The organism is Acinetobacter sp. I-MWF (assembly GCF_025433935.1).
GTDB classification, from domain to species: Bacteria; Pseudomonadota; Gammaproteobacteria; order Pseudomonadales; family Moraxellaceae; genus Acinetobacter; species Acinetobacter guillouiae.
The window spans coordinates 1,180,968-1,238,638 of sequence record NZ_JAMBAR010000001.1; the positions used below are offsets into that span (position 1 = coordinate 1,180,968).

Annotated in this window: 52 protein-coding genes and 1 CRISPR repeat array (1 of these 53 only partly in view); of the genes, 41 read left to right on the plus strand and 11 right to left on the minus strand. The window is 39.1% G+C overall.

Going from position 1 to position 57,671, the window contains the following annotated elements:
• Positions 1-91: 91 nt before the first annotated feature.
• The 11 genes from M2R48_RS05650 to M2R48_RS05700 all read left to right on the plus strand — a co-directional run bounded on the left by M2R48_RS05650 (position 92) and on the right by M2R48_RS05700 (position 12,544).
• The gene (locus M2R48_RS05650) at positions 92-1,111 is read left to right on the plus strand and encodes a spore coat U domain-containing protein (RefSeq protein WP_262085360.1); all 1,020 of its coding nucleotides are present in this window, start codon (positions 92-94) and stop codon (positions 1,109-1,111) included.
• A 490-nt stretch (positions 1,112-1,601) separates the two neighbouring features.
• Entirely contained in the window at positions 1,602-2,186 is a 585-nt protein-coding gene (locus tag M2R48_RS05655; RefSeq protein WP_262085361.1) for a recombinase family protein, read from the plus strand.
• 1 nt (position 2,187) lies between these two features.
• Positions 2,188-2,448, plus strand: a complete 261-nt coding sequence (locus M2R48_RS05660; RefSeq protein WP_262085362.1) for a hypothetical protein — start codon at positions 2,188-2,190, stop codon at positions 2,446-2,448.
• A gap of 266 nt (positions 2,449-2,714) precedes the next feature.
• A CRISPR array of direct repeats spans positions 2,715-4,601; the repeat unit is 28 nt; unit sequence GTTCACTGCCACATAGGCAGCTTAGAAA.
• 189 nt (positions 4,602-4,790) lie between these two features.
• A complete protein-coding gene (locus M2R48_RS05665; RefSeq protein ID WP_262085364.1) occupies positions 4,791-5,018 on the plus strand; it encodes a DUF2188 domain-containing protein in 228 nt (75 codons plus the stop codon).
• Positions 5,019-5,257: 239 nt separating this feature from the next.
• Complete coding sequence (locus tag M2R48_RS05670) at positions 5,258-5,440, plus strand: type II toxin-antitoxin system HicA family toxin (RefSeq protein WP_262085365.1); 183 nt, start codon at positions 5,258-5,260, stop codon at positions 5,438-5,440.
• 41 nt (positions 5,441-5,481) lie between these two features.
• Positions 5,482-5,892: a type II toxin-antitoxin system HicB family antitoxin gene (locus M2R48_RS05675; protein WP_262085366.1), complete on the plus strand. Its 411-nt coding sequence runs from the start codon at positions 5,482-5,484 to the stop codon at positions 5,890-5,892.
• Between the two features lie 1,164 nt (positions 5,893-7,056).
• The gene (locus M2R48_RS05680; RefSeq protein WP_004819818.1) at positions 7,057-7,590 is read left to right on the plus strand and encodes a fimbrial protein; all 534 of its coding nucleotides are present in this window, start codon (positions 7,057-7,059) and stop codon (positions 7,588-7,590) included.
• Positions 7,591-7,669: 79 nt separating this feature from the next.
• Entirely contained in the window at positions 7,670-8,398 is a 729-nt protein-coding gene (locus tag M2R48_RS05685) for a molecular chaperone (protein WP_262085367.1), read from the plus strand.
• A 135-nt stretch (positions 8,399-8,533) separates the two neighbouring features.
• The gene (locus M2R48_RS05690; RefSeq protein ID WP_262085368.1) at positions 8,534-11,107 is read left to right on the plus strand and encodes a fimbria/pilus outer membrane usher protein; all 2,574 of its coding nucleotides are present in this window, start codon (positions 8,534-8,536) and stop codon (positions 11,105-11,107) included.
• Positions 11,104-12,120: a fimbrial protein gene (locus M2R48_RS05695; RefSeq protein ID WP_262085369.1), complete on the plus strand. Its 1,017-nt coding sequence runs from the start codon at positions 11,104-11,106 to the stop codon at positions 12,118-12,120. Before M2R48_RS05690 ends, M2R48_RS05695 begins: the two co-directional genes overlap by 4 nt.
• 115 nt (positions 12,121-12,235) lie before the next feature.
• Entirely contained in the window at positions 12,236-12,544 is a 309-nt protein-coding gene (locus tag M2R48_RS05700) for a hypothetical protein (RefSeq protein WP_262085370.1), read from the plus strand.
• A 144-nt stretch (positions 12,545-12,688) separates the two neighbouring features.
• On the opposite strand, the gene M2R48_RS05705 is transcribed toward M2R48_RS05700, so the two are convergent.
• Positions 12,689-13,609, minus strand: coding sequence for a LysR family transcriptional regulator (locus tag M2R48_RS05705; RefSeq protein WP_262085371.1), 921 nt, complete (start codon positions 13,607-13,609; stop codon positions 12,689-12,691).
• Positions 13,610-13,711: 102 nt separating this feature from the next.
• Between M2R48_RS05705 and M2R48_RS05710 the strand changes: the two genes are divergently transcribed.
• The 3 genes from M2R48_RS05710 (at position 13,712) to M2R48_RS05720 (ending at position 18,205) form a co-directional block, all read left to right on the plus strand.
• Complete coding sequence (locus M2R48_RS05710; protein ID WP_262085372.1) at positions 13,712-15,088, plus strand: aspartate aminotransferase family protein; 1,377 nt, start codon at positions 13,712-13,714, stop codon at positions 15,086-15,088.
• 60 nt (positions 15,089-15,148) lie between these two features.
• Positions 15,149-16,714: a CoA-acylating methylmalonate-semialdehyde dehydrogenase gene (locus M2R48_RS05715; protein ID WP_262085373.1), complete on the plus strand. Its 1,566-nt coding sequence runs from the start codon at positions 15,149-15,151 to the stop codon at positions 16,712-16,714.
• A 99-nt stretch (positions 16,715-16,813) separates the two neighbouring features.
• Positions 16,814-18,205 carry an amino acid permease gene (locus M2R48_RS05720; protein WP_004819829.1) on the plus strand — a complete coding sequence of 464 codons (1,392 nt, stop codon included), beginning with the start codon at positions 16,814-16,816 and terminating at the stop codon, positions 18,203-18,205.
• Positions 18,206-18,379: 174 nt separating this feature from the next.
• Here M2R48_RS05720 and M2R48_RS05725 read toward each other — a convergent pair whose 3' ends face one another.
• From M2R48_RS05725 to M2R48_RS05760, 8 genes are all read right to left on the minus strand, one after another.
• On the minus strand, positions 18,380-19,474 hold the full coding sequence (locus M2R48_RS05725; RefSeq protein WP_262085374.1) for an AraC family transcriptional regulator: 1,095 nt from the start codon (positions 19,472-19,474) through the stop codon (positions 18,380-18,382).
• 250 nt (positions 19,475-19,724) lie between these two features.
• A complete protein-coding gene (locus M2R48_RS05730; protein WP_239046181.1) occupies positions 19,725-20,273 on the minus strand; it encodes a fimbrial protein in 549 nt (182 codons plus the stop codon).
• 9 nt (positions 20,274-20,282) lie between these two features.
• Entirely contained in the window at positions 20,283-21,293 is a 1,011-nt protein-coding gene (locus M2R48_RS05735) for a fimbrial protein (protein ID WP_262085375.1), read from the minus strand.
• A gap of 11 nt (positions 21,294-21,304) precedes the next feature.
• Positions 21,305-23,923 (minus strand): outer membrane usher protein FimD, encoded by a 2,619-nt coding sequence (fimD, locus tag M2R48_RS05740; protein ID WP_244015385.1) that lies wholly within the window; start codon positions 23,921-23,923, stop codon positions 21,305-21,307.
• 5 nt (positions 23,924-23,928) lie between these two features.
• On the minus strand, positions 23,929-24,630 hold the full coding sequence (locus tag M2R48_RS05745; protein WP_004722216.1) for a fimbria/pilus periplasmic chaperone: 702 nt from the start codon (positions 24,628-24,630) through the stop codon (positions 23,929-23,931).
• Positions 24,631-24,649: 19 nt separating this feature from the next.
• Positions 24,650-25,135, minus strand: coding sequence for a hypothetical protein (locus M2R48_RS05750; RefSeq protein ID WP_262085376.1), 486 nt, complete (start codon positions 25,133-25,135; stop codon positions 24,650-24,652).
• Positions 25,136-25,187: 52 nt separating this feature from the next.
• Positions 25,188-25,739 carry a type 1 fimbrial major subunit FimA gene (gene fimA / locus M2R48_RS05755; protein ID WP_016539504.1) on the minus strand — a complete coding sequence of 184 codons (552 nt, stop codon included), beginning with the start codon at positions 25,737-25,739 and terminating at the stop codon, positions 25,188-25,190.
• Between the two features lie 827 nt (positions 25,740-26,566).
• The gene (locus M2R48_RS05760; RefSeq protein WP_262085377.1) at positions 26,567-27,028 is read right to left on the minus strand and encodes a hypothetical protein; all 462 of its coding nucleotides are present in this window, start codon (positions 27,026-27,028) and stop codon (positions 26,567-26,569) included.
• Positions 27,029-27,492: 464 nt separating this feature from the next.
• Here M2R48_RS05760 and M2R48_RS05765 point away from each other — a divergent pair, with 464 nt between their 5' ends.
• The 22 genes from M2R48_RS05765 to M2R48_RS05870 all read left to right on the plus strand — a co-directional run bounded on the left by M2R48_RS05765 (position 27,493) and on the right by M2R48_RS05870 (position 46,783).
• On the plus strand, positions 27,493-28,089 hold the full coding sequence (locus tag M2R48_RS05765) for a DUF4189 domain-containing protein (RefSeq protein ID WP_096733519.1): 597 nt from the start codon (positions 27,493-27,495) through the stop codon (positions 28,087-28,089).
• Positions 28,090-28,201: 112 nt separating this feature from the next.
• Positions 28,202-28,657, plus strand: coding sequence for a hypothetical protein (locus M2R48_RS05770; RefSeq protein ID WP_262085379.1), 456 nt, complete (start codon positions 28,202-28,204; stop codon positions 28,655-28,657).
• A 61-nt stretch (positions 28,658-28,718) separates the two neighbouring features.
• Positions 28,719-29,252, plus strand: coding sequence for a hypothetical protein (locus M2R48_RS05775; protein WP_262085380.1), 534 nt, complete (start codon positions 28,719-28,721; stop codon positions 29,250-29,252).
• 779 nt (positions 29,253-30,031) lie between these two features.
• Positions 30,032-30,655 carry a beta-ketoacyl synthase chain length factor gene (locus tag M2R48_RS05780; protein WP_262085381.1) on the plus strand — a complete coding sequence of 208 codons (624 nt, stop codon included), beginning with the start codon at positions 30,032-30,034 and terminating at the stop codon, positions 30,653-30,655.
• Entirely contained in the window at positions 30,649-31,476 is an 828-nt protein-coding gene (locus M2R48_RS05785) for a lysophospholipid acyltransferase family protein (protein WP_151956574.1), read from the plus strand. The genes M2R48_RS05780 and M2R48_RS05785 overlap by 7 nt, the downstream gene beginning before the upstream one ends.
• The gene (locus M2R48_RS05790) at positions 31,460-31,720 is read left to right on the plus strand and encodes a phosphopantetheine-binding protein (protein ID WP_262085382.1); all 261 of its coding nucleotides are present in this window, start codon (positions 31,460-31,462) and stop codon (positions 31,718-31,720) included. Before M2R48_RS05785 ends, M2R48_RS05790 begins: the two co-directional genes overlap by 17 nt.
• 9 nt (positions 31,721-31,729) lie before the next feature.
• Entirely contained in the window at positions 31,730-31,978 is a 249-nt protein-coding gene (locus tag M2R48_RS05795; RefSeq protein ID WP_004819854.1) for an acyl carrier protein, read from the plus strand.
• Entirely contained in the window at positions 31,975-32,526 is a 552-nt protein-coding gene (locus tag M2R48_RS05800; RefSeq protein ID WP_234622720.1) for a septation protein IspZ, read from the plus strand. Before M2R48_RS05795 ends, M2R48_RS05800 begins: the two co-directional genes overlap by 4 nt.
• Positions 32,527-32,537: 11 nt before the next feature.
• Positions 32,538-34,226, plus strand: a complete 1,689-nt coding sequence (locus M2R48_RS05805; RefSeq protein ID WP_262085383.1) for an AMP-binding protein — start codon at positions 32,538-32,540, stop codon at positions 34,224-34,226.
• Positions 34,227-34,236: 10 nt separating this feature from the next.
• A complete protein-coding gene (locus tag M2R48_RS05810) occupies positions 34,237-34,992 on the plus strand; it encodes a glycosyltransferase family 2 protein (protein WP_262087452.1) in 756 nt (251 codons plus the stop codon).
• Positions 34,985-35,911, plus strand: a complete 927-nt coding sequence (locus tag M2R48_RS05815; RefSeq protein ID WP_262085384.1) for an acyltransferase — start codon at positions 34,985-34,987, stop codon at positions 35,909-35,911. Before M2R48_RS05810 ends, M2R48_RS05815 begins: the two co-directional genes overlap by 8 nt.
• A gap of 2 nt (positions 35,912-35,913) precedes the next feature.
• Positions 35,914-37,473, plus strand: a complete 1,560-nt coding sequence (gene hutH / locus M2R48_RS05820; protein WP_262085386.1) for a histidine ammonia-lyase — start codon at positions 35,914-35,916, stop codon at positions 37,471-37,473.
• Positions 37,463-37,882: an acyl-CoA thioesterase gene (locus M2R48_RS05825; protein WP_239046170.1), complete on the plus strand. Its 420-nt coding sequence runs from the start codon at positions 37,463-37,465 to the stop codon at positions 37,880-37,882. Before hutH ends, M2R48_RS05825 begins: the two co-directional genes overlap by 11 nt.
• Before the next feature lie 57 nt (positions 37,883-37,939).
• Entirely contained in the window at positions 37,940-38,539 is a 600-nt protein-coding gene (locus tag M2R48_RS05830; protein ID WP_239046784.1) for a LolA family protein, read from the plus strand.
• Positions 38,514-40,844 (plus strand): MMPL family transporter, encoded by a 2,331-nt coding sequence (locus M2R48_RS05835; RefSeq protein ID WP_262085387.1) that lies wholly within the window; start codon positions 38,514-38,516, stop codon positions 40,842-40,844. Before M2R48_RS05830 ends, M2R48_RS05835 begins: the two co-directional genes overlap by 26 nt.
• A gap of 9 nt (positions 40,845-40,853) precedes the next feature.
• Complete coding sequence (locus M2R48_RS05840; protein WP_262085388.1) at positions 40,854-42,158, plus strand: NAD(P)/FAD-dependent oxidoreductase; 1,305 nt, start codon at positions 40,854-40,856, stop codon at positions 42,156-42,158.
• Positions 42,158-42,754 (plus strand): DUF3261 domain-containing protein, encoded by a 597-nt coding sequence (locus tag M2R48_RS05845; protein WP_262085389.1) that lies wholly within the window; start codon positions 42,158-42,160, stop codon positions 42,752-42,754. The genes M2R48_RS05840 and M2R48_RS05845 overlap by 1 nt, the downstream gene beginning before the upstream one ends.
• Positions 42,738-43,952: a beta-ketoacyl-[acyl-carrier-protein] synthase family protein gene (locus M2R48_RS05850; protein WP_262085390.1), complete on the plus strand. Its 1,215-nt coding sequence runs from the start codon at positions 42,738-42,740 to the stop codon at positions 43,950-43,952. The genes M2R48_RS05845 and M2R48_RS05850 overlap by 17 nt, the downstream gene beginning before the upstream one ends.
• Positions 43,949-44,374 carry a 3-hydroxylacyl-ACP dehydratase gene (locus M2R48_RS05855; protein ID WP_262085391.1) on the plus strand — a complete coding sequence of 142 codons (426 nt, stop codon included), beginning with the start codon at positions 43,949-43,951 and terminating at the stop codon, positions 44,372-44,374. The genes M2R48_RS05850 and M2R48_RS05855 overlap by 4 nt, the downstream gene beginning before the upstream one ends.
• A gap of 13 nt (positions 44,375-44,387) precedes the next feature.
• Entirely contained in the window at positions 44,388-45,113 is a 726-nt protein-coding gene (locus M2R48_RS05860) for a 3-ketoacyl-ACP reductase FabG2 (RefSeq protein WP_262085392.1), read from the plus strand.
• Complete coding sequence (locus tag M2R48_RS05865) at positions 45,113-46,333, plus strand: beta-ketoacyl-ACP synthase (protein WP_262085393.1); 1,221 nt, start codon at positions 45,113-45,115, stop codon at positions 46,331-46,333. The genes M2R48_RS05860 and M2R48_RS05865 overlap by 1 nt, the downstream gene beginning before the upstream one ends.
• Before the next feature lie 15 nt (positions 46,334-46,348).
• A complete protein-coding gene (locus M2R48_RS05870; protein ID WP_262085394.1) occupies positions 46,349-46,783 on the plus strand; it encodes an excinuclease in 435 nt (144 codons plus the stop codon).
• Between the two features lie 254 nt (positions 46,784-47,037).
• Here the strand turns inward: M2R48_RS05870 and M2R48_RS05875 are convergent, their stop codons facing one another.
• On the minus strand, positions 47,038-48,030 hold the full coding sequence (locus M2R48_RS05875) for an ABC transporter substrate-binding protein (RefSeq protein WP_262085395.1): 993 nt from the start codon (positions 48,028-48,030) through the stop codon (positions 47,038-47,040).
• A gap of 3 nt (positions 48,031-48,033) precedes the next feature.
• Positions 48,034-48,621, minus strand: coding sequence for an ANTAR domain-containing response regulator (locus tag M2R48_RS05880; RefSeq protein ID WP_004722169.1), 588 nt, complete (start codon positions 48,619-48,621; stop codon positions 48,034-48,036).
• Positions 48,622-49,051: 430 nt separating this feature from the next.
• Here M2R48_RS05880 and M2R48_RS05885 point away from each other — a divergent pair, with 430 nt between their 5' ends.
• The 5 genes from M2R48_RS05885 to M2R48_RS05905 form a co-directional block, all read left to right on the plus strand.
• Positions 49,052-50,428: an MFS transporter gene (locus tag M2R48_RS05885; protein WP_262085396.1), complete on the plus strand. Its 1,377-nt coding sequence runs from the start codon at positions 49,052-49,054 to the stop codon at positions 50,426-50,428.
• Between the two features lie 35 nt (positions 50,429-50,463).
• A complete protein-coding gene (nirB, locus tag M2R48_RS05890) occupies positions 50,464-53,010 on the plus strand; it encodes a nitrite reductase large subunit NirB (RefSeq protein WP_262085397.1) in 2,547 nt (848 codons plus the stop codon).
• 105 nt (positions 53,011-53,115) lie between these two features.
• Positions 53,116-54,741, plus strand: a complete 1,626-nt coding sequence (gene nirD, locus M2R48_RS05895; protein ID WP_262085398.1) for a nitrite reductase small subunit NirD — start codon at positions 53,116-53,118, stop codon at positions 54,739-54,741.
• A gap of 97 nt (positions 54,742-54,838) precedes the next feature.
• Entirely contained in the window at positions 54,839-57,634 is a 2,796-nt protein-coding gene (locus M2R48_RS05900; protein ID WP_262085399.1) for a nitrate reductase, read from the plus strand.
• Positions 57,631-57,671 carry the beginning of a molybdenum cofactor guanylyltransferase gene (locus M2R48_RS05905; RefSeq protein ID WP_262085400.1) on the plus strand. Its footprint extends 595 nt past the window's final position, so only the first 41 of its 636 coding nucleotides appear in the window; the start codon lies at positions 57,631-57,633; its stop codon lies off the right edge, out of view. The genes M2R48_RS05900 and M2R48_RS05905 overlap by 4 nt, the downstream gene beginning before the upstream one ends.

Sequence of the window (57,671 nt, forward strand, 5' to 3'; positions counted from 1 at the left end):
TATGTGAAGCAAACTTTTCGTTGGATTTAAAACAAGCGCAACAACAGATTGTAGTGATTAAATCGGTTGTTTGTCGTGAGGTGGCTCAACCATGATTACTTTAAAAAAAATAATACCCGCAGGTCTATTATTCTCTGGATTGATATTGATTACTGCTCAGAGTCAGGCTGATTGTTTTATTACCTCAAGTGGTAATGTTTCTATGGGTACGATTTCATCTATGACGCTGACGGAGCAAGGAACTAAATCCCATCAGTTTAGTGCAGGATTGAGGTGTGATGGGTTTAGTTTGGCTTTTGCGAATATGACTTATTTGAAATATCGTGTTAACCAAATACCAGACAATTATGTAAATAGCCTGACGGGTGAAACTTTGATTGTCAATTATTTGGATACTAATAATCAAGCAATTAGTCTGGGTAAAGAAATTGATATGAGTACGTTTACTCTCCTTAAAATCTTTTCTGGCGTAGATGGCTCTTTACCATTTTATGCTGAAATTAACCCAGGACAGACTGTATCACCTGGGAGATATACAGCGAACAAACCTTTTAAAGTCAAATGGTATTACTCTGTACCTTCCGTCGCAGCGCTCGGGATTGGAGTCTTTTTTGAAAGTCCAGCTTTTTGGCGTGGTGGTCTAATTACTGCTTTCAATTGGGGTACTGGCTATGATGCAACATTGAACTTATATATTGATGTTTTACCAGATTGCCGGATCACGACCAATGATGTGAACTTTGGAACGGCTCCATTTGCTGATGTCTTTACACCAGTGCAAACTTCTATAGGAGTCCGTTGTTCAGTATATACGCCTTATCATGTAGGTTTAAATAATGGTCTCTATCCACAAAGTGGTAATCAGCGTGCAATGAAGGCGAGCAATAGTAATAATTTTCTACACTATGAGATTTATAAAAATGCAAGCACTGAGCGTTGGGGGAGTATTGGCAATGAACGCTGGTCAAGTCTCGAGGCGACAACCAACCCAGGTCAGCATCATACCAACCAGCAGGGGTTTGCTTTCACCACAAAAATTCTGGATACAAATCCAGTCAATTTACCGGCTGGTAATTATTCAGATACCGTAACGGTAAATGTTGAGTTTTGATCAGTTAAAGCCATAGTAATAAATTTTATTATGGTTTTATTTAAAGAGTAAATTCATAGATTGTTTTTGCTCATACTTAACATAAAAAATCATTAAATATATTGTTTTTTATAAAAATATATAGCGATTTATTCTCTATTTAGAACATTTCTTAAAATTACACATCATAAATATGCAAGTGTATTTATTTTCTTTGATGTGTCTTTGTTATGTGAAATTTAAATAAATTAAGCATATTTTAAAAGAGTATAGGATTTTTTTAAGGAAACTAGCATTGGCATAATATTTGTTTTATTTTTGTGTTTTTACCAATTTTTTGTGGTTGTAATTTGTGCTTTAATTTTTAATTAAAGTATGGATTTAAATAATTATTTATTATAAGTGTGAATAATTTGCTTACATGCTTTAAATTCTATACGTGTTTTATACATGTTTATTTTTATAAAAAATATTTAATATAAATGTTATTGTGAATTGAAGAGGGTTCATTGTGCGTGCTTATGCATATTTTAGAGTTGAGGAACTTTCAGTGAACGAATTTAATTATGCTGATTATATTCTTGGATATGGTTATGAAATACCACAAAATAAGCTTGTATTTGAACAAGTAAAAGTGGGTATACCGTTAGAGTTTAGGCATAAGCTTATAAGTTTAATTAATTATACACTGGAAAGTGGAGACCTCTTATTAATCGATGGAATAGATTCTTTAGGTAGTGATTTTAAAGAAATATATTCTACTGTCAATTTTATTTTTAAAAAAGGAATAAGGTTAGTATGTTTAGAATTTTCAAAAAAGGAAATAAAAGGAGATATTAAAAAAATTTTCTTTCATTTTTTAAAAATATGTTCTGATTTTGATGGAAAACTACAATCGGAGAAAAGAACTGGAAATAAAAAGATAAGTAAAGTAGGTCGCCCTGAAATTTTAACTAAAACTCAGAAAAATGAAGTTTTAGAAAGATTTAAAAATGGACAGAGTGTCTATTCTTTAGCGAAAGAGTATGAAGTTACAAGAACAGTCATTCAACGACTACTTGCTAAATCATCAGACACTATTATTGGTGAGGAATAAAATGAATACAAATACTAAAATCAGTCGGCTGGTTGCCGCAAAACAAAAAGGTAATCTAGATAAAGTTGTGGTTGTTCAGCTTAAGTATTGTTTGAATAATAAATATAGGATTCTAGATAAAATGAACGAAATTGAAATAAATTCCGTGAGTGGAACAATAAATTATAAAATTCTGAAAATTGAATATGATGAGGAGAGGGTTACTTTTCTATATGGTCTTACTCCTTATATTTTAGAAATAAATCATGATCGATCTTGTTAGTTTTTAATTTAAGTTTTTGTTTGTAATTTTTTTAATATTTATTTTGGTTGTTTGTTGGGGTTTGAATATTTTAATATGGTTGGTGTTTAGGTGTTTAGGTGTTTAGGTGTTTAGGTGTTTAGGTGTTTAGGTGTTTAGGTGTTTAGGTGTTTAGGTGTTTAGGTGTTTAGGTGTTTAGGTGTTTAGGTGTTTAGGTGTTTAGGTGTTTAGGTGTTTACATAGGCAGCTTAGAAATGTTACCGCTTCAAGAATTGATGCAGCTAAGCGTTCACTGCCACATAGGCAGCTTAGAAAATGGTGAGATTAAATGTCGATTCTTCCCTAATGTTCACTGCCACATAGGCAGCTTAGAAATAAAAAACAAATAAAACAAAATATAAGTTACCGTTCACTGCCACATAGGCAGCTTAGAAATCGTTAGCCATGTCAGGTGCCAAGAGATCTAAGTTCACTGCCACATAGGCAGCTTAGAAAACATGCAATACCTAGCTTGTCTAAATTACCGTGTTCACTGCCACATAGGCAGCTTAGAAATGTTGACGCTACAGATTCACAAAAAGAATCTAGTTCACTGCCACATAGGCAGCTTAGAAATTCACAAATTAGAATGGTATCGGTTACATCACGTTCACTGCCACATAGGCAGCTTAGAAACTCATCAATCAAACGCTTAATATTCTTGTGTAGTTCACTGCCACATAGGCAGCTTAGAAATACATGGAATAGATGTTAATGAGTACAGAAAAGTTCACTGCCACATAGGCAGCTTAGAAAAGTTGAAGCCGTACCAGTTGCAAAGCTAACCGGTTCACTGCCACATAGGCAGCTTAGAAATTTACATCAATCCAAGTTTGGAGTAATGCAGGGTTCACTGCCACATAGGCAGCTTAGAAAATATGTAGATAGTCGCTGCAATGAAAAAACATGTTCACTGCCACATAGGCAGCTTAGAAAACAGTTATTTAAAGATATTTGCCATGGGTTAAGTTCACTGCCACATAGGCAGCTTAGAAATTTAATGTCTTGCACGGGATAGCCAATAAGGCGTTCACTGCCACATAGGCAGCTTAGAAAATACTCGACCTTCGTCATCCATCTCAAACTCAGTTCACTGCCACATAGGCAGCTTAGAAAAATACAGAGTGGTATACACCAGCGCTTGCGAAGTTCACTGCCACATAGGCAGCTTAGAAAAATATAGATAGCGTCAGAAACGTCATACATGCGTTCACTGCCACATAGGCAGCTTAGAAATATCGTTGGTCAAATCGCTTGTGACTCAGCAGGTTCACTGCCACATAGGCAGCTTAGAAAATCTGAACTTCGCTGAACTTCAATTGCACCAAGTTCACTACCACATAGGCAGCTTAGAAATATTTCTAAAGACACACTTGATCTTAGAAATTGTTCACTGCCACTAAGGCAGCTTAGAAACAGAAAATGTTTTTCAAATTCCAGCTCAATGTGTTCACTGCCACATAGGCAGCTTAGAAAACCAACGATGACTTTTGATTCAGTCTTTTCACGTTCACTGCCACATAGGCAGCTTAGAAATGAGTGGATTGCAAACATAACTGCGCTTCAAGGTTCACTGCCACATAGGCAGCTTAGAAAGTTACAGACCATCCCACCATTTTTAAAACATAGTTCACTGCCACATAGGCAGCTTAGAAAAAAGACGGTTTGCATGGTGAGCTGATCCATCGGTTCACTGCCACATAGGCAGCTTAGAAAAGCACTATCATTACCTTGAGCGTGATCATGCCGTTCACTGCCACATAGGCAGCTTAGAAATGTTGAAACATCAAAGCAATACGTCACATTAGGTTCACTGCCACATAGGCAGCTTAGAAAAAAAAAGTCAGGACGTAAGGGTAAGGCTAGGGTTCACTGCCACATAGGCAGCTTAGAAATGTACCCCTATTGGCAAGTGTAATTGTGCTTCGTTCACTGCCACATAGGCAGCTTAGAAATTCACTACCCAACTCTGCCCCTTGACCTTGAAGTTCACTGCCACATAGGCAGCTTAGAAATTCATCAATCTCACGCCATAAATGCACATACGGTTCACTGCCACATAGGCAGCTTAGAAAAGCAGCATTAATGATGAAGCATGGTAGCCGTGGTTCACTGCCACATAGGCAGCTTAGGAATGTGTAAGAATTCTATAAACCGAAATATATTGGTTCACTGTTGCGTAGGTATGGATTGGATGTTTGGTCAGTTGAAAAGATGATTCTGATATTAAAGAAATACATTATAGGTTGAAATATATTTTTGCTTATTTTATATTTGGATAAATAGAACAATATTTGTTCTATTTATCTAAGGAGAGGTAAAAAATGTCTAATAAATCAACGCATGTTGTGCCAAATCCAAAAGGTGGTTGGGATATTAAACAAAGTGGAGGAGAAAGATCATCTGGTCATTTTGATACAAAACAAGATGCTATTGATCGCGCTAGGACTATTAGTGAGAATCAAAAAACTGAGTTAGTTATTCATAATAAAGATGGAAAAATTTCACAGAAGGATAGTCATGGAAATGATCCATTCCCTCCTAAAGGATGATAATACTTTCTACAAAATTAGTAGCTTAGAAATATAAAGTATTCCTTTATAGGTTTGTTTACTGCCATATAGGCAGCTTAGAAAATAAAGATTGGCAGCAATAAAAATCTTGTTTAGTTGATTGTGGAAAGGTTTGGAATCACAGGTTAATTAGAAATATTTTTTAAAATAGCAATGGGATTATTGAATTAATATAACTCTGGGGTTATATTTTACTCATCAAGACAGATGGAGTTGAAATGAAAAGTCTGGAATTGATTAAGATGATTGAAGCAGACGGTTGGTATGAGGTTAGGGTTAAAGGTAGTCACCACCATTTTAAACACCCGACCAAAGAAGGTCTGGTCACAGTACCTCACCCTAAAAAAGATTTACCAGCTGGAACTGTTAAAAGCATTTTAAAGCAAGCAGGTCTTGAGTGACCCACTGCATCCAAACTTCATTTTCTCCAAAAGAGGTGAGTATGTTATATCCAATTGCAGTAGAAAAAGGCTTGAATGATGAAGCCTATGGTGTAATTGTTCCTGATATTCAGGGATGTTTCTCTGCGGGTGATACTTTTGAAGAAGCATTAAGCAATGCGAAAGAAGCAATTGCAGATCATTTGGAGATTCTTGCAGAAGATGGCAAAAATATTCCTTTGGCATCAGAAGTGAGTAAATTTCTTAACGATGAAGAGTTTAAAGGCTTTATCTGGGCAGTTGTAGATGTTGATGTGAACCGTTATTTAGGTAAGGCTGAAAAAATTAATGTCACTTTACCAAGTCGCTTAATTTATCTCATAGATGATAAAGTGGGTAAAGATAAGCAGTATAAATCCCGTTCTGCATTTTTAGCAGCTGGTGCCGAAAAAATATTGCAAGCTTCATCATAGCTAACCAAAAGACCCACTCAATTGAGTGGGTTTCTGAATATTTAAAGAAAAGAGAATGAGTATTAAAACTAATACTCAGCAAGAGGCAAAACATTTTTAAAAAGATCACTGTTCACTGCCTTATAGGCAGCTTAGAAATTTATGGAAGATATAGAGCTTTCGAAAGGAAGGTTCACTGCCATAATAGGCAGCTTAGAAAATATAGCCTTTTCCAGCCATACCGATCCCATTGTTCCCTGCCGAGTAGGCAGCTTAGAAATGCATAATGTTGCTCTGGTGAATTATCATGAAGTTCCCTGCCAAGCAGGCAGCTTAGAAAAAACACCTGAAACCATTCAAGCCGCTGTTACAGTTCACTGCCGCATAGGCAGCTTAGAAATTATGCAAACTTAGGCACTCAAGCGAGTGGCTGTTCACTGCCACATAGGCAGCTTAGAAATGTAGACGGTATCTACCACCACAGTCGTGCTAGTTCACTGCCACATAGGCAGCTTAAAAGAAGCCAACAATACACACATATTAATATGTTAACTATTTCACATTTTAATTTGAAAAAATATTTATATGATTTTTAATATTAAAAAGTTGAATATTGTATAGAAAAATAAAAATATTCATTCCTTAAACTCATATATAAACATCATCATTGGGCATCTTAACTGGGTTATTTTTCAAACATTGGTCAGTGGGAATTCTAAATTTAAGCGAAATATTAATCAGTAAAATAGTCGTTAAAGCATTGCTGTTCCTTGGTCTTTGGACATTGTAAGAGGGTGAAGGTGAGTTGTGATATCGCTGTTTTTTTGCCTGAATTTCGAAGCACACACAGCGAATTTCAAAGCAAATTTACTTAATCAAATGACATAAAACGATGATTTATTCTCATGTGATTAATTCAAAATTTACGCTGAAATAACGTGAATTTTGTTTTTATGTAAAAAATTTACAAAAAAAAATACTTTAAATAAAACTGAAATATGAATGTAATAAATATTTAATATATTGAAATTTATAATAAAAATATTTTTCTCAAAAAATACAAATTTATATACACTTGTATCTATTTAATACATAAAGTGTGACTTTGTTTACATTTTTATCTCAGTGTGCATAATACCCATCGATCTAAACGAATCATTTTTTTGTCTGTATAGGATACTTGGTATGAAAAATACTTTTTTAGCAGCATCAGTTTCAATTTTAGCAATGTCTAGTGCTTTTGCAGCAGACGGCACAATCACAATCAATGGTCTAGTAACTGACAAAACTTGTGATATCGTAACTCCACAAGGTAAAGATTTCACTGTAACGCTTCCTACAGTATCTAAGCAAACTCTTGCTAAAACTGGTGATATCGCGGGCCGTACGCCATTCACAATTAATTTGGCTAACTGCTCTGAAGGCAAAGTTGCAACTTATTTTGAACCAGGTTCAACAGTTGATTTTGGTACTGGTCGTTTAAATAACACAGATGCAACTGGCGCGAAAAACGTTCAAGTTCAATTGTTAGGTTCAAATAATCAATTCATTCCTGTACTTGCTGCTGGTGCTTCTGGCGCGCAAACTAACTCTCAATGGGTAGATGTTGCGGACAAAGGTGCAGCTGATCTTAATTACTATGCTGAATATTATGCAACTGATGCATCTGCTGCTGGTAAAGTAACAACGTCTGTTCAATATACTATTATCTATCAATAATTTTTTATTGAATGGTACGGAGCTAGGTTGTCTAGCAACCTAGCTCTTTTACTTTATTTTAGATATAGAGATAATCGTTATGTTCTTGAATCATTCCTTTCTTAAAAAAGGTTTACTCGCATTTTTAATTCCGTTTGGTGCAGCGAATGCTGAAATCATCATTCATGGTACTCGTGTTATCTATCCATCTGATGCACGTGAAATTACTTTACAGGTAAGTAATAACGGAAATAATCCTGCATTGGTTCAAGCATGGATTGATGAGGGAGATGCGAAATCTACGCCAGATCAATCGAAAGCGCCTTTTATGATTACACCGCCTATATCGCGTGTGGAAGCTAAAAAAGGGCAGTCTTTACGTATTACCAGTTTGCCAAATGCAAATGAGTTAAGTAAAACTCAAGAAACGCTCTTTTGGTTAAATATTCTCGATATCCCACCAAAGCCTTCTGCGAAAGATCAGAATGTTGTACCAGATAACTTTTTACAACTTGCGATTCGATCGCGTATTAAGTTTTTTTATCGCCCAACTGGACTTAAAGAAGATGTCGCTTTGGCACCTGAAAAATTACAGTGGAGCAATAACGGTACTCAGTTAACCGTAAAAAACCCAACACCATTTCACATTACTTTGACTTCTATTATGCAAGATCAATCAGGCAAACGTGTTGATTTGATTTCACAAGGTTTAATGTTGAAACCATTTTCAGATGGAACGGTGAGTTTAAAAAATTCCAATGTCGCTAAGATGACCTTTACCACAATCAATGATTATGGTGGTCGTGTAGAGCGAAATATTAAATTTTAATAGATTGAACAAGTCTTTAAATTTCTTCAATGCAAGAAATTTAAAGCACCTTCGCAATGATGATTTAATCATTTCATTTATCTGAGAGTAAGCGAGTAAAAAAACCTATTCATTTGTTGATAGGCAGACTTCTTTATGCAAAAAAATGAACAAAGCTACAAGTGGATCAAGCGACATATTAGTTACTATGTGGCTTGTGGGGTTATTACGCTCAGCATTCCTGCTTTAGTTAATGCATCTGAAACTGACTTAAAAGAGGCTGAAAAGTCTCCGACTGCTGCAGAAGCAGAATTTGATTCGGCTTTTTTAATTGGCGATGCCAAAAAGATAGATGTAAATCGCTTTAAATATGGCAATCCTGTGTTACCAGGTGACTATAATGTGGATATTTATGTCAATGGTAACTGGTTTGGTAAACACCGTATGGTGTTTAAAGCGACTGAAAATAATCAAAACGCTTTTACCTGCTTTAGCTCAAACCAATTATTAGAATACGGCGTTAAAGCAGACGTGTTAAAAAAAGGCGAAAGTTTTGCTTTGACTGGTTGTCAGAAAATCGAACAGTGGGTTGAAGATTCGTTTTATGAATTTGATACTTCACGTTTACGTGTCGATATTTCGATTCCACAAGTTGCGATGCAAAAAAATGCGCAAGGCTATGTCGACCCTAGTGTTTGGGATCGAGGGATCAATGCTGCATTTCTTTCCTATAATGCCAGTGCATATAAAACATTTAATAAAGTCCAAGGTGGCGAAGAAACTACCAATGCATTTACTTCGATAACGGCTGGTGCAAATTTAGCTGGTTGGCAATTGCGCCATAATGGTCAATGGCAATGGCAAGACCGCACCACCACAGATAATCAATCTAAATCAAGTTATGACGCGATTAACACCTATGTGCAACGTGCATTCCCGCAATACCGTGGTGTATTGACTTTAGGTGAAAGCTTTACCGATGGTGAAATCTTTGATTCATTTGGTTATCGTGGTTTCGATTTTTCCAGTGATGATCGTATGTTACCCAACAGTATGATTGGTTATGCACCTCGTATTCGCGGTAATGCAAAAACCAATGCCAAGGTTGAAGTACGTCAGCAAGGTCAATTGATTTATCAAACAACGGTTGCACCAGGTAGTTTTGAAATCAATGACCTTTATCCGACAGGATTTGGTGGTGAACTTGAAGTTTCTATTTTAGAAGCCAATGGTGAGATTCAACGCTATTCAATTCCTTATGCATCTGTTGTACAAATGCTCCGTCCAGGAATGAGTCGTTATTCTGTGTCAATGGGGCAATTCCGTGATAAAGATATCGATCTAGATCCTTTTATTGTGCAAGGGAAATATCAACGCGGTATCAATAACTCGATCACGGCTTATGGTGGTGTACAGTACTCTGAAGACTATTCAGCAGTAACATTAGGCAGTGCTTTTGCAACACCGATTGGCGCAATTGCACTTGATGTAACGCATTCACAAGCAGATTTTGAACGTCGTAAAAGTGAAAGTGGGCAAAGTTTCCGTATCAGTTATAGTAAATTAATTACCCCAACAGATACTAATTTGACCTTAGCTGCATATCGTTATTCTACAGAAAACTTTTACAAGTTACGTGATGCGATATTGGTACAAGACCTTGACAATAAAGGTATTAGCTCAGCTCACGTAGGTAAACAGCGCAGTGAATTTCAGATTACCCTGAATCAGGGGTTACCACGTGATTTTGGCAATATTTATGCAACTGGTTCGTGGGTAGATTACTGGAATCGTCAGGAAACAACCCGTCAGTATCAAGTCGGTTATAGCAATAACTATCGTGGTTTGACTTATGGTTTGTCTGCAATTAAACGTATTGTTGAAAACAATGCCACAAGTATCAGCAATAGTGATACTGAGTATATGTTGACCATGTCCTTACCACTTTCATTTAAGAAAAGCTCAGCGAACCTTAACTCGATTATGACGCAAGATAATGCGACCGTTGGTGTGAGTGGTGTGGTTGGCGATCGTTTTAACTATGGTACATCTGTATCGACGCGCTATGGTGATAATCCGAGTGCCAATTTAAATGCTCAGTATCGCACTAACTACGCGACTGTTGGTGGGTCATTCAGTGCTGCTGACGGTTATCAACAAGCCATGTTGACTGCACGTGGTAATATTGTTGCTCATCCTGACGGTGTCTTGTTTGGACCAGATCAGGGGCAAACCATGGTGTTGGTGTATGCACCTGAAGCTGCTGGTGCAAAAGTGAATAATGCGACAGGTTTAAGTATCAATAAATCTGGTTATGCGGTGATTCCGTATGTAACACCATATCGTTTAAATGACATTAGCCTTGATCCTCAAGGAATGTCGACAGATGTTGAGTTAGATGGTACAAGTCAGCGTATTGCACCCTATGCAGGTTCAATATCACAAGTGAGTTTTGCAACGAAAATTGGTAAAGCAATTTATATTCGCAGCAAAAAACAAAATGGTGAAACTTTACCTTTTGCAGCAGAAGTATTTGATACAAAAGGTGAAAATATTGGAATGGTTGCGCAAGGAAGTATGGTTTATTTAAGAACCAATACTACAGCAGACTCGGTTACAGTGAAATGGGGCGAAAATGCCAACGAGCAATGCCACATTCAATATGATGTTTCTGCGCAAGCAGCAGACAAAAAGCAAAATATGATTATGGCGGAAGGTGTATGTCAATGAACGGTAAAGTTTTAAATCGTATTCTCTTGCTCATTGCTGGGACTGTGAGTTCAGGCGCATATGCAACTTGTGCACCTCAGCGTGGATTTACCCCGCAAGATGTGAGCATGTCTGTTGGTCGTGTTGTGGTGAGACCAAGTGATGCTGTTGGAACCATTTTACGTAAAGCAACATTTCCAATTTCATCAAATGGATCTACTTATTATTGTGATTATTCGGCAGGCACAATTGAAGCCGTATTGCAGCAAAGATATCCTTTAAGCCCATCAGGCAACTCAATTTATAGTACCAATATTGAAGGGATTGGTATTCGTCTATACCGAGAAGCGGCAGATAATTCTAACTTTTCAGGTTATTACCCTTATACCAGAAGTTTATCTAGAAATACCACCTATCGTTTATCACCTGGATATTTCGTTGTAGAAATTGTTAAAACCGCACCATCCACAGGATCAGGTGCATTGGTCCCTGGACAATATAGTCGCTATAACGTGATTGGTTATCCGAATCAGCCTTTTTTAACCAGTACGGTATATGGTAATGCGATTACCATTGCTTCTTCATCATGTGAAATCCAAGGCAATATTAATAAAACGGTGACACTTCCAACGGTAAACAAGGTTGATTTTAAAGGTGTAGGTTCAACGCAAGGCGAGCAAGCCTTTGATCTCAACATTTTGTGCAATGGTGGAAAAAACCCAACGGGCTATGAAGAAAGCAATAAAATCAGTCTAAGCTTTGATTATGATGCTGTAACCAATACCACAAATGTCATTAGCAATAATGCTGCTGCGGGAAGTAATGCATCAGGTGTTGGCGTACAATTGCTTTCACAATATAAAAATTCGAATAAAGTGATTGCTAAAAATGACAAGCTAGAATTAGGCACATTAAAGTCAAATGATAATATTCAATACAATGTGCCAATGACTGCACGTTACTATCAGACTGCAACCAAAGTGATGCCTGGAAAAGTACGAGCTATGGCAACCGTCACAATTGAATATGATTAATTGACGTGAATCATATTTTTTAAAATTATTTTTTTATTTATTGATTGGAAAATCTTGTATTAATAATAAGGTTATGTAATTAATTAACTACACCATTTCTTTAGAGGGGAATGAGATGGAGTTAAATAAAAAACTATCCTTTTTATTAATAACATTTACAACGATATCGAGTTTAAGTTTAGCCACTTATGCAGAGGAGATTCATTTTCAAGGGCAGATTGTAGAATTTACATGTGAAAAGGATTCTAATAATTCTAATTGCAAAGCGATTGATAATACGATTGATGTGCTGAGAAAAACCACCACAATAGATAGCTTTAATTTCAACAACTTAGTTGATAAGAAGACCAATGGTGTAGCGCATTTAAAAATTCAAGATTTAGAAAGTGATCAGCATAAAATACTGGTGGTAGATTATTATTAAGCCTATTAATTTGTGATATAAATAACATAAATTAAAAATTATGCTGTGTGATAAGTTAAAATATAATCTGATTATTTTAGTTGGATTATATTTTAATTTGTATTAAAAATAATCGAATTTTAAACTGTTTTAAATCTTTGTATATTATTTTATCGGTTGAACGGTTTTATTTAATATATCCATAAAGGTTTTTAAGATAATATTGTAATTTTTTCCTTTGTGGGTAATTAGACATATCGGCGTACTGTAATGCATTCTCTCTTGTAAAATCGGTTGCATTAAACCATCTTGAACCCATTTTTTCGCATAATGATCGGGTAAAAACCCCATAAATTTTCCTGAAAGGATCAGAAAGGCAATACCTTCTCGGTCACTGGCAGTGGCTGAACAGTTCAACCGTTGATGTAACTTCATTGCATCGGGGGTAATGGCGTAATTTGGAAGAACTGTATTGCATCGTTTTAAGTCATCTAAACTTATTTTACCTAAATGCTGAAAGAGTGGGTGGTTTTGTCCACAATAGAGTGAAGACTCTTCGTTATATAAATGAAAATAATCGAGGCCTGACAATGGACTCACCAACGGAATCGCACCAGCGTGTAAGCGGTTGTCTAAAACACGGCACTCAATATCTGACAGTGTGCTCATACTAATATTAATAACCACCTCAGTATTTTCTTCCGCAAGCTGCGCCAATGTATTGGTGATATAAGCACTGGGCATCGTGACTAAGTTATTAATAATCCCAATATTAAATTCACCTTTGAGCTGATTATGCATTTGATTAATTTTGGCACGAAAGTCCTCAATCGAAGCAGTCAGTACTTCAATATATTCTAAAACTTCCCGACCTTCATCGGTGATGGAGAAGCCTGCTCGGCCACGTTGACAGAGTCGAATCCCTAAGCGATTTTCCAGATCACTCATATGCAAACTAATCGCAGAACGGCTAATCCCAAGGATACTTTCGGCAGCAGTGAAGCTGTGACAATCACAGACTGTTTTAAATATTTTAAGTAATTTTATATCAAAATCAGTAACTTGATTTAATTTTTTGGGTTTCATTTAGTTTTGCTTTTTTATATCTAAACTCAAGATATTTTGAATTTATCAAAACTATCTTGCTTTGTACACTCAAGAGATAACCACAAAACAAGAAGAGTACTTATGTTTGATATCGATACATCAAATGACCGCGATGACGCATTGGAAGCCAGTCAGTCAAATGAGCAGATGAATTTAAATTATCAAGCTCATTGGATGCCATTTACTGCAAATCGTAATTTCCATAAAGATCCGCGCATGATCGTGGGTGCAAAAGGATCATATTTAATTGACAGTACTGGACGTGAGATTTATGACTCATTATCAGGGCTATGGACGTGTGGTGCAGGGCATACACGACTTGAAATCCAACAGGCTGTAAGTAAGCAATTGGCAAAATTGGATTATTCACCTGCATTCCAATTTGGACATCCTTTATCTTTTCAATTGGCTGAAAAAATTGTTCAGCTAATGCCTGAAAAACTGCAACATGTCTTTTTTACCGACTCTGGTTCAGAGTCTGCCGATACTGCGATCAAGATGGCACGTGCCTATTGGCGCATTCAAGGCAAACCAAGCAAAACCAAATTGATTGGACGAGCGCGTGGCTATCACGGTGTAAACGTGGCAGGAACCAGTCTAGGCGGCATTGGCGGAAATCGTAAAATGTTTGGTCAATTGATGGATGTGGATCATTTACCTCATACCTTACAAGCGCATTTAAGTTTTACCAAAGGCTGTGCAGAGACGGGTGGGGTTGAGCTGGCCGATGAAATGCTCAAACTGATTGAATTACATGATGCTTCTAATATTGCAGCAGTGATTGTAGAGCCTGTTTCAGGTTCAGCAGGCTGTATCGTGCCACCAGTTGGTTATTTACAACGTCTAAGAGAAATTTGTGACCAACATGATATTTTACTGATTTTTGATGAGGTGATCACTGGCTTTGGGCGTATCGGCAAATGGACTGCGGCTGAACATTTTGGGGTTACACCAGACCTTTTGACCTTTGCTAAACAGATTACTAATGGCGCCATTCCGTTAGGTGGTGTGGTGGCAAGCCGTGAAATTTACAATGCATTTATGCAGCAAGACCTACCTGAACATGCCGTTGAATTTACTCATGGCTATACCTATTCGGCTCATCCTGTTGCTTGTGCCGCTGCTCTCGCCACGTTAAATATACTCGAAAATGAAAATTTAATTTCCCAATCCGCTGGCTTAGCACCAAGCTTTGAAAAGTTTGTTCATGAATTAAAAGGTTCACCTCATATTGTCGACATCCGTAACTGCGGATTGATTGGTGCCTTGCAATTGGCACCACGTGATGGTGATGCCACGATTCGCGGTTTTGAAATAGGAATGAAACTGTGGAAAGCCGGTTTCTATGTGCGTTTTGGTGGGGATACCCTTCAGTTTGGTCCAATGTTTAACAGTACAGAAGCGCAATTAAGCAGCTTGATGAATGCAGTAGGTGAGGTACTTTATCAGGTGAAATAAATAGAGTGTGCCTCTAAGTAAATCAATATGGAACAGCTAGACAATAGACAAGGAAAAGTAATGAACAATTTAGAAAATTTTAGTGGTGGCGAGCTGTCTAATAGCGAAACAGTTGAAGCTGTACAACCGAACACGCTGGTTGGGCATTTTATTCAAGGGGGACTTGTAAGCAAGACCTCAAGAACACAAGCTGTATATCATCCAGCCACTGGTGCGATCAGCAAAGAAGTTGCGCTTGCAGATAGCGACTTAGTCAATCAGGTGGTTGACATTGCACAACAGGCTTTTCCAGCATGGCGTGATACACCAGTGATTAAACGTGCACGAGTGATGTTTAAGTTTAAACAACTGCTTGAAGACAATGCTGAAAAACTCTGTGAGTTGATTGGGCAAGAACATGGAAAAATTTGTCATGATGCACAGGGCGAGTTACAACGCGGAATTGAAAATGTTGAATATGCATGTGGTGCACCTGAGTTTTTAAAAGGTGAATACTCAAAAAATGTTGGCCCAGATATTGATTCATGGAGTGAATTTCAACCTTTAGGTGTGGTTGCTGGGATTACGCCATTTAATTTTCCAGCAATGGTGCCATTGTGGATGTTCCCTATGGCGATTGTTTGCGGAAACTGCTTTATTTTAAAACCTTCTGAAAAAACCCCATCCGTAGCATTATATTTGGCGGAACTACTTAAACAGGCGGGTTTACCCGATGGTGTGTTTAATGTCATCAATGGTGATAAACAAGCAGTGGATGCCTTATTACATCATCCAAATATTCAAGCGATAAGTTTTGTTGGTTCAACCCCGATTGCTGAATATATTTATCGTACAGCAACTTCGACAGGCAAGCGCTGTCAGGCTTTAGGTGGCGCAAAAAATCATGCCATTATCATGCCTGATGCAGATATCGATAATGTGGTGAACTCATTATTGGGGGCAGCTTTTGGCTCATCTGGTGAACGCTGTATGGCTTTGTCTGTTGCAGTGGCAATTGGCGATGAAATTGCTGATTTGGTGATTGAAAAGCTTAGCCACGAAATGCAACAACTCAAGTTTGGTCATTATGCAGATCAACAAAATGACTTTGGACCGCTCATTTCGCAAGCACATAAAGATAAAGTTCAAGCTTTTATCCAAAGTGCTGAACAGCAAGGTGCTAAAATCGTTGTTGATGGTCGTGATGCCAAACCTGTCGGTTATGAAACTGGATTTTTTGTTGGCCCGACGCTGATCGATCAAGTTTCAACAGACATGACCAGTTATCAGCAAGAAATTTTTGGCCCTGTTTTACAGGTGATTCGCGTAGAAACCATGCAACAGGCGATGCAGTTAATCAATGATCATGAGTATGGAAATGGTACCTGTATTTATACCCGTGATGGGGAAGCTGCGCGCTATTTTACCCATCATATCCAAGTGGGAATGGTCGGGGTAAATGTGCCATTGCCTGTACCTGTTGCATATCATAGTTTTGGTGGCTGGAAGCGTTCGTTATTTGGTGACTTGTATGCTTATGGGCCAGATGGGGTGCGTTTCTATACGCGTCGTAAAACCATTACCCAGCGTTGGCCAGCTACACACGTTCGTGAAGCCAAGCAGTTTTCAATGCCGACTTTAAATTAATTTTTGCTGTATAGAGGGAAGATCATCGATTTTCTCTCTTTTGAATAAGGATTTAATAATGTAATTCACGATTTTAAAAGTATTTTTAAGGAATAAAATATGAATGGTGTTAAAACAACAAAATTAGGTGAAGGACTTTCCAACCGACATATCACGATGATTAGTATCGGTGGCGTTATTGGTGCAGGTTTATTTGTCGGCTCTTCAGCTGCAATTGCCAAAGCAGGTCCTGCTGCTGTACTGGCTTATATTATTACCAGTATTATTGTTTTTTTGGTGATGCGTATGCTCGGTGAAATGGCCGTTGCTCAACCAGATACAGGTTCATTTTCCACCTATGCGCGTAAAGCAATTGGCCCTTGGGCTGGCTTTACCGTGGGTTGGTTATATTGGTGGTTTTGGGTTTTGGTGATCCCTATTGAAGCAATTGCTGGTGCGGAAATTTTACATGCATGGTTTCCTCAAGTTTCAAGTGCAATTTATGCCTTTGCTTTTATTATTTTACTCAGTTTAGCCAATTTCTTTAGTACCAAAAGTTTTGGTGAGTTTGAGTTTTGGTTTGCTTTAATTAAAGTGGTTGCGATACTGCTGTTTATTGTGATTGGTGCATCGGCTGTATTCGGTCTTTGGCCTTTGGCTCGTGATGTCAGTGGTGTGGGGCATTTATTTTCAAATGGCGGTTTTATGCCGCATGGCATGGGTGGTGTTCTCTCGGCGATTTTAATTTCGGCATTTTCATTTTTTGGTGTTGAAATTCTGTCGATTGCAGCGGCAGAGTCTAAAAATCCACAAGAAAAAATTAAACGTGCCACCAATTTGGTGCTGTATCGCATCATTTTATTCTTTGTTGTTTCGATTTTTCTAGCAGTGGCTTTAGTCGATTGGCGTTCGCCTGATTTACAAAAATTGGGGACCTTTCAGTATGTCTTGGTCAGCCTCAATGTGCCGCAAACCAAATTGATTATGGACATGGTGGTGTTTATCGCGGTGGCAAGTTGTATGAATGCGGCTGTATATACTTCTTCACGGATGCTGTTTGCATTGGGGGCACGTCAAGAAGCCCCGAAAGTTGTGACTAAAATTAATGATGCAGGTGTACCAACGATCGCAGTGTTTGCTTCAACCTTGGTTGGACTGATTTGTTGCGCCGTGAATTATATGTTTCCCGGGCAAGTTTTTGGATTTTTACTTTCAACAACGGGTTCAATTGCTTTAGTGGTTTATTTAGTCATTGCTGTGTCACAACTACGCTCAAGAGCTAAACTGGAAAAAATAGGTGCTCAAGTGACCTTTAAAATGTGGTTATTTCCATGGCTGACATGGTTTGTCATTGTGGTGATTATGAGTGTATTGGGCTATATGTTTTTATCGCCTCAATATAGTTATGAAACAACTTTATCCTTAGGAGTAACTTCCATCGTGGTGATTTGTGGCTTGATGGTGACACGCAAGAATAAAACCGCGAAGCGTATGGCCGTTCATTTGGATTAAATCAGCATTGAACAGTACAGAACAACCAGCAAACTTTGTAGGTTATGGGTAAAGCCAGCACGACAAAGTTTGTTTTTTATGTATGGGCTTTTGCTTTTATCACGCCAGTCTACAAAGCAGAAAAAATAATTTAGGTTGGATGTTCTAGGTTATTTTAGCGAAATTTAGCTTGTTTTAGCTGAGTTGAACATCGTGTCTAATAAGTTCTGTTTCAAAGTTTTCATTTAGATGATGCTTTTCATTTACATCTAATGTTTTATTGATATTTTGCTTTCTCCACATAGAAGGAGAAACACCATTCCATGCTTTAAACGCACGATTAAATGAGGTTTGGTCTTTATAGGCAAGTAAGAAGGCAACTTTCGTGATGGATAGGTTTTGATTTTGGAGATATTTCTTGGCTAAATTTTGACGAATATTACTGAGGATTTCTTTAAAGGAAAGGTCTCTATTTTTTAAATATTTTTGCAGTGCTCTCGCAGAGATATTTAATGATTTGGCAATAGAGTGAATCTGGACATTATTATTTTCAAGTGCTTGTAGCATACTTAGATTAACCAATTCCAAGAAAGAATCCTCCTGAGGCATTTTACTGAGTAATATGTTGGCATGATTCAATAATATTTCTAAAAGAATAGGGTCATAGTATTTTAATTTGGTTTGCAATAAAGAATTCGGTATGACGATTCGAGTTTGCTTTGTATTAAATTTAATCGGGCAATTAAACAGTTGTTGGTATTTTTTTGTGTCATTGGGTTTGGGAATGGCAAGTTCTAGACAATAAAAAACACTTGCATCTGAATCGGTCAGTTGTTGTAAGTGGTGAAACAGGCTAGACACTTGTATTTCTTCAACGATGATGGTTTCTTCTAGATATAAACCCACTTGTAAATATGCAGGTTTATCCCATGAGATTGAAAAGTGGTTTTCCTCAATAAGCACTTTTTTGGGAATATAATTAAACCAAAGCTTTTCATATTGAGCCAGTATTTCGATATAGTCAAATAATGTATCACTCGACTGAGCCATATAAGCCACAATGCCGATATGTTTGGGCTGAACCAAAGCACCGATATCTAACCCAATACCCACTTGAGGATATTGTTTGTTGATTTCTTTTATTTTCGTGAGCCATTCGCCAAATGGTAGGTGATCATTGATTAGATATTCAGCATTGTTTGAAACATCTAAGCCTTTTTTTTTACAGAAATCGTCTAATAAAAGTGCCATTCCTTTATTAACACTTTTTATTTTAAAAAAAGTTTTCATGAATTCTCCCAATATTCATTCGATGTTTCTGTGTATTTATTTTTTATTTAAAGTAATCAAAGATTTGTCGTTATGTGTGAGGTCTTCATTTTTCTTTAAAGCGATGTGGGGATTTGAATGATGAAAATAGATAAAATTCTCCGCTATTTTTTATGCCATTCAAATGAGAAGGATGAGTTCTTAACCCTGTGCTTTAAAAAGTTTGAATACTCAATCGTATTAACCGTCAATAATAAATCGCGTTATGTGCTCAGTCATATTGAATAGAAAACTGAGCATTTGCATTTGCAATCCCTGCGAGGGCTTGTGCTTTGGTCACGATATAATTTGCATAAAAGAGTGCCGAAACATTGCCATTGATGTCTGTGCTAAAGGCTTCGCTTTTCTTGCCTAAAGGCAATCTTTTTTTATCTTGATCTCGGATTTCTATCGCAATATTTTCAGCCTTATTGGCTAAGGCATCGAGCGCTAAAAGTTCAGCATTTTCAGTATTTCGAGGTCCCTCAAAAGTGATGGTCACAGATCCATTCGGCGGACAGTTACTCATCTCAAAATGAATCGGGGTTGGTTTTGATTGACTACCAACATTCGGTAAGTCTTTGCTTGCAACACTGCCAAGCTGAATATATTTATCTTGTTCAGAACTTAACACGCCACAGGTTGCTGTCGTCACAATCCCTGAAAGTTCAATATTCACTCGACCCAGCTCTACATTACTATTTTGAGCATGAGTGATCTGATGAATATTTAAACAACATAGCAGTGTGGCAGCAGCCATATATCTTGCTCTATTTTGCATTATCGTCTCCTAATCAAAATCCACTCTGAGATATCCTCTAGATTTAAACGGACCAATGACTGGTTTATTCCCAGTGATACTGACGGGCCAAGCTTTGATGGTCACATTTGCTGGTTGTTGATTGAGATTAAACGGAATCACGCTATTGATATTATTGGGCAATAACACATTGTCATTTTGATCTGACATCTTAAAGCCAATATCTGGATTATCTGAGATCATCATATCTCCAGTGGCTTTTTCAGCCTCAAGCCGAAGTGTCAGCATTGCTTGGGCATCAATATTGGTACATTGAATCGCTAAGGTATGACTCTGTTTATTGACATTGTTGGGTTTATTGCCAGGACCCGCCTGACTAAAGGCATAGGCTGGAATTTCCCCAAACTTAATTTCTAAAAAGTCACCTGTGCCAATTTTGCAACTTTGTGGAACCGTAATAGAACCGCTGTAACTGATCTTATATACAGCGATACTTAAAGGATCTGCTGAGCCCGTTGTGACATATACGGTAAACATAGTTTTTTTCGGGATAGGCACAAAATCAATAAAGGGTTTAATCACTTTGAGGCGGAAGGTAAAGTTTGAATCCCAAATACCAAAGGGTTGCCCTCTACTTACATTGGGATCTGTACCCATCTGTACATAATTTGCAGGAGGATAAAAATCTCCCGCAAAGCTATCGGTAATTTTCATGGCACCGACCAAATAATCGTTGATCGGTAAGTATTTATAGCGATCAATGGTTTCTACCACAGACAGGTCGGAAACATAACTACGCATGGTTCTATTCCGACTAATATTGGAATTATGAGCAGGGCAGGTTCCATAAACTTGCGAAGAAAAATTCTTTTTAAGCTCTACAATTTTACCTACAGCGTTATTCGAGCTGCTGAAGCTATTGGACAGATCATAAAAAACTTCATCCACCACACCGTTTCCTTTACTGTTCCAACAGACAACTGCAAAAGATGGGGCAGACGCAAGCAACAACATACTGGAAATTAAAAGTTTAAATTTCATATGATCTCTCCTTATTGACATTCAAGATCAAATTGAATAACGGGTTTGCTGAGGTCCATGTCTGAAATATCGTAGTTTGCCAAACATTTTCCTTCAGCAGATTCGCCCCAATTGACTTCCAATGTGCCTTTGAGCGGAAGTCCAGTTAAATAAACTCGACCATCATCTGCAACGATACTGGTGGCTGAACTTTCTTTTTCGATCACACTACTTGCATACGGTATAAACTTGCCGTTATGGGATAAAGTGATGAGTGCTCTTACACCTAGACTGGTGTTAAACGTCGCTCTGGCAATTGCCCCTTTGATTGGGACGACATTTTCAACGTTATTGCTGATTTCGAGATTATTACTGAAAGTATTTGAATTGAGTGCAACACGATTGGCACGATATTCAGTGGCATAAGGAACGATGGCATAACCACGCCAATCGGTTTTAACGCCAGTATAATTTTCGATATTTACACCTTTAGCACCGGGTGCTTTGACCAAAATTGAGGTGCTGCCTAAAGGCTGACCAAAGGTAATCCCATCACGGTGCGCTAAAATACCGCCAGATGCGTTATAGGTAAACTGATTTGAGTTCTTTTCATAGCTATAACCTGCACCTACCGTACCGTAACTACCATTGTAATTTAGGCTGACTGAACCTATATCGCCTTGCTTACTGACTTGTCCCTGATTGATGCTATAACTTAAATTACGATCTTTCAGTAAGGTGCCACTTAAACCTGCCATATAGGACTCATTACCATTTGAATTTTGTGTGGTCGAAAAAGTGCTGTATGCATTTTGGATTGGATGATTGCGGAAATTCGCTTTCGGCCATAGCTTGTCCAATGGGAAGGAGATATTCATGGCATACATGGTGTCACTTTGATTAATCTCAGAATATTTGTTACGGCTGACGGAGAATGAATAATTCAATGCTTTCCATGAGTTTGCATAACCTGCTTGAACCCATTCATTTTTTTTGTTGGTATCCCAATAGGTTTGCTGATTTCCGGAGACAAATAAAGAACCATAGTTGCCAAGTGAATGCGAGATATTGACTTCAAAGCGACCTTTTTTAGAATTATATAAATTGTAGTAATCCGTAATGATCGGGGTATTGGCTTGATTTCCATCTTGTGTTTCGGAAACGTGATAGCCACTCATACGATTATAAGCAACATCATTTAAGGTATAGAAACCTTTGGTGGAATAACGATAGCCCAATAACTGGAAGGTTGTTCCAGAGCTTAATAATGATTTTGAATATAAAAAGCGCAGAGACTGCCCACTGCTCGTGGATCGATCCGCCAATTCACTGTCCGCATGAGTAAGGTCAAAAGACAGAGCACCATAATCGCCGAGGTTGGCGCCTAGACCCACCAGTGCACTCTTATATTTTTCTGATAATTGCGTACCCGCATAAACGGATATACCATTTTTTAAACCGTGAATTGCTGTTGCCTGTAGCAATGACGGATTATCTTGAGAATCCAATCCGCTACGGTACTCACCCACCACCACACTATATTTTGTACGTCCTTCACGTTGTAGCACCGGAAGGCTTGAATAGGGCACTTGAAAGCTTTGAATCGAACCGTCATTTTCTTCAATCGTAACCAAAAGGTCACCACTGATTGAGGTTGGATTTAAATCTTGGATAAGGAATGGTCCGGGTGCGACATTTACCTGATGGATTACAAAACCATTTTGTTTAATCACCACTTTTGCATTGGTTTTTGCAACCCCACGAACTGTAGGGGCATAGCCTTGCTGACTGTCTGGATACATTGCTTCAGAAGTCGACAAATGTGCGCCACGAAAACCAAAGCTATCAAAAATTTCGCTACTTGTTGAACCATCACCAATTACCAGCTGGCTTTTTAAAGGAATAATGGTTTTTTGTACATAGGTATTTAAATTATTCCATTGATTTGTGGTTTTACCGTTGTGCGAATTGGCGTTAAAACTGCCTGAATGTCGGAACTGCCATGAGCCAATATTGAGTCCATTATCCAGACGTAAAAATAAACTGTTGGTATCTGTTTTAGAGTTATCATAACCCGAAATATTATAGTTGGTATAAAAGCCGTTGATCCCTTCATCCCATTGATCGGGTGGAATATAGCCGCGAATTTGGTTGCGTAAAGACGCTTGCGGCAAGCTGATCAATAATTTTTGTTTATCAAATTGAAAGTGGCTGTTTGCACCGTCAATGATTGAAATAAAATCTACACATTGTGGGTTTGAGCTAGACAATTGCTCGTATTGGGCAATATTGACCCCAAATCCCTGCAATGTTTTGCTGTCTAAACACGGAAATAACCCTGTTGTATCTTGAATGCCTGATTTTTCAATAAAATTGATGTCGCGGGTAAACGCATATTGATCGTTGACATATACATCAACCCGGTACACGCCCGGCAATTGATGGGTCGATTTCTCAAATCTGCTCAAATCAGAAATTTGTGAATTGGATAAGTTATCTGTTAAAAATGCAGGGTTAAATACCTGTTCTGCATGACTGGTTCTTGGGACTACGATTGAAATCAGCATAGTCACTGCGATACCCACTGGATATCGCTTGATATTTCTCCTTACGCATACAACACTGTATGGCATTGAAAATAGACTATTCATAATTATTACTTCAGTTCTAAATCAACTTTAGCCGTTAAACCACCGTAATCATTGACCGTTTGATAACTCAGCTTATTGCCTGAAGTCGCTGAAATTTTTGTTTGGGCAAAAGGACTCGCCATCACATTTGGCACTTTTTGGTTATCAACAAAAACGTTCACAAAAGAAACGTGATAAGGAGATGGATTATTCACCATGATGCCTTCTGCTGATTTTGAAAACTTAAGTGTTTCTAATGCGGCTTCAGGTTTAGTTTTTAGATTTATCGGTCTTACAAACAGTTTGATTCGAGATAAAACAGCAAGTTGCAAAATATTTTTGTCAATCAAAGTCGATTTATCAATCGAAGGAATTGCCTTGACATTGACCCAAAATACCGACTCTCTATCTTGGGGTAAGTTGGTAGCAACATTGACAATTCTTAAAGTATTTTCGCTATTTGCTTCTGCGACAAATAAGGGCGGAGTAATCAGAAAATCTTTTGATTTTTCATCTAGATTATTTTCAATCCATGAGTTAATTAAAAAGCGTTCTTTATTGTTGCTGTTGACAATAGCTAATGAAACTTGCTTGGCATCGGTTGGGTAAATAACACGAGTTGCCCCAAGTGATATACCGCCAATAATATTGTTATTGGCCAAGCTGGTAGATGCTAAGCAGGCTAAGGTTATACTAAGAACACCATTTTTAAATAAGTTCAGTTTCATATAAGTCCTTAGAATTCATTTATGGATAAAAAACAGAAATTAAAATATTCGATGCTTGAGCGGATGACTGCTCTGAAGTTTGGTTGAGGAGAATACCAATCCTATTTTTAGCGAAACTGTCATAACGTTCAGGTCGATCAATTTGTCGAATAAATTTCTGATCCAGACGGGTCTGTTCAAAATCTTGAATGTTTAATTCTTGATGAATATCAAAATCATTTCTTGCTTTTGGATCTGTATAAAACATCTCATGGGTTGGCTTATTTTGTTCAGATAGACCAATGGCGAGATTGTCGTAGATGCTTACAGGGCATAATGAAAAATTGATTTGAATTGGAGAATTGGGAGTTTTAATAGATACAGCAGCATTATTCTCAATCAAGATTGAGCAGCTTTGATTTATCAAAACTCCCTGAAAATGAGCTCTTCCACCAAATACATAACTTTCTGCGTAAATATGAGTACTTACTAATATTCCAACAATCAGGGTTATATACTTTTTCATGGTAAATAAGCTCATGTAATCAAATATTTAATAATTATCTTAGGCAGATAAATTATTCATATTTCACTACAAAAGTTGCATCAGCATTTGCTTGACCAGGTGTAGATGCACCAGTCGCTACATAACGAGCGCTGAATTGAAGTGTGTTATCACCAGTGATCAATGTTTTAGGTGTAGAGAAACTAGCACCAGTAACACCTAAGATTTTTGAAGTGTCATCAGCAATCTCAATCCCTACATTTGTTGCAGCAGTAGAGTTTGTACCACCAGCAGCAACTGAAAGTAAGTTTGCATTAGACGTTACAGACTGACCATAAAATGCAACAGCAGCAGTTGCTTGAACTGTTGGATCACAGTCAACAAGTTTGATTTGGAACGGTACTGGAGTTGTTTTATCGCCAGCAACAGCTAAACGTGCAGTACGGTATTGACCTAAATCAACAGTTTGATTTGAAGATTCTGTACTTACAGCACATGCTGCATTTACGATTTCACCAGTAAAATGTACTGTTCCACCATTAACAGTTACAGGATCAGCAGCGAAAGCTGAAACAGAAAGCGTTAAAGCAGATAAAGTTGCAGTACTTAATAGAGCTAATTTCATAGTAAAACCCATTCATTTTAGAAGGTTGATTTTTAATATTTATTTAAAATCATTTTTTATGATTTCAATAAATTACACTTAGTCGCACTGTTTAATAAAATAGTAATGTACTTAAATAAATGCAGGGTTATAGTGACTTACATCACAATAGATAACTTTGTATTTTGTGCATAATTAATTTGTATTTGACGCCCTTATCTTTTTTTATGAAAAGTATATGAATTAATGTGATTAATCTGAGAGCTTGGTTTAGATGTGCTGTGTACAGTGTTGTTGCTTATTATTGATATAAGTGAGTACGGTTTTTTGATCAAAAATGCTCATTGAATGAGTAGATCTAAGCTGAGTTTGATAAAAATTCTTGATGAAAAAGGATATTCGGAAATGTCATCTTCAACTGTCTGAGGTAGGCTGATTCTGGAATTGAATAAAATTCAGCAAGACTCCGTCAAGATCATTGTTTTTTAATAGAGTTTTGCAAATGAAGCTTTGGAGTGATTTCTAAATGTAGTTAAGCTTTATCAACTATGAAACTTTTACCATCGCATAGAAATAGATGTATGAAGATCAAGTTTTCAATGCCCCACGATATGATCACCATCTAGGATTCAAAAGTACAAAAAATGAATTGATAACCAACTGTTTATCAAAGTTCATTCAAAACATAAGCTTCATTTATGTTCAATGACTTGATGCAAATCACTTGTATGAATAATTAGATGGTTTGACTATAGTTTGGAAGCCAGACTTACCCTATAAGCTTCTGCTGCATAACAACAGCAATCAAAACTAGACGATTTATACAACGCTTGATTGTGTATAGTGCTTTATTTTTTAATCTGAGATGGCATTCCAATTTGCGCAGCTAAAGGCGAGAAAATCACTTTAATTGGAGAGTTAGCCCGACTTTGCTGTACATCAGGCCCTATATAATTCTTGCCTTGAGATGTTGCAAAACTACGATGCCACACACTAAGTTCAGTGTCTGACAGCCACGCTATGTGCAAAGCATTATCCTTTGCGCCAAAGTCGATGGTTCTTACATCAAATTGCGCCAAAGCATGAATAAATGAACGACATTTTTCAGTTTCACCTTTTTTTAGAACTGAAACCTGAACTTGGGTTGCAGCACCAAACATTGCATCATTGGCTCGGCACTGAAGAACTTCCACATGAAAACGTCCATCAGGAGAGGGCAGATCTCTTATCAGCTTATTTACCGTGCTGGATTGGCATGCTGTTAATACGATGGGTAATATCAGTAAAGTACATATCCTTGTCAGTTTCATTTTATTCCTTGCTATGTAAATACATTACGATTTTTGTTTTATCGCTTTATTCAAATCGGCCAGTCTGCTTTTAGCCAATACACGGAATGATTCAGTTGAATTATTTTCACAACTTAGACTGGTCATCATATCGTGTTGCATGTTTACTGGCGATTTAATAAAGGATGATGTGTTTAAGTTTATCTGTATTTTGCTGTTTTAAAATATGTTTTTGTATTGATTTTTCACATGATTTAATTATTTGTGTTTAGCTGCTCTGTATTTAATCTTAATGGGAATGCTTAGAGAAAATTTAATGAATAAAAAGGGCTTGCAGAAAAAAGTTGTAGAAGTTTTAATCTAAGTTTGAACGTTAGATAAAATATTAACATTCCATCAATCAGAAAATTGATCATATATTGTTTGTTTTTATAGGTAAAAATCATTCAATTTATCGAAGGTTATTGACCATGAGGGCTTTTATTATGTTTAAAACATTCACGATCGCAGAGCAACACTATTTTAAACAATTCATGGGGATCGCAAACACGCTTGTGTTGGCGTTTGTTGTTTTGATGTGGTCAGGCCATGTGGCCGCAGAGGGCAATTGTCCTCCTGGTTATTATCCAATTGGTGGGCAAGGCCTGCAAGGGTGTGCACCGATTCCAAGCGGCGGTAGTAATGGTGGTGGCGGTGGTGGCACATATAAATGGGAACCCTCACTTTGGGAAAAGCGTTGGGGTGCGATTGCTGAAGATAAGGCAGCACCTTCTCGACCTACAGGTTATGCCCAAGCGACACGAACCGAACGTGGGGCAAAAAAAGTAGCCTTGGAAAATTGCCAAAAAAAGGGAGGTAAAAATTGTGAAGTCATCTTTACCTATAACAATAAATGTGTTGCCTTGGCTGATCCGACTCAAGGTGGTCAAGAGTCTGTGATTAGAATTGATCGTACGCCAGCAGGCGCCAAAGCATTAGCTGCTTATGAGTGTCAAAGTAAAAACAAGCAAGAGTGTAAAGTGGTTTACTCAGCATGTAGTACTTATTACGAGCCGGGGGCCAGTATATTTTATTGGTGGTAATACATAGCGGTTCTGCTTTAAGTAACATTGCCTATTGTGATAAACCCGAGATAAGTGTTTGAAGTAAAATATATATTTAAATAAAAGATCGGATCTTTTTTAAAGGATAAAAATGATGAAAGCTGTTAATTTTTTACTGAGCAGTATTTTAATTTTGCCCTTGTTTGCACATGCAGATACCTTGAAACTGCAAAAAAGCACGCAAGAATTTGATCATTATCGTGGACAAATTACAGTGAATGGAGAATATTCATATTATTTTGATGATGAAGTGGCGGGTGATGTTATCTGTTTTCATCCCAGTGCACCTTCAGATCAGTTGATACCACGTAAGCCTGATGATCGCCGTTCACGCTGGTTTTGTTTTAGTGATACTCAACAGGTTGCTCAGGCATTGAAGCTCAACAAAAGACCCAAGGAAGGTTATATTGGCTATACCGGACATGCAACTGTAACAGTTGGAGAATATGCGGTTTATAAGGGCGAAAGTGATGGTACTGATCTGGCAAAATTGGTATCAGTCCAAAAAGCAGATACCCCAAAACTAGTTAAAAGCTCAGGTTATTAAAAGACCATTTTTATCGCAATGTTAAATTAAATACATATTTAAAGTTTAAAGGAAATAAATCATGAAAATTGTTAGTTTTTTACTGGCGGGTATGCTGATCACGCCAATTGTTGCACAGGCAAAAACACCACAACAATGGGCTGACTGCGCCGATAAGGTTGGGCGTACTATCGATGTACAAGAAGTTGGTAATATCGGCTATGAGTCAGAAATCAAAAGTAAGTGTGGTACACGTCCTGTTCCAACAACGGGTATGGCGAAACCAGATGGTAGACACCCGCATGACGTTATACAGGCAGCACCTTGGAAAGCTCGTTTTCAGCAATTAGTTGGCAAATCATATGCAAATCTCACTTCAGCTTTAGTGGTATCCAGTGCAATGCAGCGTCAGGGTGATTGGCTGGTAGGCAGTGGTTATGACCCACGTGGGGCGGGTTCGAGTAAGGCTGTCATTGCGATCAATACCAAAACAGGTAAAGTCATGGCGGCTTATTCCGATACTGAAGATGGTGTTAAATTCTTTGGCTTTGATGAAAATACCAAAGGTGTTCCAAGTAAATTTTCACAATGGGTTGCGGAAAGTGCAGCAGGCTGATTTGTTATAGTCAACCTGTAAAAAAACTCATATACAAGAAAATAATTTCTTTTAATTAATATTTTTAATTAAATCAATTGTATTGGGAAATAAATTGTTTGATTATCAAAAAGCTTGCAATGCCACACCTTACCTTCAAAGTTTAAATATCTTTGCGTAGGCGATGCCTCACTTTTCAGAGATGAAAAGGTGACAAAAATCTTTCGTTAGGCGAGGGGTACGTCCTGTACCCCCGCCCAACAGCGACATCCATGTCGCCCCCACGGTAGGACTAACCATCTAGGATTCAAAAGTATAAAAAAAGAATTGAGAACCAATTAAAATATTCATTGTGATTTAAAATCAGCAATTACAGGAAAATTACAATCTGGAGTTGTATAAATAGTTGTGTTAAAAGCTTAGGTTTGTTGTAGCAAAGATACGCTGGTTAGAGAGCAATCGACTGTTCAAAATATTGTGTTATTTCGAGTTACCATTTTGTATAAGAGCCTGAGTCTGTCATCAACACAGTCATATAAAAAAACAGCATTACTTAGCGATAATTAACAGTAAACAAGCTTTCAAAATAAGTTTTATAAGTATAATACGCCACTTGATGAAATGGGATTGAATAAACTGTTGCAGTAAAAATAGTGTTGCAAGAGGATCTTTTAATTAAGAAACTAATTATTAGACAAAGTTCAATTGTATTTTTTGTATTTATTGTTATTCAAATGTTATAATTTGTCTAAAGAAGGCTTTTTAAGCCAATTAAATTAGCTGATGTTGATGAATAAAACATGCTTCAATTAAATATTTCTAGGCTCACTTTGAGCGAAGATGGTGATACATTTTTAGCACTTGAAAAAATTCCTGCGATGCAACGTAGACGGCTATCAAGTATTGCTAAAATTGCATTGAATAGTGCAATTCAAAGTTTGCAGGGGATTCAGGTCGACTATATTGTTTGGAGCTCACAATATGGCGACGAAGAAAAAACACTTAAAATTTTACAAGATGTCCTGTCAGACCAAACCCCATCTCCGACACTTTTTTCAACCTCTGTACATAATGCAGTTTCAGGTTTGTATTCTATATTTTGTCAAGATGATACGGTTGCGACCAGTTTGGCCGCATCATGGTCTGAAGCTTTAGTCGAAGCTTATGCTTATTTAAAAACCCATCACAATGCCAAAAATGCCTTGGTGATTTATTATGACCAAGCCTTACCAGAAATATATGATGAGTATCAGAATTTTAAAGCTTTTTCATTGGCTGGAGTGGTCAGTTTAGAAAATGCCAATTTAAAAATTGCTGTAGAAAATCTGCAACTGCAACAGAGCAAATATTTAGAGGCTCAAGATTTTAATGTGTTTTGGCACAATCAAAACCTGATAGAAAAGGGTGTTTGGGTCAAATGTTAAATATCAATAAAGTAAAGAAAAAGTTAAATTACGCTTGGCGTGTTGGTGCTACAGGTTTTAGTTTTGCAAGTTTTGGCTTGGGTGGAATTGTGATTGGGGGTGTGGTTGCACCATTGGTGAAAGTCAGCACATTTGATACAAGAAAAAGACAAGATCGTGCGCAAAAAGCCATTAAATATAGCTTTAAAGGCTTTACTGAAATGATGGTTAAATTGGGCATCATGACCTATGAGGTCGAAGGCTTGGAAAAGCTGGCCCATAGCCGTCAAGAGTTAGTCATTGCAAATCATCCAACCTTGATTGATGTGGTGATTTTGATTGGCTTAATGGAAAAGGCCAACTGTATTGTAAAAAAAGCACTTTGGCGTAATCCATTTACATTGGGGCCGGTACGTAGTGCAGGTTATATTTTAAATGAGGGATCTGAGCAATTCATTTTGGACTGCGTTAAAAAACTCCAAGAAAAAGATGCAGCCTCATTATTGATATTTCCAGAAGGGACACGAACAGAAAAAGGCGCATCACTGAATGAATTCCAACGTGGTGCGTCAAATATTGCGATTCGAGCGAATGTTCCAATTCGTCCGATTTTGATAGAATGCACGCCCTCGACACTGACCAAAAATGAAAAGTGGTATCACATTCCAAATGAACCATTTCACATTCAGATTACAGTGTTAGATGCGGTACATGTACAGGATATATTGGATGATGCTGCTGTGAACTCAAAACAGGTGAAACAGCTCAATCATTTTTTGCACAACTTATTTAATCAAGCGTTAATTAAACAAGAGTTATCTACAAATGAGCAATCTTGCTGATGAGTTAAAAGAAATGATCATTGATGTGCTGGTATTGGAAGATATTTCAATTGAAGATATTGATACCAATGCACCACTCTTTGGTGATGGATTAGGGCTGGATTCTATTGATGCCCTAGAATTAGGTTTAGCTTTGAAAAAACGCTATAACATTCATTTAAATGCTGAATCACAGGAAACCAAGCAACATTTCGCCTCTGTGCAAAGTTTAGTGGACTTGGTTGAAGCGCAACGTGCTGCTTAAGAGGTCGTTATGTTATCTGAAGAAATCGTCTTAACAAATCTACGTGAGTGGATGGAAGAACTATTTGAAATTGAACCTGCTGATATTCAGCTTGAGTCAAACCTGTATTCTGATCTGGATGTTGATAGCATCGACGCTATTGATTTAGTTGTTAAAATTAAAGAATTAACCGGTAAGCAAGTTAAACCTGAAGATTTTAAAAATGTTAGAACAGTGCAAGATGTTGTGGTTGTGATTCAAAATATGTCTGCAGAATGAAGCATTTGATCCGCAGTGGAGTCACCGTCTTATTTCTACTTTACCCATTTATCGTGGGCTACAGCCTAGCGCATGGTCATTTTATTTGGGTGAGTGCTTTGTTGGTTCTGCTCGGTGGATCACGCTTATTTTTTAAAAAAAGTGATCTTATGTGGCCATTAACTTGGTTTGCCATTATTTGTGGTGGGCTGAGTTTGATTTTAAAAGATCATGCTTGGTTAAAGCTGTACCCAGTATTGATGAGTGTGGGCGCGTTGATAATTTTTGCGACCACCTTAATCAAACCACCCTCAATGATTGAGCGTTTTGCACGTTTGGTTGAACCTGATTTACCCGAGTCTGGGGTGATCTGGACCAAAAATGTCACGATTGTTTGGTGTGGCTTTTTTATTTTAAATGCCTGTATTGCGCTTTATACAGTGTTATTTAGCAGTACTCAAATGTGGGTACTTTATAATGGTTTTATTTCTTATCTTTTGATGGGTTTGTTATTTGCAGGTGAATTTGTACTGCGAAAAATTCATCAAGCTAAAAATCATACGAGTTAAAATAAACGCTTATGTTGTGTCATTTTCAAAGCCACATTTATGCTGAAAAATGTGTGTGTATCACCTCTGATTTTAGTGTCAAAACATTCTCCCAATTTTGGCAGGAGGTGTTAAGTGAAAAAACACACATTGAACAATCCGCTGAAAGTGCATGGGCCTTGTGGCAAAATGACAGTTATGATTTTTTAGTGTTATTTTTTGCAGTTTTACTGGCAGATAAACAGGTGATTCTCCCACCAAATCGTGTGCGTGATTTGGAAAAAAGCTTAGCGGCTCAGAATATTTATTTTATTGAACGACAATATAAACAGATTAATCCTGTAGTTGAAAATACTCAACACATTGATCTAAATGATGATTTTTTAAATCGTGCAGCAGTGTTTTTTTATACTTCGGGTTCTACAGGACAACCTAAAAAGATTCCGCGTACTCTAAAACAGCTGCTTAATGAAGTACAGGGTTTAGATCAAAGTTTTGATCTAGCAGAAAATGCACTGGCGCTTGCTACAGTCAGTCATCAACATATTTATGGTCTATTGTTTAAATTACTTTGGCCACTTGCCAGTGGCAGAGCTTTTTATAATCCGCAATTGGCATTTCCTGAAGATGTGGTTGAAGCACAAAAAAAATTACAGCATTTAAGTCACGATAACTTTGGTTCAAATCATTATGTGGTTTCCAGCCCAGCACTTTTAAAACGTTGGACCTCTGATGTATTACTTGAACAGTATTCAGTGGTTTATTCTTCAGGTGGTAAATTAGATGCTGGAGTGCGTCCGCTGCTCAATGCCAGTATCACCGAAATTTTTGGTAGTTCCGAAACGGGCGGTATTGCTTATCGCACACAAGATGAGGCGCTTTGGACGCCGTTTGCAGATGTCGAAATTAGTGTTACAGATGCGGGTGAGCTCGGTGTCTTGACTCAACATGCGTATATCAATGATTGGATCTATACCGCAGATAAAGTCGAAGTGTCGGTGCCTAATGATCAAAAAAGTCAGTTTCAGCTTCAAGGTCGCTTAGACCGTATTGTTAAGCTTGAAGAAAAGCGTTTAAGTCTTGATTCTATTGAAAGTGCTATTATTGAATTACCAGAAGTCAGTGAATGTCATACATTGATCTTTGAAAAGGATCATCGACAAATTTTGGCATGTGTGGCGGTATTGTCTGAACAAGCTCAATTAGAACTTAAACACAGTCATAAGCGTGCATTTGTCGCAAAAATAAAACAACAACTTGCAGATAAATTGGAATATATTGCGATACCGAGACAGTGGCGTTTTTTAAGCCAATTGCCGAAAAACGCCCAATCAAAGCTCAATAAAAATTATATGAAATCATTATTTGAAAACTTAAATTTACCCGTGGTTTTAGCATCGCATATTGATGCCAATAGCGCAGAATTTAAATTAGAATTTATTCCTGAACTGGCTGCTTTTAATGGGCATTTTCCTGATCACCCGATTTATCCTGGTGTTGGGCAAATTGCTTTTATTCAAAAGTTCGCTAAAGAGATCTGGGCTGATCTAGATTGGTGTACAGCATTAGAACAAATTAAGTTTCAGGAATTGATCCAACCGCATGCCGTGGTTTTGCTTAAACTTGAGCGTAAAGCAGATAAAATCAGTTTTCAATTGCAGCAGGCTGAACAATCTTTAGCATCAGGACGTTTAGTTTTTGCTACTGCGGTTAAAGCTTAGGAGACAGATGATGCAGCAATATCGATTAGGTTTTGTGATTCCTGTGTATAACCATCCACATTATATCAAAGCATTACTGGACTATATTCACTCTTATGGTTTGCCAGTGGTTTTAGTCAATGATGGTAGCGATATTGAATGTTCGACCTTGTTGCTAGAATTGGCGCAGCAGCATAAAAATGTATATCTGGTCGAGCACGCGACCAATCAGGGCAAAGGTCAGGCCGTGATGACAGGTTTATATCAGGCACAAGATCTTGGCTGGACACATGCTTTACAAATTGATGCAGATGGGCAGCACGACTGGCAGGATATTGAAAAATTCATCACCATCTCAGAACAGCATCCTCAAGCAATGATTTTGGGACAGCCGATCTTTGATGAAACGGTACCGAAAAAGCGTTTGTATGGCCGTTATGTCACCCATGTCTGGGTTTGGATTAATAGTTTGTCACTTGAAATCAAAGACAGTATGTGCGGTTTTCGTATTTATCCACTTGATCAAACCATTCACGTCCTCAATCGAGCAAAATTCCAACCACGCATGGGTTTTGACAGTGAAATTTTAGTGCGTCTAAAGTGGGAACAAGTTCAGTTTATCAACGTACCTACTGCCGTGATTTATCCAGAACAAGGTATTTCACATTTTAATGTGTGGAAAGATAATTTAGGACTCAGTAAAGCACATGCGCGACTTTTTGCAGGCATGTTAATTCGCTTACCTAAATTATTGGCACAAAAAACCAAAGGTTCAGCACATGACTGAATCACATACAAAACGATGGAGTGAGCTTAAAGAAAAGGGTGGAATGTTGCCTTTGATGTTAATGCTGTGCTTCTACCGTTTTGGTGGGCGTTTTTTATGTAAGCTGGTGCTGTATTTCATCATCATGTGGTACTGGATTTTTTCTCGGACGGCGCGTCAGGCTTCATTGCTTTATTTACAAAAGTTGCATCATTTTGCTCAAGAAAAGTCACCATTTTCACATCAACCGAATATGAGTCATTCGTATATTCATTTGATGACATTTGGTGAGTGTATTTTGGATAAAATTGAAGGTTGGCTGGGAAAAGTCGCAGAAGAAAAGCTGATTTTGCATGGGCATGTGCATTTTCAGGAAAATTATAAAAAAGGTGCGATCATTGTGGTATCGCATTTTGGCAATATCGAATTGCTACGTGCGATCAAATCTGATCACCAACAAAAAATAAATGTATTGGTTTATCAAAAACATGCCAGTAAATTTAATGAATTTCTTAAAAAGCTCAATCAAAAAGCCGATGTGCATCTGATTTCGGTCGATGAACTTGGCGTTGATACTGCGATTCTTTTGCAGGAGAAACTGGATCAGGGTGAGTGGATCATCGTGGCAGCAGATCGAGTGCCGGTTCAATCGCAACGTGTCGAAAATCTTAAATTTTTAGCTGATGAGTCCGCTTGGCCGCAAGGACCTTGGATTTTAGCGAGTTTACTGAAAGTTCCGATATTGGCGGTTTTCTGTTATCGCAAGCAAGACAACTTTCATGTGCATATCCACTTAATCGCTCAAAAACTTAATTTTCCGCGGCAAACCCGCAACCAAGCCATAGCTGAAGTCATGCAACGCTATGTTCAACTGGTCGAACAGCATTGCGTAGATGCACCTTATCAATGGTTTAATTTTTATAATTTTTGGAACAAATAAAAATGCAGTCACTTGTCATCGGAGAAAAACCACTTTCAATTGAAGAGGTTGTTGCTGTCGCAAATCAACAGCTCAAAGTGGCGCTGCCTAAGTCTGAAAGTTGGCAGGCATTGATTCAACGAGGTGCTGATTTTCTCGATCAATTATTGCAAGAAGAAGGCGTCATCTATGGGGTAACCACAGGTTATGGCGATTCTTGTTTGGTTGAAGTGCCTGCACATCAGGTCAATGAATTGCCTTTGCATTTATCTCGTTTTCACGGTTGTGGTTTAGGGCAAAATCTGGACTTGATCACTGCTCGTGCTGTGATGGTGACTCGATTATGTTCTTTGGCGCGTGGCTATTCAGGGGTATCACATGCTTTACTTGAGCGTTTGGTTTGGATGCTTAATGAAAATATTATTCCAGTGATTCCTTCAGAAGGTTCAGTCGGCGCCAGTGGTGATTTAACCCCATTGTCTTATATTGCAGGGGCATTGGTCGGTGAACGGGATGTTTACTATCAAGGTAATATCGTTGCAGTTGCGGATGTTTATGCTGAATATGCGATACAGCCTTTGGCACTCAGACCCAAAGAGGGACTTGCCATTATGAATGGTACTGCGGTAATGACCGCAATGGCCTGTTTAAATTATAAAAAAGCTGAGCAGATTAGTTTAGCAAGTACTTTAATTACAGCATTAAATGTGTTGGCATTAGAGGGCAATCCAAGCCATTTTGATGAAGTGTTATTTGCCCAGAAACCGCATGCAGGACAGCAAGAGATTGCCAAGCAACTACGTGAATGGTTAAACGATAAAGTACAAACAGAGCATCAAAGTCCACGTTTGCAAGATCGTTATTCACTGCGTTGTGCACCACATGTTATTGGAATCTTTGAAGATTCTAAAACTTGGCTTAGACAATTTATTGAAAATGAATTGAACTCAAGCAATGATAATCCGTTAATTGATCCGATCAATTTACGCGTGTTACATGGTGGGCATTTCTATGGTGGACATATCGCACAGGCTATGGATAGCTTAAAAATTATGATTGCCAATATTGCTGATTTGATGGATCGTCAGCTTGCACAGTTGGTCGATCATAAAATGAATCATGGTTTACCGCGCAATTTGACTGGTGCTAAAACTGATCGCTTACCGCTCAATCATGGTTTTAAAGCCGTACAGATAGGCGTGTCAGCTTGGACTGCCGAAGCGCTTAAACAGACGCTTGCAGCTTCAATTTTTTCACGTTCAACCGAGTGCCATAATCAAGATAAAGTCAGTATGGGCACGATTGCCGCACGTGATGCCAGTCGGGTGATTTTATTGACCGAACAAGTGATTGCTGCATTGAGCTGTGCTGCGGTTCAAGCAATTGAACTGAGAGGATTGGCACAACAATTAAGTCCAGTGTTGGGTTTGTTTAGACAATGGGTACTGAAAGAATTTCATTTTGTTGAAGAAGATCGTCCATTGCAAAAAGAGCTACAAGCGATAGTGGATCATCTTGAAAATCTCAGTCTGTTAAACTGCAATTTGTTGCAGCACAAGCAGGAGAACGCTGATGTATGCTGATGTCATTATTGATGTTCCATTTCATGATGTAGATACCATGAATGTGGTTTGGCATGGGCATTATCTCAAATATTTTGAAATTGCCCGTTGTAAATTGCTGGATCAATTTGACTATAACTATAATCAAATGAAAGATTCTGGTTATGCATGGCCAGTGATTGAAAGTTATGTCCGTTATGCGCAAGGTATTATTTTTGGGCAGCATATCCGAGTACGTGCGACTTTAAAAGAATGGGAAAACCGTTTGAAAATCGAGTACCAGATTTTTGATGCAGAATCAGGTAAACGCCTCACCAAAGGTTTTACCAGTCAGGTGGCAGTCGAGATAGAAACTCGAGAAATGTGCTTTCAGTCACCACAAGTATTTTTAGACCGCCTATATGCATGGTCTGAATTTAAGACCAAATAGGGGGCATAAAAAATGTTGAATTTTAAAAATAAAATCAAACTGATCATCACCAGTATGATGTTTATGGTTGTGACGGCACTTCCATTGGCAAGTTATGCGGAAAGTTCTAAAGTTGGGCAAATTTTTCAACAGCTTTCCCAAACACCTGTAGTTCGTGCTCATTTTGAGCAGCAAAAAAAGCTCACCTCGTTAAATAAAACTTTTAGCTCAAATGGGCAGGTTTTATTTTCCAAAAGCCAAGGGGTGATTTGGCAGATTCAAAAGCCTGTTCAAGCGGATTTGATTGTTACCCCAAAAAAGTTGCTACAAAAAACCCAGCGAACTATGAGTCAACTTGAGATTAATAACAGTCAATATGGTTCAGTGGCGACCATGTTTTTACAGTTAATGGCAGGCGATGAAACAGCCTTAGCCAAAAATTTTAATGTGGTTGCAGCCAATTACACAACATCAGCTTGGGATGTCACATTGACCCCGAAAAGTGCGTTGTTTAAAAAACTGTTTGTCAAAGTGAATGCGCAAGGTGGACGTTATGTCAATCGTATTGTGATTACTGAACAAGCCAATAATATGACGATTATTAATTTTAGTCAGCAGACGGCTCAACCTCAAACTTTATCGGCGTCTGAGAATGCACTTTTCCAATTGGCAAAATAAACTCACTGCAATTTGGTTGATATTTTTAGTCATCATTGCGATCGGGCTGGGATTTACATGGATGCAAAAAGGCATTCACATCCAGACCAATATTTTTGCTTTACTGCCAAAAGTAAAGCAGGACAAACAGCTTGAGCAAACTGAACACTATGTTAGTGAGCAATTGAACAATAAAGTGTTCTTGGTGATTGATGCAAAATCATCTGAACAAATTGATCAAGCAACACAGATATTAAGGGCTGATGTCCAACAGTCGAATTTGTTTAAGCCATTAAAAGCGCAAGTTGATACTGAAGATTTTGCCAAGACTTTATATGCACATCATGCAGGCTTAATCAGTTCGCAAGATCAAGCAATCTTAAAACAACAGGATTATGCGGCACTGACTGAACAAAGTTTGATGCAAATCATGAGTCCGGGTATGCCAATCACTGAAAGCTTGCTTCAACAAGATCCATTGTTATTATTTCCACGTTATGCCATGGGGCTTGCAAGCCTGCAACAGCATTCAAATATCGAAATACAAGATGGTTTTGCCACAATTTCTGATGAGCAAGGCTATTCTCGACTATTTAATTTAGAACTTTTAAAAAGTCCTTATGATATTGAGTATCAAGAACAAACTGCCCAATGGATGGCTAATGTTAATCAGCAATTGAGCAAGATCGGGGTGAAACCGCACTGGACTGGAACAATTGTTTTTTCGCATTTTGGTACCCAATCTGCAAAGAACGAAATTTCTACAATCGGCGTGGGTTCGAGTATCGGTGTCTTACTTTTGGTCTGGTTTGGTTTCCGCTCTATTCGCCCGATGTTGACCGAGTTTATTGCGGTTGCCACAGGTTCAATGGTGGCTTTTGCGGTAACCCACTGGATATTTTCCGAAATACATCTGATGACTTTGGTTTTTGGTGCAAGTCTGATTGGGGTATGTGTCGATTTTTCCTTTTACTTTATGGCAATGCAATCGCAGCAACGACATCTCAATGGATTTGCCGTATTAAAGCCGATTTTACCCAGTTTGTTGATCGGGCTTTCAACCACATTGCTGGCGTATTTATTTTTAAGTTTCACCCCTTTTCCCGGCTTTAAGCAGATTGCCGTATTTTCAATGGTGGGCTTAACTGCTGCTGGAATCACCAGTTTATTATTACTACCGCGTTTACCTGCCTTAAATGCTGAACCCGCAATACGCAGATTAAGCTTTATTGGCACATGGCGTAATTATTTTTTAGCGCACGCAACAAAGCGTTATCTGCTGATTTTTGTGATCTTTGTGGTTTCAGGATCAAGTTTGCTGCTAATCAAAAGTAATGATGATGTACGTAATTTACAAAGCATGGATCAACATTTAAAGCAGGAAGACCAATATATTCGTTCTCGTTTTGGGCAAGCGCAGGGCAGCGATTATTTTGCAATTTATGCCAATTCAGCAGAGGATCTTGCAAGGCAAGAACAACGCTTAATCCATGTGCTTTCTCAGTTAAAACAACAGGGCAAAATTGACGGATTTCAAGCAATAGGGCAAACGATTCCTTCGCTGGAACAGCAACAGCAGAATGTTGAAGCGCTACAGAAAATTCCAAAATCAGTACTGGTGGAATATGCAAGCGCGATGCAACTTGATCCGAAAGATGTCCTGAGTTGGCAAGCAAGATTGTCTCAACAAACATTGTTAAATTTAGATCAGTTTGCTGCCCATCCTTTGGCATTTTTACAGGTTAATCCGCAGCAAAGATTGATTTTGATTCAAGGCATAAAAGATGTAACAGCCGTAGAGGCTTTGCAAGATCAGCAGAATAAGCTGGTTCGTCCTGTACATAATTTATCGCGCTTATTCCAAGACCATCGGATCCAAGCTGAATATCTTTTTGTTTATGCATTAATTGCCTTAGCGATCGGTTTAATGCTGATCTATGGGATTAAATCGGTGTTCGCTTTGATGGTGCCTGTGACTTTGGCGTTGATGAGCACTTTTGCATTACAGGCATGGATGGGCGTTGAGATTAATCTATTTAGTGTAATGGGGGTTTTTCTCATCTTGGGGATTGGTGTGGATTACGCTATTTTCTACCGTCAAGGGCACGATCATCCGCATGTGGTCGGGATGGCATTATTTCTCTGTATGATGTCGACGTTGTTGGGATTCGGTTTATTGGCGTTAAGCCATACCTATGCAATACATTGTTTTGGGTTAACGGTTCTTTTTGGGGTAATTTTTTCGTTTATCTATGCCACGCTGTTTACGCCGGCAGACTCAAAATTAAATCAAAATCAATTAATCAGTCAAAGAACTGAACATTAAGGTGAGTACATGAAGGGTTTAGATTTACAACAAACAGATGTGGTGATCATCGGGGCAGGACCATCGGGAAGTTCCGCAGCAGCACTGCTTCGACACAAAGGTTATCAAGTGGTGATCATTGAAAAGCAGCATTTTCCTCGCTTTTCGATCGGTGAATCACTTTTGCCACAATGTATGGTGTTTTTAGAAGAGGCCGGTTTATTAGACACAGTTCGTGAACATGTTGAAGAATATGCATTTCAATTTAAAAATGGGGCAGCATTCTTACGTGGTCATCAACGGAGCTACTACGATTTTACTCAAAAATTTAGTGAAGGCCCAGGAACGACATGGCAGATTAGACGTGCCAATTTTGACCATCTTTTAGCACAGCAAGCTGAACAATATGGGGCTGAAATTCGTTTTGGGCATGAGGTTGTTGCAGTTGATGTTGAGCTTGATCATCCTCTATTAACGGTTAAAGATGAGCAGCAAAATATCTATCAAATTCAGGCTAAATTTTTACTGGATGCCAGTGGCTTTGGTCGTATTTTACCGAAACTTCTTGATCTGGAAAGTCCTTCAAATTTTCCAGTACGCCGTGCGGTGTTTAGTCATATTGAAGATGGGATCTTGGATGATCCTGAATTTGACCGAAATAAAATCCTGATTACGGTACATGAAAAAGATCACCGTGGATGGTATTGGTTAATTCCGTTTGCGGATGGTCGCTGTTCATTTGGGATTGTTGCTGAACAGGATTTCTTTGATCATTATGGTTATATCTCTGATGAGCCTGAAGCCTTATTGGCTTTATTTAAAGATATTCTTGCAGATGAACCGAGTTTGTCGCATGTTCTGCGCAATATGAAATTTGATACGCCAATCCGTACTTTGGTCGGCTATTCAGCAAATGTTAAAACCTTGGCACAGCGTAATTTTGCTTTGCTGGGCAATGCGGGTGAGTTTTTAGATCCTGTGTTTTCATCTGGGGTGACTATTGCACTCAAGTCTTCAAGTTTGGCAGTACCTTTAGTCGATCAAGTCTTACAAGGTGGACAAGTAGACTGGATGCAAGAATATGAAAAACCTCTGCGTAAAGGAATTAAAGTATTTCGCGCTTATGTAGAAGCATGGTACGACGGTGAGTTTCAAGATGTAGTATTTTCAAAAAATCAAAATGAAAAAATCCGTCGTATGATTGCGTCATTATTGGCAGGCTATGCTTGGGATGAAACGAATCCAATCTATCGCAATGCACGACAACGCTTAAATACCTTAGCTGAGTATTGTCGTCATGATCTGGAACAGAGCAAAATACTTGAGAGCGAATAATGCAAATTTGGTTAAAAACAATGAGCATCAGTCTGTTGTTAGCGCTGGGTGCCTGTCAAAGTATGTATCCACAGCCACAAGGTCTGGTTCCTGTGGTTTGGTCTGCTGATCCAGCCTTGGCGCATTATCAGCGTCAAGATCAAGTTGAAGTTGTCTGGAAAAATCAAAGTTTTAGCTTTTTGCTCTACCAAGAACAACAGGCGAAAAACTTGCAAATGTTTGCTTTAAGCTTAACTGGACAGCAATTGTTTAGACTGGATTTCGATGGTCAAAAAGTGCAGGTGCATGAAAGGATAAGGCCGATGCGTTTGTTACCCTTTGATTTTGTGGTTCGAGATATTCTGTTTGCAACTTATCCTGATTTTGCAAAAAATCATTTAGAAAATGTTAAAGTGAAACAGGGCGTTGATCAGACTGAAATAGAGATCGATCAAAAAAATGTTTTAACGATAAAAACGCATGCTGATCATATTGAGCTGGATAACCTGCAAGTTCCTTATCAAATGATCTTTAGCCCTGTGGAAAATACTTTAAAAGACAATTCATTAGAGCAAAGTGAAGTGGAAGATCTACAAAAAAATGACAAAAAAGATTGATTTAAATCATCCCGCTGTAGGCATTCATTGTTCAGCCAGTTTATCTGCTTTAGGTGATCATCCTGAACAGGTCAAGGCACAATTGACCTCATTGGAAAACAGTTTAACCCTGAATAAATCTTTGATTTTTGATCAGCCTGTATGGGTGGGTGCTTATCCACATCCGTTATGTAGTGATATTCCCGTGGCGCTAAAAAACTATGACTCGCGTAATTTACGTTTTGCCTTAACTGCGCTTGCACAATGTGAATCTCAGTTACGTGACTATGTGGCTAAGTTTGATAAAAAGCGGCTTGCAATCATTGTGGGGACCTCAACGTCAGGTATTTCGGACAATGAACCCTTATTAAAAGCCTACTTTCAAGGCCAAACTGAAACAGTGATTCAACAGCAAAAGCAGGAAATGGGTAATCTCGCCAAAGCTTTGCAAATCTATTTGGGCTGGGACGGTCTTGCGTATACGATTTCTACAGCCTGTTCTTCAAGTGCCAAAGCTTTTGCCAGTGGGCAACGTTTAATTAATGCAGGGCTTGCCGATGCTGTATTGGTGGGTGGCGTAGATACCCTCGCTAAACTGACCTTAAACGGCTTTAACAGTCTGGAAAATTTGAGTGCAGGTATCTGTAGCCCATGTGGATATCAGCGGGATGGGATCAATATTGGTGAGGCCGCAAGCTTATTTTTACTCAGTAAAGAACCAGCGCCGATCATGTTGATTTCTGCGGGGGAATCCATGGATGCATGGCATATTTCTGCTCCTCATCCAGAGGGTAAAGGCGCAGCAACTGCAATGCAAAAAGCACTGGATCAGGCGCAATTAAAAGCTCCAGATATTCAGTATCTTAATTTGCATGGCACTGCAACCACGCATAATGATGATATGGAAATTAAAGCAGTCCGACAGGTCTTTCAGGACTATGCCGTTCCATTGAGTAGTACTAAGCATAAAACTGGACACTGTTTAGGTGCTGCGGGTGCATTGGAAGCCTATATTTGTACACAAGTGCTTAAAGATCAAAACTGGTTACCCCTTCATCAAAATGGTGTGATTGATCCTGAATTGGATGATCAGCATTACGTTGAACAGGATGATTTAAATCAAACGGCTCAATCTGATCCTGTGCGTTTTGTGATGAGTAATTCATTTGCCTTTGGCGGTAGTAATGTCAGCCTTATTTTTGGAACTGAAATCAGATGAGTTTAGATGCTATTCAATTTATTCCGCATGAAAAACCGATGGTTTTTGTAGATCAACTACTTGAGCTAGGGGAAAATTTTGCACTTGCCAATCTAACCATTACTCCTGAATTGATGTTTAGTGATGAACATGGTTTGCCGACTTGGAGTAGTATTGAACTCATGGCACAAACCATTAGTGCCTTTGCTGGTGCAAAAGGACAAAGAATGGGGCAAACGCCACAAATTGGCTATTTGCTCGGAACACGCAAATTAAATTTACCTTTGGCTTATTTTGAATTTGGTAAAACATTGACCATTCGGGCTGAACAACAATATTTACATGAAGGCTTGGCACAATTCTCTTGTGAAATAAGCTATGAAGAACATAAAATTAGCGCAGTTTTAAGTGTTTATGAACCACCTGTGAAAGCTGAGCAATAAGTAGGAATTAAGTGTGTCGAGAAGAATATTAGTGACGGGATCTAGTCGAGGAATTGGTAAAGCAATTGCTTTAACTTTAGCAAAATCTGGCTTTGATGTGGTGGTGCATGCACGTTCTAGACGTGCAGATGCTGAGCAAGTGGTCGCTGAAATCCAAGCGTTGGGGCAAAACAGTTATGTGCTACTTTTTGATGTCACCCAACGTGATAATACCCGACAGATACTGGAACAAGATATCGAGCTTCATGGTGCATTTTATGGCGTGGTGCTAAATGCAGGTTTAACCCATGATGGTGCATTTCCAGCTTTAACCGACAATGACTGGGATGAAGTAATTTCGACCTCATTGGATGGTTTTTATAATGTATTAAAACCTTTAGTGATGCCGATGATTCGCCTAAAACAAGGCGGGCGTATTGTCACGCTTTCTTCTGTTTCCGGCATTATGGGTAATCGTGGTCAAGTCAATTATAGTGCGGCAAAAGCGGGATTAATTGGTGCGACCAAAGCTTTGGCTTTAGAACTGGCAAAAAGAAAAATTACCGTAAATTGCGTTGCGCCGGGGCTGATTGAAACGGAAATGGTCACGGAAGAAGTAAAAGAACATGCTTTAAAAATGATTCCCTTACAACGTATGGGGCAGGTTGATGAAGTGGCGCATACAGTGAACTTTCTCTGCTCTGATCACGCAAGCTATATTACTCGGCAAGTGATTTCGGTGAATGGGGGATTGATTTAATGAAACGGGTTGTTGTGACGGGAATGTCGGGAATCACCTCACTGGGTGAAACGGCAGATGAAATTTTTGCCCAATTCCAAGCATCAAAAAATGGCATTCGTACGATGCCTGATTGGGAAATTTATACCGATTTACGTTGTAAAATTGCAGGTCCAGTAGAACACTTTGAGGTACCCAAACATTTTAATCGTAAAGTGACGCGAGGCATGGGACGAGTTGCATTGATGTCGGTGATTTGTGCTGAAAAAGCATTGGCAGATGCAGGCTTGATCGATCATCCTATTTTGAAAAGTGGCGACGCTGGTGTTGCTTTTGGCTCTTCTGCGGGGAGTGTCGATGCGGTCAAAGAGTTTGGGAAAATGCTCATAGACAACGACATGAGCCGTTTAAATGCGACCACGTATATCCGAATGATGTCACATACCAGCGCTGTGAATATGACGGTTTATTTTGGTTTAAAAGGTTTAACCTTACCCACATCAAGTGCCTGTACTTCAGGTTCAATGGCCATCGGACAGGCATTTGAAGCAATTAAACTAGGTAAACAAACGCTGATGCTTGCAGGTGGCGCTGAGGAGCTCAGTGCGACAGGTTCCGCAGTATTCGATGTGTTATTAGCCACCAGCGGGATGAACGACACACCTGAAAAAACACCACGCCCATTTGATAAAAATCGTGATGGTTTGGTGATTGGTGAAGGTGCTGGCTGTTTAGTGCTAGAAGAATATGAACATGCACTGGCCCGTGGTGCAACGATCTATGCAGAAGTCATCGGTTATGCCAGCAATACCGATGGTGAGCATGTCACTCGTCCAAATTCAGAAATGATGGAAAGATGCATGCGCATGGCACTTAAAGATGCCGCAATTTCTGCGCAAGAGGTTGATTATATTAACGCGCATGGGACTTCGACAGATCAAGGCGATGTTGCCGAAACTCAAGCTACTGCACGTATATTTGGTAAAAAACCGATCAGCTCATTAAAAAGTTATTTTGGACATACCCTAGGTGCATGTGGTGCAATCGAAGCTTGGCTGAGCATAGAAATGCTTCAACGCCAACAGTTTATCCATACTTTAAATTTGGATGAAATTGACCCATTATGTGGTGATTTAGATTATATCGTGCGAGAGCCACGAGAGATGAATGCAAAAACCATCATGACCAATAATTTTGCATTCGGAGGGATCAACACCTCCATTATTTTAAAACATACTTAAAAGAGGAAAAAAACGATGTCATTTAAACACTTGGTTGTTGTTTCAACTTTATGCTTTGCTGGAATCGTCTCTGCACAAGCTGCGGACACTGTCCATAATCTCAATTTTAAAGCAGCTGTAGATCAAGCTGTGGCTGATGGATTTTTAGATGGATCGGTAAAATTTTATCTTGCTGGGACTAAATCTGGCGGTCAAGTTTTAGAAAAAGCGGTTGTCAGTAATAAAAAAACCAATGGTTTTGGAAAGTCTGCGGAAAAGGCTTGTGATCATGTATTACGTTCAGCATTGATCCAATTGCAAAGCGCAGCAAAAGACAAAGGTGCCAACGCAGTGACCAATATTGTGAGCTATTTCAAAGCAAATGAATCAAAAAACACCACAACATATCAATGTTATAAAGGTACAGCACTTGCAAGCGTGGCTTTAAAAGGCGATATCGTTAAATTCTAAGTGGTAAACATGAGCCAATATCCAATTTAACAACAATGTTTGGGTATTGGCTTTTATGAGATCTCTTGCATAAATTAAAAAATGATCATGTTGAGTGAATCATATTGCTCTTCAAAGTTCTTTCTCCCCCTTGGGAGAAGGCTAGAATGAGGGTGCTTTATATTGATTTAATCTAGTAAAAGACTTGGTTTAAAAGGACTTATGAAGCAAGCCTATTCTAAAAATAATATTTAACGATTAAAAATTTCATTAGCCTATTCATTTAAATGCCCCGTACATTGTGCCGAAATGTTTTTGATTTGTGCCGTATCCAGTTCTAAGTTATCCCATTTGCACATTTGTTGAATAATCCATTCAAAATCCTCTGGTTTAGGTCGGTCCTGTGTCCCAAAAGAGCGGATAATATTTTGTATTTTATGAAACGCATAGGTATGCACCAAATGTGAACAGTTGAAGCGGATAATTTCGCTGTCTTCTAACATGTGCCATATAGGTTGCAGTGATTGCAAGGTGCTTAAATCATGCTGTGCTTGCTGAATCGCTGTCTGCAATGCGTTTAAGGTATTCGGATGCTTGTTTGCCCATTCATGGGTGGTCGCCAAAACTTTATCCGCGACTTCAGGAATAATCTGTTTACTCTCGGCAATCACATAACTATAACCTTCAATCTGCGCTTGGATATTCCAAGGTTCACCGACACAGAATCCATCGATGAGTTGTGATGAAATCGCATCCACCATATAGGAAGGGGGCAGTGTGGATGGTTGATATTTTTTGGCTAGCTCTTGATCTGCCAAAGCCAACCATTCTCTTAAACAATAATGGTGAATGGACTGTTTAAACACATGGGCCAGTTGTATTTTATCGCCTTGTTTTAAGGCTTGAACCACTTTCACTGCTGACGCTTGCGCGCTATCTTGTTTCTGAATTTTTAACTCATAACACAATTTTTGACTCAAGCTGATAAATGCACGATTGGTACTCAACACCAATGCGGTTTGTAAGGGAATACCCAGTTGATCATTACCTGTTGCAGCAGCGGGAAGCATGGCAGAAAGACAATGTGCGGCATCTAAAATACCAAAAGCTAAACGGTCACGTAGGCTGGCCCAAGATGGCTCTTTTACCAACGTAACATTCAGACCTTGCTCAGTAAAATAGCCTCGATGTTGTGCCCAAAGTATTGCAGTGCAATCCAGTAAAGGAATATAGCCTAGTTGAATGTCAGTGGTTTCAAGTGTATGCATTGTTTATTCCTTGAAATTAGCTTGGAGCAAGGCTTGGGCGTCGATTAACTTTCTTGCCATTTCCCCCATGGTGATACGGTGACTCATGGCATTTTTCCGTAACAAACTGAAGGCTTGTTCTTCTTCAATTTGATGCATCTGCATCAGCATCACTTTGGCTTTTTCAATATCTTTTCGGTCTGCTAGTTTGCATTTGGTTTCATTGAGATCTTTTAACAGTTTTTTATGTTTTTTAAATTGTTCAATTGAAATTTCTAAAATACTTTCCAGTTTTTCAGGGTCGATGCCATCGACAATATAGGCGGTTACACCCGCTTCAATGGCACTTTTAATGGTGTCTTTTTGCGAGTTTTTAGTGAAAAGCACAGTGGGCAAATCAAACTGACTTACACAGCTTTCAATAATATCTCGGTGTGGATGATCCATATCCAGCAAAATCACATCGGCATGTAAGTGTTGAAGATCGGTACTGTTTAAATGGTCAATCATCAGGCATGCGACCACCTCGAAACCATGTTCGATCAAAGAGGATTTGATAAAAGACGCCCGCTCTATATCATCATCGATCAGGGCAATTCTTAATTTTGGCATGTCGCTACTCAAGTATGTCCTGACATGAACTTTCAGCATATAAGCAATTTAGATGCCAATATCTCTGGTTAAAATTGCTGTTTAAAGCATAGCCGCATGATGTTAAAGAAAAGTGATGCACTTTATTGACGCAATTTGCTTCCTAAACATGCAGTTTTATGGCTTACATTTTAGACGCACTGATCAACAGTGTGACATTTTATTGTGCAATCTAGGTACGATCATTTAATCATAAGTACTGAGTATTCAAGCAAAATAAAATCATAAATAGTCAAAAATATAAAGTTGGCATGAACCATGCTTATATTTAATCAAGTCAAAGAAGACTTTCAAAATTTGTAAGACGGCCAACGACGTCCGTTCTGATCGTTACTGATATGCCCCGTGCATAACAGCAACTTATATGCGTTCAGTTCAGGAGATCGAAGCTATGTCTTCAAATTTAGATGCGAAAAAAGCAACAAAGATTAATCTTTTCAATTTTAGCAGCGCAGCAATGCGGGCCTTCCATATGAGTTGGCTCGCCTTTTTTGTTTGCTTCTTTGCATGGTTTGCCTGTGCGCCGTTAATGCCTGTTATTGCAGGTGAATTTCATCTGACTAAAGATCAAATTGCCAATATCAATATTGCCGCGGTGGCCATCACGATTTTAGTCCGTCTGATCGTCGGTCCCTTATGCGATAAATACGGTCCTCGTAAAACCTATACCGCATTATTGATTATCGGCAGTATCCCTGTATTTGGTGTGGCATCTGCCAATAGTTATGAGTCCTTTCTATTTTTCCGTCTATTGATTGGTGCAATTGGTGCCAGCTTTGTCATCACGCAATATCACACCAGTATTATGTTTGCGCCAAATGTGGTGGGAACTGCAAATGCAACCACTGCAGGTTGGGGCAATGCGGGTGGTGGAGCAACTCAAGCCTTGATGCCATTGATGCTTGCCGCACTGGTGATGTTTGGTGTTGAACAAGCCATGGGCTGGAGAATTGCGCTGATTGTACCTGGTGTGCTGATGTTAATCGTCGGTGCAATGTACTGGAAGTTTACGCAAGATTGCCCACAAGGTGATTTTAAAGAGCTTCGTGCGCAAGGTCTGCATGTGGGCAGTGATAAAAAAGGTGGTATGGCAATTTTAATGCATGCTGCAAAAAACTATCGTGTTTGGATTCTGTTCGGTGCTTATGCTGCCTGTTTTGGTATCGAAATTTTCATTCATAACATTGTCGCAATGTACTACGTGGATCATTTCAAATTTGGTTTAAAAGAAGCGGGTATGGCCGCAGGGATTTTTGGTTTACTGGCACTGTTTGCCCGTGCACTTGGCGGTATTGTTTCAGACAAGGTGGCGACTAAAAAAGGACTCGATGGCCGGACTAAAGTATTGTTTGCCATGATCCTGTTAGAAGGCGTATTTCTGATTGTCTTTTCACAAATGAATACCGCAATTCTAGCGATTCTGGTCATGACCGTATTTGCTTTATTTACCCATATGGCTTGCGGTGCGACCTATGCACTGGTTCCATTTATTGATCGCGATGCTTTGGGTGGTGTGGCTGGCATTATCGGTGCAGGCGGTAATGTCGGTGCTGTTGCAGCAGGTTTCTTATTAAAAGGCATGTTGGATATTCAAACGACACTGATGGTTTTAGGTGGTTTGGTGGTGATTGCTGCAAGTTGTGTATTGATGATCCGTTTCTCGGTTGAACATAAAGAGAAAGAGCAAAAGTTATTTGAAGCTGCTGTGCTTGAGCGAAATAGCATGGAACAAAATGCTGTAAGTCTTAAACAAAACAGTGCGACTTAATTGAATAACAACAGCAAGAATTAAGGAGAATCGATATGAAATTAGTGATGATTGGTCATGGAATGGTTGGGCACAAATTTATTGAATCTGTGCTGGAACATGCTGGTGATGAAGTTGAAATCACGATTTTGGCAGAAGAGCCGCGTTTAGCTTATGACCGTGTACATTTGACTGAATATTTTACAGGCAAGTCTGCCAAAGATTTAACCCTCTGTCGTGCTGACTTTGCTGATGCGTATGGTATCGACCTGCGCTTAAACACCAAAGCCACGGATATAGATACCCGCAATAAATGCATTACCACCAATCATGGTGATGTAATCAGCTATGACAAATTGGTACTTGCGACAGGTTCCTATGCTTTTGTTCCACCAATTTCAGGTCACGACCGCAACAACTGTTTTGTTTACCGTACCATTGATGACTTGGATGCGATTCGGGCAGCGAGTTTATCGGCAAAATCTGGTGTAGTGATTGGTGGTGGTTTGCTGGGTTTGGAAGCTGCCAAAGCGCTTCGTGATTTAGACTTGGAAACCCATGTTGTTGAATTTGCACCCCGTTTAATGGCAGTACAAATTGATGATTTGGGCGGAAAAGTTTTACGCGCCAAAATTGAAAATTTAGGTGTGAAAGTCCATACCCAAAAGGCCACTTCGGCTATAGAAGACGGTGTGAATAGCACCCATGTGATGAAGTTTGCAGATGGTTCCGAACTTGAAACAGATATTATTTTATTTTCCGCAGGGATTCGCCCACGTGATGAATTGGCGCGCCAAAGTGGTTTAGCTTTAGGTGAGCGTGGTGGTATCGTGATCAATGATTATTGCCAAACCTCAGATGCAGACATTTATGCAATTGGTGAATGTGCCTTATGGAACAATAAAATTTATGGTTTAGTGGCGCCCGGTTATGACATGGCAAGGATTGCGGCAAAGCATGTGATGCAACAAAGTTGCCCTATATTTGCTGGTGCAGACATGAGCACCAAGTTAAAACTGATGGGTGTCGATGTGGCATCGGTAGGTGATGCGCATGCCATGACTGCAAATGCATTGAGCTATTTCTATGCCGATGAAGATGCAATGGTCTATAAAAAGATCGTGGTCAATGCAGAGAAAACCCAATTACTAGGTGCGGTACTGGTCGGTTGCGCCAAAGAATATAACGACTTATTGCAAATGATGCTCAATGGACTGGCTATACCTGAAAATCCAGAGAGTTTAATCATGCCGGGCTATGCACAATCTTCAGCAAAAGCGGGAGGTAGTGGTGTTGATTTATTGCCAGACAGTGCCACGATTTGTTCATGTAATAACGTGTCTAAAGCAGATATTTGTAGTGCAATTGCAGAGGGTTCGACCTCATTAGGTGCGTTAAAAAAATGTACCAAAGCCGCAACCGCATGTGGTGGATGTGCACCCTTAGTGACCCAAGTTTTAAAATCTGAATTACAACGCCAAGGGGTAACAGTCAATAATCATCTTTGTGAACACTTTGCTTACTCACGCCAAGAGTTGTATCACTTGGTACGGGTCAATGAAATTAAAACCTTTGATGATTTGATTCAACAACATGGGCATGGTTTAGGTTGTGATATTTGCAAACCGACAGCGGCCAATATCTTGGCATCTTGCTGGAATGACTTTGTTCTCACCGCAAATCATGCTGGGTTGCAAGACAGTAATGACTACTATCTAGGCAATATTCAAAAAGATGGTTCGTATTCTGTTGTACCACGTATGGCAGGCGGTGAAGTGACGCCAGATGGTTTGATTGCAGTCGGTCAGATTGCCAAAGAATATGGTTTATATACCAAGCTAACTGGTGGGCAACGGGTAGATTTGTTTGGAGCACAAGTTCATCAATTGCCAGAAATTTGGGAAAAGCTGATTAATGCTGGTTTTGAGTCTGGTCATGCCTATGGCAAGTCATTACGTACCGTTAAATCTTGTGTTGGGAGCACATGGTGTCGTTATGGTGTCGATGACTCGGTCGGTTTAGCCATCTTCCTTGAAAATCGCTACAAAGGTTTACGTTCCCCACATAAATTAAAAATGGCAGTTTCGGGCTGTACCCGTGAGTGTGCCGAAGCACAAAGCAAAGATGTTGGGGTGATTGCCACTGAAAAAGGCTGGAACTTATATGTTTGTGGCAATGGGGGAATGAAACCTCGCCATGCAGAACTTTTAGCTTCTGACCTAGATACGCAAACTTTAATTCAATATATCGACCGCTTTTTTATGTTCTATATCCAAACAGCGGATCGTTTACAACGGACTTCAGTATGGCGTGACAATATGGAAGGTGGTTTGGACTATCTTAAAGATGTTGTTGTACATGATTCCTTAGGGGTTGCTGCTGAACTTGAACGTCGAATGAGCCATGTGGTGGGCACTTATCAGGACGAATGGCGCACTGCGGTGGAAGATCCTGAAGTACGAAAACGTTTTGTGACCTTTATTAATGCCAAAGCTGAGCAACAGCAAGATCCACATATTCAGTTTGCCAAAGTCCGTGGGCAAATTCGCCCAAAAACTGAATCAGAACGTGATCAGAGCCGTATTCCTGTAGTTGAAGCATAAGGTTGAAGCATAAGCATATGAATACTGGGTTTATTGGCCTTATTCCACAGCTTAAAAACAAGTCTGGTGGAAAATCTGATCAACGTAGTTAAAAGGATAAATACAATGACCATTTTAAAAGATATGAATGAACTCGATTGGCTGGATATTTGTGCATTGCAAGACATTACGCCCAATACAGGTGTAGGCGCATTACTCGGGCAACAACAAGTGGCTATTTTTCGGGTAGGCAGTGAAAAGCGTGTATATGCGCTGAGCAACCAAGACCCATTCAGTAAAGCCTTTGTCATGTCGCGTGGAATTATTGGTGATTTACAAGGTGAACGTGTAGTTGCATCACCGATTTATAAGCAACATTTTAGTTTAGCAACAGGCCGTTGTTTAGAAGACAAAGATCAAAAATTATTGGTTTTTCCAAGTAAAATTGAAAATGGTCGTGTTTGGGTCAGTCCAACCCCACAAAAAACCTATATCACCAATAATGGTACGGCTCAGGAAAAAATCAATTTAGTTCTGGTGGGGAACGGATTGGCAGGAATGCGTTGCTTGGAAGATTTGCTGGATATGGCACCTGATCGTTATGAGGTGACGGTGATTGGTGAGGAGCCTTGGGGGAATTATAACCGGATTATGCTGTCGCCTGTCTTATCAGGGGATAAAACCATTGACGACATTATGCTACATCCCCATTCATGGTATGCCGATAAAAATATTCGCTTTATTGCAGGTGATGCTGCGGTACGTATTGACCGTCCGCGTAAGCAGGTCTATACCGAAAAAGGTGTGGTGGTGAGCTATGACCGTTTGATTTTAGCAACGGGTTCAAAACCATTTATTCCACCAGTCAAAGGCTCAGATTTAGATGGCGTGTTGAGCTTTCGTGATATTTATGATGTCAATAATATGCTCGACTACTGCAAATCTAAAAACAATGCCGTGGTGATTGGTGGTGGTCTATTGGGGCTAGAAGCCGCATATGGTTTAAAGCAACGTGGTATGAATGTGACGGTTTTGCATTTGATGGATCGCATTATGGATCGCCAACTTGATGCCAAAGCCAGTCAAATGTTGAAAACAGCAATTGAACAAAAGGGCATTTCGATCATCACCGAAGCCAATACAGAAGAATTACTCGGTGAAAATGGTCATGTCACTCAGGTTCGGTTAAAAGATGGCACGCTTTTAGATGCAGATCTGGTGGTTTTTGCCGTGGGTATTCGCCCAAATATGGCTTTGGCACAAAGTGCGGGTTTACGCTGTAATCGCGGTGTGTTGGTCAATGACACCATGCAAACTTATGATCCAAGTATTTATGCAGTGGGTGAATGTATTGAGCATCGTAACCAAACGTTTGGTTTGGTAGAACCTTTATGGGGTCAAGCCTTTATCTGTGCATCACATTTGGCCGAACATGGCAGTTTAACCTTTAAAGCACCGACTGTTCCAACCCAGTTAAAAGTTAGTGGTTGTGATGTTTTCTCAGCAGGCCGCATTGATTTAGAAAACAGTCAACCGCTAGAAGATTTCGAAGACATCATTCTGAATGATGAAAAACGCCAAATCTACAAACGCATTATTATTCAAAAAGATAAAGTCGTGGGTGCAGTACTGTTTGGTGATACAGAGGATGGTACTTGGTACGCTGAATTGATTGCTGATCAAACCCCAATTTCTTCGATTCGCAATAAATTGTTATTTGGTCGGGATTTTGCATTAAAAAAAGCAGGCTGATTTATATCGCTTAACCCTCTTCATTTTAACAGCAGGGGGAGATTAAAAATGAAAGCCATATTTAAGTGAATGTATAGCATTGAGGAGCACAGCAGCAATGAATAGTATCCCTTTAGTGGAACTGCCGAGCTCCACAGAACAAAAGATCATAAGCACACACACCACTTGTCCTTACTGTGGTGTAGGCTGTGGTGTCACAGCAACAGTGCAAGACACCACGCTAGGACAAAAAGTGTCTGTGGTTGGCGATGTCAATCATCCCTCGAATTACGGAAAACTGTGTATTAAAGGCAGTAATTTAGCCGATACGCTGGGGTTGGGCACACGTGTTTTACATCCGATGCTTGGACGTCATTCCCATCAGCAAGTTACAGATTGGGATAGCGCAACAGATTTAATTGCCAATAAATTCCAACACTATATCGAGCAATATGGTCGTGACAGTGTCGCATTTTATGTTTCTGGCCAGTTGCTGACGGAAGACTATTATGTGGTGAATAAATTCGTTAAAGGCTATTTGGGCACAGCCAATATCGATACCAATTCAAGATTGTGTATGTCTTCGGCGGTTGCTGCACATAAGCGTGCTTTTGGTGAGGATCTAGTACCTGCAAGTTATGATGATTTTGAACATACTGACATGGTGGTTCTGGTCGGTTCAAATACAGCATGGTGTCATCCCGTGATGTATCAACGCATCATGAAAGCCAAAGAATTAAGACAACAAAAGCAAAGTGATTTATTTGTGGTGGTGATAGATCCACGCTTTACGGCTACATGTGAAGCAGCTGATTTACATTTACCTATTCTGATTGGTCAAGATGTTTGCTTGTTTAATGGGCTATTACAATATTTACATCAACAGGGTTATGCCGATAGCGCATTTGTTGAGGCACATACCCAAGGGCTAGAGACGGCACTAAAAAGCTCGCAAGCTGAAACAGATATCCAAGATGTTGCAGTGAAAACAGGAATTTCGCTAGAAAAACTCCAGCTCTTTTTTGAAAAGTTTGCCCAAACTGAAAAAGTCATGACCCTATTTTCAATGGGGGTAAACCAGTCTTCACGTGGCGTGGACAAAGCCAATAGCATCATTAATTGTCATTTGTTGACGGGCAAAATTGGAAAGTCGGGCGCAGCACCGTTCTCTATGACAGGACAACCCAATGCAATGGGCGGGCGTGAAGTGGGTGGACTTGCCAATATGCTGGCAGCACACATGGACTTAGACAATCAACAACATCAACAGCTTGTGCAAAGTTTTTGGAACAGTCCAAGCATTGCCAAACACGTTGGATTAAAAGCCGTTGATCTTTTTGAAGCATTGGAAAGTGGCAAGATTAAAGCGATTTGGATTATGGCGACCAATCCGGTGGTCAGTCTACCCAATGCCGATCAGGTCAAACGTGCTTTAAACAGTTGCGAGTTTGTTGTGGTATCCGATATTTGCAAAGATACCGATACCACTCAGTTTGCCGATGTGCTCTTACCTGCATTGGGCTGGGGGGAAAAGGATGGCACGGTTACTAATTCAGAACGCCGTATTTCACGACAACGTGCTTTTTTAGACCCGCCTGAGCAGTCCAAAGCGGATTGGTGGGCTGTGGCACAAGTGGCTAAAAAGCTTGGATTTACTGGCTTTGATTTTGCAAATAGCCACGAGATTTTTAAAGAACATGCACAGTTATCTGCGTATCAAAATGCAGAGATTAATGCGCGATCAAATACCCAAAGCTTTCGTTACTTCAATTTACAAGGTTTAACTGATCTTTCATTGGATGAATATGATCAATTGGCGCCCATTCAATGGCCTGTGATCATACGCAATCAGGCTGAGCATGCATTCGCACAATTGTTTTCACAGGGGCAGTTTAGCCATGCAGATGGCAAAGCTAAATTTATTGCCACGATGGCGATAGATCCAGTCCATCAAAGCACTGCTGAATATCCTTTAATTCTCAATACAGGGCGGATTCGAGATCAGTGGCACACCATGACCCGCACAGGTTTATCTGCCAATTTAAGCACCCATAAAGCAGAACCCTTTTGTGAAATTCACCCCAATGATGCATTGAAATATGGCTTGAAAGAAAGCGAATTGGTCGAAATCAAATCGGCTTGGGGCAATTGTGTCTTACGTGCTGTACTCAGTGACAATATCCGCCGTGGACAGATTTTTGCCCCGATTCATTGGAATGATCAATTTGCTTCGGATGCCCGTATTGGCAAAGTGGTCAATCCAGTGGTAGATGCGATTTCAGGCGAGCCAGAATTCAAACATACCCCTGTGATGATTCAGCCATTTTATACCCAGTGGCAAGGGGTGTTTTATGTCCGTGAAGGGTATGAACACATTGTTAAAAATAGCATCGAAAATACGGTGTGGTGGACAAAAATTCAGACCGCCAAAGCAGTGCGCTATGAATTGGCTGATCGTCGTCGTTTTACCCAAACCACTCAACATCTCAAACAACTTTTACCCTTTGAGGATGAAAGTTTTGAGTGGCTGAACTTGGAAGATCAAACTGCACATATCAGCCATAGTGTGGTGTTAAAAGAAGGTCGCCTTATTGCAAGTTTATATATTGCACCCAAAGCCTTGTTGCCTGATCGTGATTGGGTTGCCAGTTTATTTAAACGTGATCGTTTAAGTGCGATGCATCGTAAAGCCTTACTTGCTGGACAAGCCATGTCGATGGGCAATAGTGATGGGCCGTTGGTGTGTAGTTGCTTTAAAGTGGGTAAAAATCGAATTATTCAAACCATTAAAGAAAACAATATTAATCATGAAAAACAAGTGACTGCATGTTTAAAAGCAGGTGGTAATTGTGGTTCATGTCTACCTGAAATTCGCGGATTGATTAAAGCCTGTCAAGCGGAGCTTACACAATGAAAAGAATCATAAAACCGAGAAGACCGAGCCAATATCC

What these genes read in the sequence shown, in the direction of transcription:
- M2R48_RS05650 (WP_262085360.1), top strand. Translation starts at nt 92, where the DNA reads ATGATTACTTTAAAAAAAATAATACCCGCAGGTCTATTATTCTCTGGA.
- M2R48_RS05660 (WP_262085362.1), top strand. Translation starts at nt 2,188, where the DNA reads ATGAATACAAATACTAAAATCAGTCGGCTGGTTGCCGCAAAACAAAAA.
- M2R48_RS05665 (WP_262085364.1), top strand. Translation starts at nt 4,791, where the DNA reads ATGTCTAATAAATCAACGCATGTTGTGCCAAATCCAAAAGGTGGTTGG.
- M2R48_RS05670 (WP_262085365.1), top strand. Translation starts at nt 5,258, where the DNA reads ATGAAAAGTCTGGAATTGATTAAGATGATTGAAGCAGACGGTTGGTAT.
- M2R48_RS05675 (WP_262085366.1), top strand. Translation starts at nt 5,482, where the DNA reads ATGTTATATCCAATTGCAGTAGAAAAAGGCTTGAATGATGAAGCCTAT.
- M2R48_RS05680 (WP_004819818.1), top strand. Translation starts at nt 7,057, where the DNA reads ATGAAAAATACTTTTTTAGCAGCATCAGTTTCAATTTTAGCAATGTCT.
- M2R48_RS05685 (WP_262085367.1), top strand. Translation starts at nt 7,670, where the DNA reads ATGTTCTTGAATCATTCCTTTCTTAAAAAAGGTTTACTCGCATTTTTA.
- M2R48_RS05690 (WP_262085368.1), top strand. Translation starts at nt 8,534, where the DNA reads ATGCAAAAAAATGAACAAAGCTACAAGTGGATCAAGCGACATATTAGT.
- M2R48_RS05695 (WP_262085369.1), top strand. Translation starts at nt 11,104, where the DNA reads ATGAACGGTAAAGTTTTAAATCGTATTCTCTTGCTCATTGCTGGGACT.
- M2R48_RS05700 (WP_262085370.1), top strand. Translation starts at nt 12,236, where the DNA reads ATGGAGTTAAATAAAAAACTATCCTTTTTATTAATAACATTTACAACG.
- M2R48_RS05705 (WP_262085371.1), bottom strand. Translation starts at nt 13,609, where the DNA reads ATGAAACCCAAAAAATTAAATCAAGTTACTGATTTTGATATAAAATTA.
- M2R48_RS05710 (WP_262085372.1), top strand. Translation starts at nt 13,712, where the DNA reads ATGTTTGATATCGATACATCAAATGACCGCGATGACGCATTGGAAGCC.
- M2R48_RS05715 (WP_262085373.1), top strand. Translation starts at nt 15,149, where the DNA reads ATGAACAATTTAGAAAATTTTAGTGGTGGCGAGCTGTCTAATAGCGAA.
- M2R48_RS05720 (WP_004819829.1), top strand. Translation starts at nt 16,814, where the DNA reads ATGAATGGTGTTAAAACAACAAAATTAGGTGAAGGACTTTCCAACCGA.
- M2R48_RS05725 (WP_262085374.1), bottom strand. Translation starts at nt 19,474, where the DNA reads ATGAAAACTTTTTTTAAAATAAAAAGTGTTAATAAAGGAATGGCACTT.
- M2R48_RS05730 (WP_239046181.1), bottom strand. Translation starts at nt 20,273, where the DNA reads ATGCAAAATAGAGCAAGATATATGGCTGCTGCCACACTGCTATGTTGT.
- M2R48_RS05735 (WP_262085375.1), bottom strand. Translation starts at nt 21,293, where the DNA reads ATGAAATTTAAACTTTTAATTTCCAGTATGTTGTTGCTTGCGTCTGCC.
- fimD (WP_244015385.1), bottom strand. Translation starts at nt 23,923, where the DNA reads ATGAATAGTCTATTTTCAATGCCATACAGTGTTGTATGCGTAAGGAGA.
- M2R48_RS05745 (WP_004722216.1), bottom strand. Translation starts at nt 24,630, where the DNA reads ATGAAACTGAACTTATTTAAAAATGGTGTTCTTAGTATAACCTTAGCC.
- M2R48_RS05750 (WP_262085376.1), bottom strand. Translation starts at nt 25,135, where the DNA reads ATGAAAAAGTATATAACCCTGATTGTTGGAATATTAGTAAGTACTCAT.
- fimA (WP_016539504.1), bottom strand. Translation starts at nt 25,739, where the DNA reads ATGAAATTAGCTCTATTAAGTACTGCAACTTTATCTGCTTTAACGCTT.
- M2R48_RS05760 (WP_262085377.1), bottom strand. Translation starts at nt 27,028, where the DNA reads ATGAAACTGACAAGGATATGTACTTTACTGATATTACCCATCGTATTA.
- M2R48_RS05765 (WP_096733519.1), top strand. Translation starts at nt 27,493, where the DNA reads ATGTTTAAAACATTCACGATCGCAGAGCAACACTATTTTAAACAATTC.
- M2R48_RS05770 (WP_262085379.1), top strand. Translation starts at nt 28,202, where the DNA reads ATGATGAAAGCTGTTAATTTTTTACTGAGCAGTATTTTAATTTTGCCC.
- M2R48_RS05775 (WP_262085380.1), top strand. Translation starts at nt 28,719, where the DNA reads ATGAAAATTGTTAGTTTTTTACTGGCGGGTATGCTGATCACGCCAATT.
- M2R48_RS05780 (WP_262085381.1), top strand. Translation starts at nt 30,032, where the DNA reads ATGCTTCAATTAAATATTTCTAGGCTCACTTTGAGCGAAGATGGTGAT.
- M2R48_RS05785 (WP_151956574.1), top strand. Translation starts at nt 30,649, where the DNA reads ATGTTAAATATCAATAAAGTAAAGAAAAAGTTAAATTACGCTTGGCGT.
- M2R48_RS05790 (WP_262085382.1), top strand. Translation starts at nt 31,460, where the DNA reads ATGAGCAATCTTGCTGATGAGTTAAAAGAAATGATCATTGATGTGCTG.
- M2R48_RS05795 (WP_004819854.1), top strand. Translation starts at nt 31,730, where the DNA reads ATGTTATCTGAAGAAATCGTCTTAACAAATCTACGTGAGTGGATGGAA.
- M2R48_RS05800 (WP_234622720.1), top strand. Translation starts at nt 31,975, where the DNA reads ATGAAGCATTTGATCCGCAGTGGAGTCACCGTCTTATTTCTACTTTAC.
- M2R48_RS05805 (WP_262085383.1), top strand. Translation starts at nt 32,538, where the DNA reads ATGTTGTGTCATTTTCAAAGCCACATTTATGCTGAAAAATGTGTGTGT.
- M2R48_RS05810 (WP_262087452.1), top strand. Translation starts at nt 34,237, where the DNA reads ATGCAGCAATATCGATTAGGTTTTGTGATTCCTGTGTATAACCATCCA.
- M2R48_RS05815 (WP_262085384.1), top strand. Translation starts at nt 34,985, where the DNA reads ATGACTGAATCACATACAAAACGATGGAGTGAGCTTAAAGAAAAGGGT.
- hutH (WP_262085386.1), top strand. Translation starts at nt 35,914, where the DNA reads ATGCAGTCACTTGTCATCGGAGAAAAACCACTTTCAATTGAAGAGGTT.
- M2R48_RS05825 (WP_239046170.1), top strand. Translation starts at nt 37,463, where the DNA reads ATGTATGCTGATGTCATTATTGATGTTCCATTTCATGATGTAGATACC.
- M2R48_RS05830 (WP_239046784.1), top strand. Translation starts at nt 37,940, where the DNA reads ATGTTTATGGTTGTGACGGCACTTCCATTGGCAAGTTATGCGGAAAGT.
- M2R48_RS05835 (WP_262085387.1), top strand. Translation starts at nt 38,514, where the DNA reads ATGCACTTTTCCAATTGGCAAAATAAACTCACTGCAATTTGGTTGATA.
- M2R48_RS05840 (WP_262085388.1), top strand. Translation starts at nt 40,854, where the DNA reads ATGAAGGGTTTAGATTTACAACAAACAGATGTGGTGATCATCGGGGCA.
- M2R48_RS05845 (WP_262085389.1), top strand. Translation starts at nt 42,158, where the DNA reads ATGCAAATTTGGTTAAAAACAATGAGCATCAGTCTGTTGTTAGCGCTG.
- M2R48_RS05850 (WP_262085390.1), top strand. Translation starts at nt 42,738, where the DNA reads ATGACAAAAAAGATTGATTTAAATCATCCCGCTGTAGGCATTCATTGT.
- M2R48_RS05855 (WP_262085391.1), top strand. Translation starts at nt 43,949, where the DNA reads ATGAGTTTAGATGCTATTCAATTTATTCCGCATGAAAAACCGATGGTT.
- M2R48_RS05865 (WP_262085393.1), top strand. Translation starts at nt 45,113, where the DNA reads ATGAAACGGGTTGTTGTGACGGGAATGTCGGGAATCACCTCACTGGGT.
- M2R48_RS05870 (WP_262085394.1), top strand. Translation starts at nt 46,349, where the DNA reads ATGTCATTTAAACACTTGGTTGTTGTTTCAACTTTATGCTTTGCTGGA.
- M2R48_RS05875 (WP_262085395.1), bottom strand. Translation starts at nt 48,030, where the DNA reads ATGCATACACTTGAAACCACTGACATTCAACTAGGCTATATTCCTTTA.
- M2R48_RS05880 (WP_004722169.1), bottom strand. Translation starts at nt 48,621, where the DNA reads ATGCCAAAATTAAGAATTGCCCTGATCGATGATGATATAGAGCGGGCG.
- M2R48_RS05885 (WP_262085396.1), top strand. Translation starts at nt 49,052, where the DNA reads ATGTCTTCAAATTTAGATGCGAAAAAAGCAACAAAGATTAATCTTTTC.
- nirB (WP_262085397.1), top strand. Translation starts at nt 50,464, where the DNA reads ATGAAATTAGTGATGATTGGTCATGGAATGGTTGGGCACAAATTTATT.
- nirD (WP_262085398.1), top strand. Translation starts at nt 53,116, where the DNA reads ATGACCATTTTAAAAGATATGAATGAACTCGATTGGCTGGATATTTGT.
- M2R48_RS05900 (WP_262085399.1), top strand. Translation starts at nt 54,839, where the DNA reads ATGAATAGTATCCCTTTAGTGGAACTGCCGAGCTCCACAGAACAAAAG.